Below are 52,868 nucleotides of genomic sequence, written 5' to 3'. Positions count from 1 at the left end.
GCACCCAACCGTATCTGCTCGGCGTAACGGTTTTGCTCTGCTCGTTGGCGCCTTCGTTCTGATAGCTGAAGACAACCTTGCCGCCCACCGCACTGAAGCGTTGCGGCGCACTCAAGCTGAAACTCGCCGCGCCACGGTCGATGAGGATTTCCTTGGTGGTCCTGACCCGATACGCCGCGCCATCGCTCGCAAAAACGGTGAGCAAGTAGCGGCTCGGTTTCTCGGCGGCTGGCAAATCGAGGATAGCGTTGCCCTTAGCGTCAGTGGTCAGTTCGGTACTGGTCAGCTCCACCGGGAATTGCCCGAGGTATTGCAGTTCGTTGTCGACCATCGACAATTGTTGGGCGCGCAGGCTCAGGCTCAATTTGGCATTGGCCACTGGTTTACCGTCCGGGTATAGCAACACCAGGCTGCCCTTCACCGGCTCACCCGTGCGGTAATCCTGCTTGGCCAGGTTCAGCGAGATTTCGAAGTGCGGTTTGATGTATTCAGCCACGCGGAACGCGCTGCTGTAGGCCTGATCCTTGTAGCTGAAACGCAGTTCATAACCGCCTGCCACGGCGTTGTCCGGCAACTGGAAACGGCCTTGGGTACCCGCCTTGGAATCGAGCTTCAACGCCAGCGATTGCAGCGCCGTGCCGGTGGCATCGAGCACGGTCACGTTTACGTCGGCAGCGCTCGGCGCCACCGAATCCCGGGCGTTCCTGAACTMACGACCGACGATTTTCAGCGACACCCAATCCCCCGGCCGATACAGCGGCCGGTCGGTGAAGGCATAGAGTTTGGTGTCGTAGATTTCGCTGTCGTAATAGAAATTTTCGGAGACAAACACCCCGCCCTCTTCGTCCTCGCCAATCACGAACGAACGCTCGGGGCTGACGTGTTTCAGCCGCAGCAAACCATCGGTATCGGTGGTGCCGCTGCTCATCACGCCAAGGCCATCGGTCCACAGCACATTCACTTTCGGCACCGAACTGCCTTCGTGTTTGCGTGCGGCCCAGACCACCAGTTCATCGCCGGCGATTTTGCTCACGGCCACGGTGTTCGAGACAAAGACCATGGTCGTCGCGCGGTACTTGCCGATCAGTGCTTCCACCAGGTACAGACCCGGCTTCAGGTTGCCCAACGGGATGTACACATTGCCCGGCGCAACACTGACGAACTCACTGGAAGAGCCTACGAGGTTCACACCTTCAGGCGGCTGGATCGGCTTGGCCTGCCACAGCGGATAGCGAAATTGACTGACCACCGGCAGACCCGGAATCAGTGCGAATTGCGGCTGAGCGTCGTAAGGCGTTGGCGCGGCCATAGCGGTACCCATCTTCAGTTCCGGCACTGCCTCGGTGACTTGTTGGCGGGACTGGAAGGAAAACGCCCGCTGCATCACTCGACGGGATTTGCGGTACCAGTTGTCCCACAGGTACGCGAGGGTATTCGACAGGGCTTCGCCCTTGAACTGGCCATCGCTGACCACGCGGTGCAGGTTCTTCTGGCGCTTGAGAAAATCCAGCGGCTTGTCGATGCGGTACACGCGAATGTCTGCGCCACCGTAAGGCTCCATACGGAACCGGCGATAGTCACGGCCCGGCGCTTCGAGGCGCACCATCGCCTGTTCGTCGCTGGCGAAGCTGCTGTCGGCCAGCAGGAAAAAGCTTTCACCGGCCACCGGCGTATAGCCGCTCGGCTCGACGGTGTCTTCGGCGTTGACCGCCGAAAACGGCAGCACCAAAACCAACAACAGAGGCAGAAAACGCAACATGCGGGCACCGATCATTGGGAGAGAAAGTTCAGTCGATAGACGCCGATGAAGTTGGGGTTGGCTGCGTCGGGTATCCATCGGGTGTCCTTCCATGTCATGAGTTGCTGCAGGCTTGCCGAACGCATGCCGTTGTCGGTGGGGGTGGTGGTGCCGGTGTGATAGGCGATATTGCGGCCCATCCAGATCATCAGGTGCTGGTCCTCGCCCTGATCGAAAAACATCAGGTCGCCGGGCCGCGCTTGCGCCACGTCTCGACTCACCAGATGGCTGTTGAACTGAATCAGTTTGATCGCATTGACGTACGGCCCGACTTTGCCGCCGCCCTGCTGCCATTGCTGGGCGAGGCCGCGTTGGGCTTCGCTCAATTGCAGTTCCGGCGGCAGGTAGCGATTGGACAGGCCGTTGCTGCGCAGCCATTTGTCGTCATGGACTCTCAGCGCTTCGTTGGCGGCGAACCGCACCAATCCGGCGCAGTCCTGCTGATACCAGCGCGGGCTCGGGCCTTGGGTCAGTTGTTCCTGGGCGATGCGCACGAACCAGGCGCGGAACACCTGGGATTGCTGCACATCGAGCGGTGGCGCCTCAGTGGCGAATGCGCGACCGCCCAGCAACATGGCCAGCAAGCCGAGGCCTCGGATGAGTGCGGTCACAGGGCTTTCCATTCCAGCGGCAGCCATTGCCAATGGCCGTCGGGCTCGCTGCCTTCAGGCAAGGTCAGGGCGTATTTGCCGTAGCCGCCGAGCTTGCGCAGTTTCGGGATCAGGTAGGTTTGCGCGGCGTTGTAAAACACCGGTTCCATGTCCTGCGGCAGGCTGTCGAGGGCTTCCTGTTGCATCAGTTGCGCCATGGACTCCGGGCCGAAGTAGACCGGCATCAGCAGGTCTTTAGGCACCACATCGGCCATTGGTGGGAAGCGTTTGTCGAGGGTGCCGAGGGCCTTGTCCACGAGCTTGTCGTCGAGGGAGAACAGAAGCGTCGAGCCGTGACGCGCCAGGCTGACTTTCATGAAAGCCTTGCCGGAAATCGCGTCCGGGTCTTCAGCTTCCTTGGCTTTGTAGGGGCCGAAGTTGGAGCTGACCTGACGCTGCCACTGGTGGGTTGGGCCATCCTGATTCTCGATCACCGGGAACGCGTGTTCTTCGACATTCGGTTCATAGGCACCGACCATCGAGCCGAACAAATTACCGAGGTCGCCGTCGAGCTTGGCGCTGTCATCGTCGTTGAGGCTGGCCACCAGCAACGGTGTGTAAAGGCGCGAATCGGCGTACCAGCACAGGCCCGCCGCACCGGCCATACGTTCGGTCAGGGCTTGGGCCACGGTTTCTTCGGCGCCTAGTTTCACCAACAACGGTTTCTGTTGTTCGGCGGCGAGCGGTAAGGCTACGCAAGCGCTGGCGCCCATCGGCATGGCTTGCCAGATCGGTTTGAAATCAAAGTCCGGCTGATCTTCCAGTTCGTCCATGGCGAGGAAGCTGTGCCAACCCTTGTCATCCATGTCGAAGCGCAGCCCGGCGAAGTTCGGGATGAAGCGCTGGTAACCCATGGCCAGAACGCTGGAGTTCACCGAGAGACGTTGTTTCACTTCCGGTGTCCGCGGTGGCAGACCGAAGGCTTCGGGGAACAGTTTGTCGCCACTGAGCAACGCAGCGATAGCCGTGGTCGAGACACTGCCGTGCTCATCGGTCGGGCCGTTGCCGGTGTCGTAGAGTTTGGCGGGATTGGACAGCACCACCAGTTTGTCGCCATGGGAGGCGAACACCAGCGCTTTGCTGTTGTTGTAGGTGAGCTGATAAAGCGCCACGTCGTCGGCGCCGACCTTCACATCGCTGAGCTTGGTCAGCTGCGAATCATCCAGCGCCACTTTGGCCAGCGGCTCCAGGACCTTGGCCAACCCGCCGCGATCCATCACCAGCAGGAAATCCTTGAGCCGGCCATCCGCCCCGCGCCACAGCGCCACGTCGGCCGGTTGATCGAACAGCTGCTCGATCAGGCTGTCCTGCAATTTCAGGTCATGCTCGTAAATGATCCGCCGCAGACTGCCGATCAAGCCGAGGCGATCGACATGGGCTTCGTAATAGAAGACGAAATCTTCAGTCAGGGTTTCCTTTAGAAACGGCACCGCCAGCAAATCCTTGGGCAATTGGCTCAAGGAATGGGTTTCGAGCAGACCGTCGGGCCGGCTCATGCCCAGTTTGTCGCTGGCCAACACCGCCGGTGGCACTTTGGGTTTGTGCATGAACCACCCCAACCCACCCGCCACGCCAGCCACCAGGCACAGCCCGACCAGCAGTGCTGGCCAACGGCGAGACGTTTTGACAGCAGGTGTTTCAGCGGCCGGGGAAACAGTCTTTTCACTCATGTTCACAACGCCCAATTCATCCGTGGTGCGGGATGCTTAATAGTTGAAAGTCTTGACCAGCAGCAGGTCACCGATTGCGCGCAGGGGCACGATGAAGGTCTCGCGTTTTTCGTCGACGGTGTTTTCGTTGAGCACCAGATTGATTTGCGAGGTGATGACCTCGTTCTGGTTGCTGGCCTCCTCGAAGTTATAGCCGCCGCTGCCGAAGTTGCCCCAATAGTTCACGTAAACCAGATAGGTGCCATGCAACGGCGCGGTCATGGTGAACATTTCCGGGCCGGGGCCATCGACGCCATCCGGGTCCAGGCCTCCACCGTTGGTCAGCGCCGAGTGCGCCCAAAATGCATGCTGGCCGTCAGGGGTAATGATGTGCAGGTCGAGTTCGGCTTTCGGGTCGTCCCAACCCAGCGCCACGCGAATCCGTGCCGGCGTGCGCAGGTTGTTGGCTTCATAGAATTGAACGCTTTTGAGCGACAGGCCTTCGGCGCTACGCACTTCGACGCTGTTGGAGCCGGCGCCAAAGGCATACGGCCGGGCGAAACGCCCTTGGTCGTCGGAATACAGATTCAGTGGATTTCCGTTGACCGCCAGCGTGTGCGGCCCGCGTTGAGTGCCGATGGCCTTGAGCTGGCCTTCGATCATTGTGCGATTACGCTGCACGCCCCGGTCGATGGGCGGTGTGGGATAGGCAACTTGCGGGTTTTCGCTGCGGTCGAGCAGGCCACTATAGCGCCAGCCACCGAGCGGCTCCGAGAGCTCAGCCGTCGGTTCGGCCCTGGCAGCGGTCGCGCAGACCAACCCCATCGCCAGCAAAAGAAATGAGCGCATGTGATGCCTCCTGCCATGCATAACGAAACCTTGCGCCCGATCCTCGGCGCGTTACAGATCCAAATACTGCGTTTCGTCAGAAAGACCCGGTGACTGGTGGGTCCTGTAAGGCGCGAGGGTAGCGATTTGATGAATTTTAAACAATCGGATCCATCTTGATTTGCGGTGGGAGTCACGAACACATGGATCTGTGAGCCGAATAGATGTCTTATTCGGCTCACAAAATGAGCCGAATAAGACTATTATTCGGCTCATTCTCTCTGGAGTTATCCGTGGTCATGACACCTCACTGGATTTGGCAACAGCCTGACTGGCCGAATTTCACTTGGCAATCCGAACGCCTGACGCCGCTATTGCGTGAGTGCGTGCAGGCTCAAGGTCGATTGATGGGCATGGCCAGTTCTGTGGGTAACTCACTCAGTGCGCAGAACGAACTGGATGCGTTACTACAGAACATCGTGACGTCTTCAGCTATCGAGGGGGAACAGTTGAATGTTGGCTCGGTCCGATCTTCGCTGGCACGACGTCTGGGTTTGGAGGTGGTCGATGGCGATAAAGTCAGCCAACGCAGCGAAGGGCTCGCGCAGTTAATGCTTGATGCGACTCAGCATTTTGCGCACACGCTGACAGTGGATCGGTTGCTGAAATGGCACAAGTGGCTGTTTCCGGATCAGGACATGAACTTCGCCGCCCGGTCGATTCATGTCGGCGGATTGCGCGGCGATGAGCCGATGCAGGTGGTGTCCGGAAGACTCGACAAACCGATCATCCACTTCGAGGCACCACCACGCCTTGGCCTTGAACAACAGCTCGATACTTTTCTCGCCTGGTTTGAAAGCAGCCAGAGACAGAGTGGGCTCGACCCATTGCTGCGAGCCGGTATCGCGCACTTCTGGTTCGTCACCCTGCACCCCTTTGACGACGGCAACGGTCGCCTTACGCGAACCATCACCGATCTGGCGCTGGCTCAGGGTGAAGCTCAGGCGATCCGTTTCTACGCCATGTCGGCGAACATCCTTGAGGATCGCTCCGGTTATTACCGAGTGCTGGAAACCAGCCAGAAAAGCTCCACGGACATTACCGAGTGGCTGGAATGGTTCCTGCAAACCTTGCTGCGCAGCTTGCAGCAGGCCATGACGCGAATTGAAGCGGTACTGGGCAAGGCGCGCTTCTGGCAGGCGCATCGGGACGCAAAACTGTCCGCCGAACAGATCAAGGTACTGAATCGCTTGCTGGACGGCGGGGAGCGAGGTTTCGAGAACGGCATCAGCGCGGCTCAATATCAAGCTGTGGCGAAAGTATCGAAAGCCACCGCGACCCGTCATTTGGTTGAGTTGCTGGAGAAAGGTTGCCTGCAACGCCTGCCCGGGGGTGGGCGTAGTACCCGCTATCAAGTCCGCTATCCGGATGACTCAATGCTATAAACAGCCACCCCCAAAACCTGTGGCGAGGGGGCTTGTCGGACCGCCGCATCGCCCCGTTCGGCTGCGAAGCAGAAGTAGATAGCTGAATGCTGTGTGCCAGACAAAATACAGTGGGTCTGGGGTCGCTTCGCGACCCAACGGGGGCAAGCCCCCTCACCACAGGCAGGTCCTCTAGCCACAGGGATCGCGCTCACACCCGAAAGTCATTAGCCGAAACACCCGGCTCATTTGCCCATCCCCCCCATGTCTGCTAGTGTCGCGCCGGTTTAACGTCAACCGGAAATAGCCGCCATGGCCCGCAAAAAAGCTGCACTGGATTTCGAACAATCGCTCGCTGACCTGCAAACGCTGGTGGAGCGTCTGGAGAACGGCGAACTGTCGCTGGAAGACTCGCTGACGGCTTTCGAGCAAGGCATCGGGCTGACTCGTGATTGCCAGGCGGCGCTGGCCCAGGCCGAGCAGAAGGTTCAAGTGCTGCTCGAGCGTGATGGCGAGTTGGCCGAGGAACCCTTCGACGCGGATCAGCCAGAATGATTGCAGCGTATTCGGCGACCAGCCAGGCCCGCGTCAATGCGGCATTGGAAACCCTGTTCAACGCACCGAGTCCTGAACTTGCCCGTCTCTATGAAGCCATGCGCTACAGCGTGATGAATGGCGGCAAGCGCGTACGACCGTTGCTGGCTTATGCCGCCTGTGAAGCGTTGGGCGGCAAGGCTGAGCAAGCCAACGGCGCGGCCTGCGCGGTGGAGCTGATTCACGCCTATTCCCTGGTACACGACGATTTGCCAGCCATGGACGACGACGATCTGCGTCGCGGACAGCCGACGACTCACAAAAAATTCGATGAAGCCTGCGCAATTCTTGCCGGTGACGGCTTGCAGAGCCTGGCGTTCAGCGCCTTGCTCGATCCTCGACTGAACGGGGCGGACGCTGAGATCCGCCTGCAGATGGTCAGCGCCCTGGCCGTTGCGGCAGGCCCGGCGGGCATGGTCGGCGGTCAAGCCATCGACCTCGGCTCCGTCGGCCTGAAGCTCGATCAAACCGCCCTTGAATACATGCACCGGCACAAGACCGGCGCATTGATCGAGGTCAGCGTCAAACTCGGCGCCTTGGCCAGCGGTCACGCGGGAACGGACGAGCTGAAAGCCTTGCAGACCTATGCACAGGCCATTGGTCTGGCGTTTCAGGTGCAGGACGACATTCTCGACGTTGAAAGCGATACCGAAACCCTGGGCAAACGCCAGGGCGCCGACATCGCTCGCGACAAGCCGACCTACCCGGCGCTGCTCGGCCTCGATGCGGCCAAGGCTTACGCCCTGGAACTGCGCGATCAGGCCCTGCACGCGCTGCGACCGTTTGACGCGGCGGCAGAGCCCTTGCGCGATCTGGCCCGCTACATCGTTGATCGACGTAACTGACGGCGTATACGCCAAAAAATACCAACGCGTGGGCAGGGGGCGATGCATCAGGTAAACTGCCGCATCTTTTATACCTATAACGATTCGCCTGATGCCCACGACGTTTCATGAGATTCCCCGCAAGCGCCCGACCACGCCCCTGCTCGACCGTGCCAACACGCCGGACGGCCTGCGCCGGTTAGGCGAAGCCGAGCTGGAAACCCTGGCCGATGAGTTGCGCCTGGAATTGCTCTACACGGTCGGTCAGACCGGTGGGCATTTCGGTGCAGGCCTGGGCGTCATCGAACTGACCATCGCATTGCATTACGTCTTCGACACCCCGGACGACCGGCTGGTGTGGGACGTGGGTCATCAGGCTTATCCGCACAAAATCCTCACCGGCCGTCGCGAGCGCATGGCAACGTTGCGCCAGAAGGACGGCGTCGCGGCCTTCCCGCGCCGTTCCGAGAGCGAGTACGACACCTTCGGCGTCGGCCACTCCAGCACCTCGATCAGCGCCGCGCTGGGCATGGCCATTGCCGCCCGCCTGCAGAACAGTGATCGCAAGGCCATTGCCGTAATCGGCGATGGCGCGCTGACCGCCGGCATGGCGTTCGAGGCGTTGAACCACGCGCCGGAAGTGAACGCCAACATGTTGGTGATCCTCAACGACAACGACATGTCGATTTCGCGCAATGTCGGCGGTTTGTCGAACTACCTGGCGAAAATTCTTTCCAGTCGCACTTACGCAAGCATGCGCGAGGGCAGCAAAAAGGTTCTGTCGCGCCTGCCCGGCGCCTGGGAAATCGCCCGTCGTACCGAAGAATACGCAAAAGGCATGCTGGTTCCCGGCACGCTGTTCGAAGAGCTGGGCTGGAACTACATCGGCCCGATCGATGGTCATGACCTGCCGACCCTGATCGCCACCTTGCGCAACATGCGCGATCTTAAAGGCCCGCAGTTCCTGCACGTCGTCACCAAGAAGGGCAAAGGTTTCGCCCCGGCCGAAGTCGACCCGATCGGCTACCACGCCATCACTAAACTCGAACCGCTGGACGCACCGGCCGCCGCCCCGAAAAAGGCCAGCGGGCCGAAGTATTCCGGTGTGTTCGGCGAATGGCTGTGCGACATGGCCGCTGCTGATCCGCGCTTGGTGGGCATCACCCCGGCGATGAAAGAAGGCTCCGATCTGGTCGCGTTCAGCGAGCGTTTCCCGCTGCGCTACTTCGACGTGGCGATTGCCGAGCAGCACGCCGTGACTTTTGCGGCCGGCATGGCTTGCGAAGGCGCGAAACCGGTGGTGGCGATCTATTCGACGTTCCTGCAGCGAGGCTACGACCAACTGATTCATGACGTCGCGGTGCAAAACCTCGACGTGCTGTTCGCCATCGACCGCGCCGGTCTGGTGGGCGAAGACGGCCCGACTCACGCGGGCAGCTTCGATCTGTCGTTCCTGCGCTGCATCCCCGGCATGCTGGTGATGACCCCGAGCGACGAAAACGAACTGCGTAAAATGCTCACCACCGGCCACCTCTACAACGGCCCGGCTGCGGTGCGCTACCCACGCGGCTCGGGTCCGAATGCGACCATCGAGAAAGACCTGCAACCGATCGAAATCGGCAAAGGCATCATTCGTCGCCAGGGCAGCAAAGTCGCCCTGCTGGTGTTCGGCGTGCAACTGGCCGAAGCATTGAGAGTCGCCGAGACGCTGGATGCGACAGTTGTCGACATGCGTTTCGTCAAACCACTGGATGAAGCGCTGGTTCGCGAAATCGCCGGCAGCCACGAGCTGTTGGTGACCGTCGAAGAAAACGCAATCATGGGCGGTGCCGGCGGCGCGGTCAGCGAATTCCTCGCCCGCGAAAATATCCTCAAGTCGGTGCTGCACCTGGGCTTGCCGGACCTCTACGTCGAACACGCCAAGCCTGCGCAGATGCTGACCGAGTGCGGGCTGGACGAAGCAGGGATCGAAGCGGCGGTGCGTGAGCGCCTCCAGCTACTGAACAACTAACCTACTGGATACACGCAATACCCTGTGGGAACGAGCCTGCTCGCGATAGCGGACTGCCAGTCAACAATTCTTTGACTGACACACCGTCATCGCGAGCAGGCTCGCTCCCACATTGGTTTTTTGTGATCTTCAAATTTTGTTCGCTACAACGCGCCAACGGACTGCCCGATGAAACTCTCCCCCCTCGCCCTGACGCTGACACTGCTGCCGGCCGGTCCACTGCTGGCCGACTCCTTCGAACGCGATCAAGCGCTGAAACTGCCCGATGTGTTGATCACCGCCAACCGTCAGGTCGAAGCGCGCAACGACAGCAGCGCCGCTAATACGGTGTTTACCCGCGAAGACATCGACCGTCTGCAACCGTACAGCATCACCGATTTGCTCAAACGGGTGCCGGGCGTGCAAGTGGCGCAAACCGGCGGGCTCGGCAGTCTGCCGGGGGTTTATATTCGCGGCACCCAGTCGGCGCAAAGCCTGGTGCTGGTGGATGGTCAGCGCATCGGCAATTCGACCTCGGGCGACAGCAATCTGCAACACATCAACATCGAGCAGGTCGAGCGCGTGGAGGTGCTGCGCGGCTCCCGTTCGGTGCTGTATGGCAGTGACGCAATCGGCGGAGTGATTCAAATCTTCACCCGACGCGGCGGCGAACAAGGCCTGCAACCGCGGGTGCACGTGGGATTTGGCAGCAATCAGACTTGGGAACGCAGCTTGGGACTGTCCGGCGGCGATGAGAAAACCCGCTTCAACCTCGGCGCCAGCCTCAATGAAACCGCCGGGATCAATCGCACGCACGAGTCGTATCCCAGCGACAGCGACCATGATGAGTACCGCAATCAATCGGTCAGTTTCAGCCTGAGCCATGCCATCACCGATGACCTGGAAATCGGCGCCAATGTGTTGGATAACCGAGGCAAAAGCGAGTTCGACAACCCGTTTGGCCGCTTTGATCTGGACACTTTCGAGTCAGTCCAGCAGCAGCCTTACAGCGATTTCGAGGTGAGCAGTGTCAGCAGCTATGTCGACGCACGGGTTAACAATGCCTGGAAGACCCGCGTGGAATTCGGCCACAGCGAAAACCGCGAGAAGACCCTCGACAAGCTCAGCGATGAGCGCAGCGTTTTCAACACTTACCGCGACTCGGTGAACTGGCAAAACGACCTGACGCTCACCGAGCGCAACAGCCTGATCTTGGGCGGTGACTGGTACGAAGACCGGATCAACAGCAGCACGCCCTTCGCTGAAGACAGCCGCTGGAACCGCGCCGCCTTTGCTCAGCATCACTACCAGGCGGACAGTTTCTCCACCGAGCTGGGCCTGCGCCGTGACCAGAACCAGCAGTTTGGCGGCCAGAACAGCTGGAGCGGCACCTTCACCCTGCCCCTGAACCCGGACAACGACGTGCTGCTGACGTACAGCGAAGGCTTTCGCGCGCCGACGTTCAATGACTTGTACTACCCGGACTTCAGCAACCCGGACCTGAAACCTGAAACATCGAAAAACTATGAGCTGCAATGGCGTAGCCAGCTGACAGAAACCAGTCGCCTGGAAACTTCGCTGTATCGCATCGATCTTGAAGACGCGATTATTTTCGGCAGTAACTCTCAGCCAGAGAACGTGGCCTCGGCGCGGATCAATGGCTTCGAAGCGGCATTGAAACAGCAATTGTTCGGCTGGCAGAGCAACCTGGGCATAGCGTTCATCGACCCGCGCGACCGCGACACCGGCCACACCCTCGCCCGTCGTGCCCGGCGGACGTTGAGCCTGGACCTGGATCGACAATTTGATCGCCTGGGCCTCGGTGCCAGCTGGCTAGCAGTCAGCAGCAGCTTTGACGACCTGAACAATCAACAACCTTTGGGTGGCTATGGCTTGTTGGGATTGCGCAGCAGCTGGGAGCTCAATCGTGAAATCAAGCTTGAGATGAAGCTCGATAACCTGTTGGATAAAAGTTATAGCCGGGCGATGTACAGCCATGAAGGTAGTCAGTATGGGTATCGAGAAGAAGGTCGGGCATGGTTGTTTGGGGTGACCTGGACCCCGGAGATCTGACCAGAGGACCACGATCGTTCCCACGCTCTGCGTGGGAATGCATCCCGTGACGCTCTGCGTCACATCAAGAGCGGATGCAGAGCGTCCATGGCGGCATTCCCACGCGGAGCGTGGGAACGATCAGTGTGAAGGTGCGATCAACTGGCACAACTTGGCAGTGGCCTCGACCATCTGTCCACTCGGCCGCTCCAGCCCCTTATCCGCCACCAGCAGCAATTGCCCGTGCGCCACCGCCGCCACCTGCGGCCATGCCTTCCACGCATCGAGTTGCGCCTGGTCACTGGCCAGAATTACCTCGGGATTGCGCTGCAACACCGCCTCGATACTGACCTGCGGCGCGGGCAACTTCAGGTCGGCAAACACGTTGCGCGCCCCGCAAACCTCTAGCGCATCGCTGATAATCTGCCCACCACCCACGGTGTACAGCGGCCGGTCCCAGACTTGATAGAACACCCGCAATGGCTCGTCCCGTCGATAACGCTGACGCAGGTCATCCAGCTTTTGGCGCAGGTCGGCAGCCAACTTTACACCTCGTTCGGGCCGACCGAGCTGCATGGCAATCGCTTCCATTTGCACAGCGAGTTGGTCGAGCGTGTGAGGTTCAGCGACGTACGTGGGAATATTCAGGCGCTTGAGCTGCTCACGCTGGGCCGGGCCAACGCTGCCTGGCCAGAGCAGCAGCAAATCGGGTTGTAGGCTGAGCAAACGCTCCATGTCCAACTGACCGTAGCGGCCAACTGAAGGAAGGTGTTCAAGCTCGGCGGGACGTTCACCGGCATCCAGCACACCGACCAGCAGGTCGGCTGAACCCAGTTCGACAACGATTTCAGAGAGGGACGGCGCCAGGCTGACGACCCGTCCGACGGCAGCCGCCGAGCCGCTGACGGCCAGCAGCAGAACCGCCAGCCAGGCTCGATACATCAGCCGAGCTGACGCGGAATACGGTAGAGGTAGAACAGCACCACGGTCGACAGCGCCAGCAGCATCAACGGAACTGCTTCGAGGCCGACGAACACCGCCAGCGCACCAATCCAGGCCGGCAATGCAGCCGCCAGGAACGCGGTACGCCGCTTGGCGGCCAGGGCGATCCAGGCGGCGGGTTCCTCAGGCGTGTCGAGGGCTTTTTGAGTGGCGATCAGGGCGTGCTTGTAACCACCAAAAAATTTCAGGCTGACAAACATCGAGGCCACACCAGCGATGAACAACGGCATCGCCAGCACCGGCACAATCGCATCGCTCTGGCCAAAGACGCCGTTGATCAACAACAGTGGCAACAACGCCAGCGTCAGGTACTGCCACCAATTGAACGACAGTCGCCGCCGAACCTGACCGCGAGTCACGCTCGATCCGCCTCGCCCTGATGCTCGTTGCCCATCATGTGGTCGAGCTTGCTGGCCTTGGTCGCCAGGTAGAGTTTGTTGTGCGGGTTGTGGCCGGTGTGCAGCGGCACACGCTCGGCAACCACGATACCCATGTCGGTCAAGGCTTTGACCTTGCGCGGGTTGTTGGTCATCAGACGCAGGGACTTCACGCCCAGATGCTCAAGCATCGGCAGGCATATGCCGTAATCACGCTGGTCGGCAGCAAAGCCCAGGCGCTCATTGGCCTCAACGGTGTCAGCACCGCCATCCTGCAATTCATAGGCGCGGATCTTGTTCAGCAGGCCAATGCCACGGCCTTCCTGACGCAGGTACAGCAACACGCCACGGCCTTCACGGGCGATGGCTTGCAAGGCGGCTTCAAGTTGCGAGCCGCAATCACAGCGCTGGCTGAACAAGGCATCGCCTGTCAGGCATTCGGAGTGCAACCGGCCGAGTACCGGGGCACCGTCGGCAATCTCACCCAGGCTCAGCACCACGTGCTCGCGGCCGGTAGCTTCATCGAGAAAGCCATGCATGGTGAATTGCGCAAAAGGCGTTGGCAGCTTGGAAGCGGCGACAAAAACGACAGGCACCGGTGTGCTCCTGATCAATAAGTGCTGGAGATTCGCAGACGCGGCATTGTAACAGCAGGTTCCTACGGACGCTTAGGCTGAATTATGGGGCATAACGATCAAAATGTTAGATCTCAAGCACCTGATGCCCGGTGTGCGCACGCTCTGTAGGAGCTGGCGAAGCCTGCTGCTACACGTTTAACATTCAGTTTGAGTCGAACGGGTAGGGCTGTTTCCAGCGTTCAAAGATCGGTTTCAGCGTGCCGTTTTTCACCAACAGTTCCATGCGTTGATCGAACAGCGCCATCAAGGCGCGAGCCTTCGGGTTATCGGCGAAGCACAGGTACAGCGGCAATTCGGCGATGTGCGTGCGACGGAACGGGGAAGGATCCTTGGCTCGTTTGACGATGTAATCGATTTCGGTCAGTGCGTCGATGTAAAAGTCGGCCCGGTTGTGGGTCAGCATCGACAAAATGCCGGTGCGCCGCACGACCTCGTTATAGCGCTGCACATTGGGCAGGTACTTCTGGTACTCGTAACCGCGGACCCAGGCCAGTCGGTAGTTGCCGAGTGTTTCCGGGGTCGGTGCCGGATTACTGGCCAGGCCCAAGGCGTAGATGTGATCGGTATCGTAATTCCATCGTGGATAAAGCACATCGCTGGCCTCGTCACGGTAAGAACCGACACAGGCATCCACTTCACCGCGTTGGGCCAGGCCCACGGCACGGGTGTAGGGTTCGACGCGCAAGTCCAGTTTGACCCCGGCCGGTTCGAAGATAGCCCGCAGCACATCCCAGCCCAGGCCGTGGCCATCGGCGGCGGTGTAGTCTTCCCACTCTTCGCTGGCCAGATGAATCACAGTCGGCGGCGCCGTATCCCCCGCTTGAACGAGCGAGCAAAACATGGCGAAAACCATCACAGCCAACCAATGCCGAGCCATCCTAGTCCCCTGCTTCGCCCATCAGGCGAAAATCCATACCAACCCTTGCATCGCCAGCCACGCAAATACGCCTGCCAACACATCGTCGAGCATGATCCCGACGCCACCATGGACATGCCGGTCGATCCAGTGAATCGGCCAGGGCTTGAGAATGTCAAAGAAGCGGAATACCAGGAAACCCGCCAACAACCAGTACCAACCTTCCGGTACCAGCCACAGGGTGATCCACATCCCGACCATTTCGTCCCAGACGATGCCCTCGTGGTCGTGCACGCGCAAATCGTCGGCCACTTTGCCGCACAGCCAGAAGCCGAACAGCATGGTGATGCCAAGCATCAGCCAGTAACCCCAGTCGGGCAGCATTTGCCACAACGGGATAAAGGGTAGCGCAACTAACGAACCCCAGGTGCCCGGTGCTTTTGGCAGGGTGCCCGAGCCGAAGCCAAACGCCAGAAAATGCCAGGGATTGCGCCAGACCGATGGCGGTACGAATTCCGCCGGGACCTGTTTGGGATGATCTGTCACGGTGTCTCCCGAAAATGTTGATAGCCCCGGGTTTGCGGGGTGATGTCTTGTCCACCGGCGTCCAGCAGCGATACGCCCTGCCCCGTCACGACACGCCCGACCACCTGAATTGGCCAGCCATCTGCCAGCAGTGACGATAACTCGACGGACGGTAAGGTGAAGGCCAGCACGTAATCGTCGCCGCCGCTCAAGGCTGCCGTTTCGGCAGCGGATTGGCCGAGGAAGGCCACCAACGCCGCTGACACGGGCAGCTTACTCCGCTCAATCTGAATACCGACCTTCGACGCCAGCGCAATGTGCCCGCAGTCGGCGAGCAAGCCGTCGGATATGTCCAGCGCCGAGGTCGCCTTGCCGCGCAATGCCTGGCCCAACGCCAATTGCGGCTGCGGTGACCAGTAATGCGCCAGCAACGGATCGGCGATGGCCGCGTCAGCGGTTCGCTGCCCCAATACCAGCGGCAAAGCCCCTGCCGCGCTGCCCAGTTCACCGCCAACGCAAAGCAAGTCGCCGGGTCGCGCACCGCTACGGGTCAGCGCCTGACCGGCCGGCACACGACCGAACACGGTCATGGTCAGGCTCAATGGCCCCCGAGTGGTATCACCGCCCACCAGCGCCACACCGCAGCGTTGCGCCATGAGGTTTAACCCACGAGCATAGGCTTGCAGCCAATCGGCAGTCACCGTCGGCAAGGTCAGGGCAAGGGTAAAGGCAACAGGAGTGGCGCCCATGGCAGCCAGATCGCTGACTGCTACAGCCAGCGAGCGCTGACCGAGCAGAAACGGGTCGCAGGGGTCTGCGAAATGCACACCGGCAACCAGTGTGTCGGTGGAAATGGCCAACTGCTCCCCAAGGGGAACAGCCAGCAAGGCGCAGTCGTCGCCAATCCCGAGGGCAACGCCTTCGCCGCCTTGCGCACAGGGCGCGGCGGCGAAAAAATTGCGGATCAGCTCAAACTCACCCATCGCGATTGCAAGCGCCGATCAGCGCTTGTACGCCTTCACTTCAGCTTCACGCAGACGCGGGGCCAGTTTGTCGAGCACACCGTTGACGAACTTGTGGCCGTCGGTGGAACCGAAGACTTTTGCCAGTTCGATACCTTCGTTGATCACAACGCGGTACGGCACGTCGACACGCTTGATCAATTCCCAGGTCGACAGGCGCAGAACAGCCAGTTCAACCGGGTCCAGCTCTTCGATCGTAATGTCCAGGCACGGGGCCAGGGCCGTATCGATCTCGGTGCGGTGCGCCGGAACGCCGTGCAGGATTTCGTGGAAGTACGCGGCATCAACATCACTGAAATCATTATCGACCCGGAACTGCGCTTCGATCTCGTTCAAAGACTGCTTGGCCATGTGCCATTGGTACAGCGCCTGAGTCGCGAGCTGACGAGCTTCGCGACGCTTGACGCTTTTCGATGGCTTGCCGGCATCCGCAGGCTTTGGATCGCGCGGGTTGAAACGATCGCTTTCGTCGCTAATCACTTGGCCTCCAACTGCGCCAGCAGGCTGACCATTTCCAGAGCGGACAGGGCAGCTTCGGCACCTTTGTTACCGGCCTTGGTGCCGGAACGTTCGATGGCTTGCTCGATGGAATCAACGGTCAGCACGCCGAAAGCGACGGGAACGCCGAACTCCATGGACACCTGGGCCAGGCCCTTGGTGCATTCGCCCGCCACGTATTCGAAGTGCGGAGTACCGCCACGAATGACCGCGCCCAGCGCGATGATTGCCGCGTATTCGCCCTTCTGAGCGACTTTCTGCGCAACCAGCGGAATTTCGAAGGCGCCAGGAGCGCGGATGATGGTGATGTCGCTTTCGCTTACGCCGTGGCGAACCAGGGCATCCACTGCACCGCTGACCAGACTTTCAACGACGAAGCTGTTGAAACGGCCCACTACCAAAGCGTAGCGGCCTTTAGGGGCGATGAAGGTACCTTCGATGGTCTTCAGGGTCATTCGTTAGATCTCTTAAAGAGCCGGGACGCGTTTTCTACGCGTCCCTCAGTGATTTTTTAGCCGCGAATCAAGGACTGGAAACAACCGGTCATTATTCGGAGGGCACGTATTCTACAACTTCCAGATCGAAACCGGATATCGCATTAAATTTCATTGGCGCACTCATCAGGCGCATTTTGCGTACGCCCAGGTCCCGAAGGATCTGCGAACCGGCACCGACGATGCTGTAGGTGGTCGGTTTTTTCACGGCCGCCTGGTCGGCGGTTTCGCGAATGTGCGCCAGCAACACGTCGCCATCGAGCGGATGACCGAGCAACAGCACCACACCGCTGCCGGCCTCAGCGACCGCAGCCATGGCGGCGCGCAGGCTCCAGCGACCCGGTTGCTTGACCATCAGCAAGTCGCGCAGCGGGTCCATGTTGTGCACGCGAACCAGGGTCGGCTCTTCGGCGCAGACAGTGCCCAGGGTCAGGGCCATGTGCACGTCGCCTTCCACGGAATCACGATAGGTCACCAGGTTGAATTGGCCCAGTTCGCTGTCCAGTGGCTGCTCGGCAATCCGCTGAACGGTACGTTCGTGGATCATCCGGTAGTGGATCAGGTCGGCGATGGTGCCGATCTTGATGTCGTGTTCAGCAGCGAAAGCTTCCAGTTCGGCGCGACGGGACATGGTGCCGTCGTCGTTCATCACTTCGCAGATCACGCCGCTTGGCTCGAAACCGGCCATGCGCGCCAAGTCGCAGGCGGCTTCAGTGTGGCCGGCGCGGGCCAGAGTGCCACCGGCCTGGGCCATCAGCGGGAAGATGTGGCCTGGGCTGACGATGTCTTCGGCCTTGGCGTCTTTGGCAGCCGCCGCTTGCACGGTGCGCGCACGGTCGGCGGCGGAGATGCCGGTGGTCACGCCTTCGGCCGCTTCGATCGACACGGTGAATTTGGTGCCGAACCCGGAACCGTTGCGCGGCGCCATCAATGGCAGCTTCAGCAGTTCGCAGCGCTCGCGGCTCATTGGCATGCAGATCAGGCCACGGGCGTGCTTGGCCATGAAGTTGATGTGCTCGGGCTTGCAGCACTCGGCGGCCATGATCAGGTCGCCTTCGTTCTCGCGGTCTTCGTCATCCATGAGGATGACCATCTTGCCTTGGCGGATGTCTTCAACCAGTTCTTCGATGCTATTGAGCGCCACAAGGCACCCCCCTTCTTTCGAAATTTGAGCTTCAGGATTTGAGGTAGCCGTTGGCGGCCAGAAAGCTTTCAGTAATGGTGCTGCCGGCCGTTGACTCTGCGGCCTTGTCACCCAGCAGCAGACGCTCCAGATAACGCGCCAGCAAGTCGACTTCCAGGTTCACCCGGCGACCTGGCTGGTACGACGCCATGATGGTTTCGCTCAGGGTGTGCGGAATGATCGTCAGCAGGAACTCGGCGCCATCGACCGCGTTCACGGTCAGGCTGGTGCCGTCGACGGTGATCGAGCCTTTATGGGCGATGTACTTGGCCAGTTCCTTCGGCGCGCGGATGCGAAATTCCACGGCACGCGCATTTTCGGTACGGGTAACCACTTCGCCCACGCCATCGACATGACCGCTGACCAGGTGCCCGCCGAGGCGAGTGGTCGGGGTCAGGGCTTTTTCCAGGTTCACCGGACTGCCGCTTTTAAGGTCATTCATGGCGGTGCAGTCGAGGGTTTCGCGGCTGACATCGGCGGCAAAGCCATTGCCCGGCAATTCAACGGCAGTCAGGCATACGCCGTTGACCGCGATGCTGTCGCCCAATTTGACGTCGCGCAAGTCGAGCTTGCCGGTTTCTACGTGAACCCGCACATCTCCGCCTTTTGGGGTCAATGCACGAATACTGCCGATGGATTCGATAATGCCGGTAAACATGGAGTCCTCCTCGAGAACAAAGCCGTCTAGGCAGCGGCCAGGAATTATACGCTGGCGGCTGGTGAAGGAATGGCAGTGACCCGCCAGTCATCGCCAACCGCGCGAATTTCGGTGATTGTGAGCTCAGGCGCATCCTTCATTTGCGCGAGCGGCCAGTCGAGCAGTGGCCGCGCCGAGGAACCAAGGAACTTGCCGGCGATGAAAATCTGGAATTCATCCACCAGGCCTTGCTGAGCGAAAGCGCCGGCCAGACGCGGGCCGGCTTCGACCAGCACTTCATTGACCCCGCGATGGGCGAGCTCGATCAGCAATTGGTGCAGATCGACCTGACCGTCAACGCCGGGCACGATCAGGCATTCCGGGCCATTGGCGTACTGCTCTTCCACCGCCACGCAGGTCGCGACCAACGCCGGGCCGGCCTTGAAGAACGGCGCATTCAGCGGCACCCGCAGGCGACCGTCGATCAGCACCCGCAGCGGCGGACGGCTCATGGCCAAAGCGGTTTGCTCCGGGTCCAGGCCTAATTCGTCAGCGCGCACGGTCAGCCGGGCGTTGTCCGCCAGCACTGTGTCAGCGCCGGTCAGCACCACACTGGCCTGAGCACGCAGACGTTGCACCGCCGAACGCGCCGCCGGGCCGGTGATCCATTGACTCTCGCCGCTTTCCATCGCGGTGCGACCATCCAGGCTCATGGCTAACTTGACCCGCACGAATGGCAGGCCGTGTTCCATGCGCTTGAGAAAACCTTGATTGAGCTTGCGCGCCTCACCTTCCAGCACACCACTTTCGGTGGCGATCCCGGCCTGGGCCAGGCGTTGCAGGCCGCGACCGGCGACTTCCGGGTTCGGGTCCTGCATGGCCGCGACCACACGGGCGACCCCGGCATTCACCAGCGCATCGGCGCAGGGCGGCGTGTGGCCGTGGTGGCTACACGGTTCCAGCGTCACGTAGGCGGTGGCGCCTCGGGCCAGGTCGCCCGCGGCACGCAAGGCGTGGACTTCCGCATGCGGCTCGCCGGTGCGCACGTGCCAGCCTTCGCCGACAATCTGCCCGTCCCGCACAATCACACAGCCCACCCGAGGGTTGGGGTGCGTCGTGTAATGCCCTTTACGCGCCAGTTCCAGAGCGCGGGCCATGTAATGGGCGTCGAGGATGGCTTGTTCGGCGGGCGTGGTCATTCTTTCACCGGTTCACGGGCCAGGCGATCGATCTCTTCACGGAACTCGTTGAGGTCCTGGAAGCGGCGATACACCGAAGCGAAGCGAATGTAGGCGACTTCATCGAGCTTTTGCAGCTCGGCCATCACCAGTTCACCGACCACGAGGGATTTGACCTCACGCTCGCCGGTGGCACGCAGTTTGTGTTTGATGTGCACCAGCGACGATTCGAGGCGCTCGACACTCACCGGGCGCTTCTCCAGCGCACGCTGCATGCCGGCGCGCAGCTTTTCTTCGTCGAAGGGCTGACGGCTACCGTCGGTTTTGATCAGGCGCGGCAACACCAGTTCGGCAGTCTCGAACGTCGTAAAACGCTCGCCGCAGGCCAGGCATTCACGCCGGCGGCGCACCTGTTCGCCCTCGGCGACCAGACGCGAGTCGATGACCTTGGTGTCGTTGGCACCGCAGAAGGGACAGTGCATGGTGGCAGGCAACAAAAAAAGGGAGGGCCATGGTAGCGCATCCCCGTGGCAAGACAAGCCATAGGGTTTGCGGTATACAGACGGCTATAGTGTTTGATCCATGGATTTCACCTCGCTGGAGCCGTAAATGTCCTTAAGACCGCTCGTTTTGCTCAGTCTTTTCAGCCTGCTGGTGGCCTGCAGCAGCGATGCGCCCAAGCCCCAGCCGCCGACCCCGGGGCCCGCCCCGCAGGCTGCGCAGAAAAAAGCGCAGGAATCGGCCGACCTCGGTCCGCTGCCCGCGTACCAGCGTGAGTTGAGCGGCACCTTGCAAGGCGTGCCGGCCGGCGCCGAAGTCGAACTGGCGCTGCTGGTGATCGACGAAAAGGATCGCCCGCAACAATTGCTCGCCAGCTCCAGCCTGATAGGCACCAATCAAGTGCTGCCGTTTCGCCTGCGCTTCAACCCGGAATCCTTCCCGGCTGCTGCCCGCGTTGAACTGCGCGGCCGTGCCAGCCAGTCCGGCCAGCTGATTCTGCATCTGCCGTCGCGGGTCATCTCCCAGCCCACCACGCAGGCTTTGGGTCAGCTGCAATTTGTCAAAGCGCCATGATTGCACCGTTCGACCTGCAACAGGCCTTGGGTGAACTGCTTGGTGATGCGCAGCTTGTGCCTGTCGCATTGCCCCAGACCGACCTGAAACTCTGGCTGATCGACGGCGACAACATGGACCGCGCGTTCAGCTCGGAAGAAACCCGACGGATTCTGCATGAGCCGCCGTACTGGAGCTTCTGCTGGGCCAGTGGCCTGGCAGTGGCGCGCTACCTCGCCGAATTCCCCGAGTGGGTCAAAGGCAAACGGGTGCTGGATTTCGGTGCCGGTTCGGGTGTTGCGGGGATTGCCGCGGTGAAGGCCGGCGCGCTGGAAGTGGTGGCCTGTGACCTCGACCCGCTGGCGATTGCCGCGTGTCGGGCGAATGCTGAACTCAATGACGTAGAGCTCAACTACTCGACCGACTTTTTCGCCGAGGTGGACCGGTTTGATCTGATCCTAGTGGCCGATGTGCTCTACGACCGGGCGAATTTGCCACTGCTCGATGAGTTTTTAACCCGCGGCAAAGAGGCGCTGGTGGCCGATTCGCGTGTCAGGGATTTTCGTCATTCGTTGTATCAGCGCATCGAAATGCTGGAAGCGATGACCTTGCCGGATCTGGCCGAGCCCGAAGAGTTTCGGTATGTGAGCCTTTACCATGCGCGGCGCAGCTAAAAAGCATCGCCAGCAGGCTGGCTCCCACACTGGATCTACGTCACACCCAAAACCCCTGTGGGCGCGAGCCTGCTCGCGATAGCGATTGCGCAGACACCCGATGACTAACTGCCACCCCGCTTTCAGCTATACCCCGCCTGGCCTTATAGTTGCCCCATTCACGCTTCCAAGAGATCCCCCATGAGTCAGGAAACGCCGTACATCTTCGACGCCACGACTGCTGATTTCGACCAGTCGGTGATCGAGAACTCCTTCCACAAACCGGTGCTGGTGGACTTCTGGGCCGAATGGTGTGCGCCCTGCAAAGTGCTGATGCCGTTGCTGCAGACCATCGCCGAGAGCTATCAGGGCGAGTTGCTGCTGGCCAAGGTCAACTGCGATCTGGAACAAGACATCGTCGCTCGTTTCGGGATTCGCAGCCTGCCGACCGTAGTGTTGTTCAAGGACGGTCAACCGGTCGACGGCTTTGCCGGTGCCCAGCCGGAGTCCGCCATACGAGCGATGCTTGAGCCTCACGTTCAAATGCCGCCACCGGCCGCCGCCGACCCGTTCGAGCAGGCCCAGGCCTTGTTCGATGACAGCCGTTTCGCCGACGCCGAAGCCGTGCTGAAAGTGCTGCTGGGCGAAGACAACACCAACGCCAAAGCACTGATTCTCTACGCCCGCTGCCTCACCGAGCGTGGTGAGTTGGGTGAAGCGCAAACCGTGCTCGACGCGGTCAAGAGCGATGAACACAAAGCCGCCCTGGCCGGTGCCAAGGCGCAGATCCAGTTTCTCGGCCAGGCCAAGGATCTGCCGGATGCGGCAGACCTGAAAGCGCGACTGGCGAAAGATCCACAGGACGATGAAGCGGTGTATCAGCTGGCGGTTCAGCAGTTGGCCCGCCAACAGTACGACGCGGCGCTGGATGCATTGCTCAAGCTGTTCATCCGCAATCGCAGCTACAGCGAAGGCTTGCCGCACAAGACTTTGCTGCAGGTGTTCGAATTGCTGGGCAATGACCACCCGCTGGTGACCACGTATCGCCGCAAGCTGTTTGCTGCGCTGTACTAAACCGCCTAGAGCACGGCTTGCCGGCGATGGCGCTCCTGAGATCGCCATCTCCATCAAGCTGTGCCCCTACGCCGGTTCGATCCAACTGTAGAGCGGCGTATCGCCGCCGCTCGACACCTTCACATCGGTGCTATGTCGCAAGCGCACCAACAAGCGCTTGCCCGCCGCCGCGCTGCCCGTCAGAGCTTCCAGCTGATCGAGCAAATCCGGCCCGCTCAATTGCCCGGCCTTGCGCAACAGGTCCTTGGCGATCTGCCACAGCGCGTCATCCTGAGTCACCGGTTTGGCCGGGGCGACATTGGCCTCGGGCTTGCTCACCTGCAACTGCGCGCCGAGCCGTGCCCAGTCGCCGTCATCCATCTCCAGCGTCAAATCCACCGGCCAATCGCCGATGCTTCCGCGTATACGCAACATACCTCTGCTCCTGCACATTTCTGACCTGCATGCTCCCATGGGACTTGTGCAACGCCAAGTAGCCGGTCAAACTCCTCTCGTTAACGTTATAAGATTACATAACAAATACTTCATTTTACTTTTCGAGGACCCGCCATGCGCCGTCTGCTGCTCGCTTTGCCGTTTGCCTTGTTACCGCTGGCCGTCGCCCACGCCGCCGATGAACATGATCATGAGCACGGTAGCCTCGGCGCCCACGAACATGGCATTGGTCGCTTGAACGCAGCGCTGGACGGCCAGACCCTGGAGCTGGAGCTGGAAAGCCCGGCGATGAACCTGGTGGGTTTCGAACACGCCGCCACCACGGGTGCCGACAAAGCCAAAGTCGCCAGCGTTCGTGCGCAACTCGAAAAACCACTGGCGCTGTTCAACCTGCCAAAAGCGGCCGGTTGCGTGGTGGCCATGCAGGAACTGGAAAGCCCATTGTTCGGTGACAAGCCGGACGCCGATGATGATCACGATAAAGACGCCAAAGGCGAACATCATCACGAGCACAGCGAAATCCACGCTCACTATCAGTTCACCTGCGCAGCTCCCGGCGCCCTGAAAACCCTGGACCTGGCGAACATCTTCAATACGTTCCCGGCGACCCAGAAAATCCAGGTACAACTGATCGGTCCGAGTGGGCAGCAAGGCGTTGAAGTGACAGCCAAGGCGGCTGCCCTGAAATTCTGAATCCACCGAAGATCCAATGTGGGAGCGAGCCTGCTCGCGAAGGGGCCGTCACATACAACAGAAATGTTGCCTGTCACACCGCCTTCGCGAGCAGGCTCGCTCCCACAGGGTTCACCTATCACCTGACCGGTTTCACATGACCCAAGCACTCATCGAACTGTCCGACCTGAGCTTCAGCTGGCCCGGTCACCCGCCCTTGCTGGATATCCCGGCGTTTCGCCTGGAACCCGGCGAAACCCTATTCCTCAAAGGCCCCAGCGGCAGTGGCAAAACCACCCTGCTCGGCCTGCTCGGTGGCGTGCAGAAACCGGATCGCGGCAGCATTCGCCTGCTTGGCCAGGAGCTGACCGAACTCGGCGCAGGTGCACGCGACCGTTTCCGCGTCGATCACACCGGCTACATCTTCCAGCAATTTAATTTGCTGCCGTTTCTGTCGGTACGCGAAAACGTTGAACTGCCCTGCCACTTCTCCAGACTGCGCGCCGAACGGGCGAAACAACGCCATGGCAGCGTCGATCAAGCCGCGGCCACCCTGCTCGCCCACTTGGGCTTGAAGGATGAAAGCATCCTCAACCGTCGCGCCGACTCGCTGTCCATCGGCCAGCAACAACGGGTGGCCGCTGCCCGCGCGCTGATCGGCCAGCCGGAGTTGGTCATTGCCGACGAGCCGACCTCAGCGCTGGACTACGACGCGCGCGAAAACTTCATTCGCCTGTTATTCGCCGAATGCCGTGAAGCCGGGTCGAGCTTGTTGTTTGTCAGCCATGACCAGAGCCTCGCACCGCTGTTCGATCGAAACTTGTCGCTGGCCGAACTCAATCGCGCCGCTACCCCGTCCGAGGTCTGAGATGTATTTGTTTCGTCTAGCCATGGCCAGTCTGGCTAACCGGCGCTTCACCGCGATACTCACCGCGTTCGCCATCGCCCTGTCGGTGTGCCTGCTGTTGGCGGTGGAACGGGTGCGCACCGAAGCCAAAGCCAGTTTCGCCAGCACCATCAGCGGCACCGACCTGATCGTCGGCGCGCGTTCCGGTTCGGTGAACCTGTTGCTGTACTCGGTGTTCCGCATTGGCAATGCCACCAACAACATCCGCTGGGACAGCTTCGAACACTTCGCCAACAACCCGAAAGTGAAGTGGGCGATCCCAATGTCCCTAGGCGACTCCCATCGCGGTTATCGGGTGATGGGCACCACCGAGGCCTACTTCGAGCATTACCAGTACGGCCATCAGCATCATCTGGAATTGGCCGACGGCCGCGCCTTCGCCACCGACCCGTTTGAAGTGGTGCTCGGCGCCGAAGTGGCGGATGCATTGCACTACAAGCTCGGCGACAAACTGGTGCTGGCCCACGGCGTGGCGGTGATCAGCCTGGTCAAACACGACGACAAACCGTTCACCGTGGCCGGCATTCTCAAGCGCACCGGCACTCCGGTGGACCGCACGCTGCACATCAGCCTTGGCGGCATGGAGGCGATTCATGTCGACTGGCACAACGGCGTACCGGCGCGAGGTAACGGCCGGATCAGTGCCGATCAGGCACGCAACATGGACCTCACGCCGCAAGCGATTACTGCGTTCATGCTCGGCCTCAACAGCAAGATTTCAACCTTTGCGATGCAACGCGAGATCAATGAATTCCGTGGCGAGCCGATGCTGGCGATCCTGCCCGGCGTGGCACTGCAAGAGCTGTGGAGTTTGATGAGCACGGCAGAAAAAGCCTTGTTTGTGGTCTCGTTGTTTGTAGTACTGACGGGGTTGATCGGCATGCTCACGGCGATTCTCACCAGCCTGAATGAACGTCGGCGCGAGATGGCGATTCTGCGCTCGGTGGGCGCCCGACCGTGGCACATCGCGACGCTGCTGGTGCTGGAAGCGTTCGCCCTGGCGTTGTCCGGGGTGATCGCCGGTGTGGCGTTGCTGTATGTGGGCATCGCCGCCGCCCAGGGCTACGTGCAGGCCAATTACGGTTTGTACCTGCCACTGGCGTGGCCGAGCGAGTATGAATGGACGCTGCTCGGTGGCATCCTGAGCGCCGCTCTGTTGATGGGCAGCGTGCCTGCCTGGCGCGCGTATCGCCAATCGTTGGCCGATGGCCTGTCGATCCGACTATGAGGACGTTGAACATGCCCCGCGCCTTGCTTGCGCTACTGTTGCTGGTCGCCCTGCCCCTGTGGGCGGCCGAGCCGAAAGACCTGACCTGGTCGGAAATGATCCCGCCAGATGCCGCGCCGGAAGTGCCGAACATGACGCCCCTGCACGACTTGTCGCAGATGAGCAGCGCGCTGTCTGCCGAGTCGGCACCCGCCGCCAGACAGGACATGCCGAATGCGCCGGTGGTGAAGGCCCTTGATGGTCAGAGTATTCGCCTGCCGGGCTATATCGTGCCGCTGGAAGTCAGTGAAGACGGGCGTACTACGGAGTTTCTGCTGGTGCCGTATTTCGGCGCTTGCATCCACGTGCCGCCGCCACCGTCGAACCAGATCGTGCATGTGAAAAGCGAGGTCGGCGTGAAGCTGGATGAGCTGTATCAGCCGTACTGGATCGAAGGGGCGATGCAGGTAAAGGCGTCGACCAGTGAGTTGGCGGATGCGGGGTACCAGATGGAGGCGGACAAGATTTATGTGTATGAATTGCCGGAGTGAATCCGGCGATTATGTGTTGCCCATAAGATAGCTATCGCCGGCAAGCCGGTCTCGCTCCCACAGGTTCAGTGTTGTCCTTGTGGGAGCGGGCCTGTTCGCGATGTGGTCCTCAGAAACACAAACGAAACCCCATTACCGTTTCATTGAGCTGAGTCAAAAGTCCGTAGCAAGCTACCTTGTACTATCGGTACAACGAAAATTTATTACGACCTTTGGAGTCTCCATGCACAAATCCTTGCTCAGCACTTCGCTGTTGGCCCTCGCGCTCACAGCTCCGCTCGCCCATGCCTTCGAGGCTGGCGATATCCTTATTCGTGCCGGCGCAATCACCGTGGACCCTAAAGGCGACAGCTCCAGCGTCAAGGTCGACCAAGGCCCGCTGGCCGGTGCAGACCTGGGTGGTGAAGCCACCCTGAGCAGCGACACGCAGCTGGGTCTGAACTTCGCGTACATGATCAACAGCCACTGGGGGATCGAGCTGCTGGCGGCCACTCCGTTCGAGCATGACGTCAAACTCAAAGGCACCGCCTTGGGCAACGCGGCCAACGGCAAACTCGGCACCATCAAACAGCTGCCACCGACCTTGAGCGTCGTGTACTACCCGCTCGACTCGAAGTCCGCTTTCCAACCGTACCTCGGCGCCGGCATCAACTACACCGTGATCTACGACGAACACGTCGGCAGCGAAGCCCAGGCCAAGGGCTTCAGCAACTTCGAAGCGGATAACTCGTGGGGCATGGCGTTTCAGGTCGGTGCTGACTACATGATCACCGACAACATCTTGATCAACGCCCAGGTACGTTACATCGACATCGATACCACCGCGACCGTTGAAAACCACGCGATTGCGCCGGGCACCCGGGCCAAAGTCGATGTGGACGTAGACCCATTCGTTTACATGGTTGGTTTGGGTTACAAGTTCTAACGTTTGTTCACGTGGTGGTGAACCTGGCCATTGTAAATAGCGCCATAAAAGCGAATACCGGCCACAAAAAAGGCGCTCGTCAAGGGCGCCTTTTTTGTGATCGCGAAAATCTCAGCGCCCCAACAACCGCGCCAGGCCAACACTCATCGGTGTCTGCGCGGGGTAGGTAAAGCGCTCCAGCAAACGCTGGTTGTTCGCCCGCGAATGGCGGATATCGCCCGAGCGCGCCGGGCCGTAGCTGATGGGCGGCAACTCACCGAGCACAGCTTCCAGCGCTTGCAGCATTTGCTTGAGGCTAGTCGCCTGGTTCCAGCCGACATTCACTGCCCCGGCTTCAACGTGCGGCTTTTCGATGGCCTGCACCAGCAGCTCAATCAGGTCCTCGACGTAGACGAAATCGCGCGTCTGCTCACCATCACCGAACACGGTAATCGGCAGGCCTTTGCGCGCCCGTTCGCTGAAAATGCTGATCACCCCGGAATACGGCGAGGACGGGTCCTGACGCGGGCCGAAGATGTTGAAGAAGCGGAAAATCACCGGCTCCAGCCCATGCTGACGACGGTAAAAATCGAAGTAGTGCTCACTCGCCAACTTGTCCACCGCGTAAGGCGTCAAAGGCGCCTTGGGCGTGTCTTCGTCGATCGATTCGCCTTCGCCATTGTTGCCGTACACCGCCGCACTGGAAGCGAACAGCACGCGTTTGACGCCGGCCTGACGCATCGCTTCGCAGACATTCAGCGTGCTGATGAAGTTGCTCTGGTGAGTCTTCACCGGATCGTCCACCGAGGCCTGTACCGAGGCCACCGCGGCCAGGTGCGCCACAGCGCTGCAACCGACCATCGCCTGAGCCACCAAAGCTGCGTCGGCGACATCACCTACGATCAATTCGAGGTTGGGGTTATCCAGCGGCAGGTTGCTGCGTTTGCCGGTCGACAGGTCATCGAGAATGCGCACCGAATGCCCCTTGGCGAGCAGGGCATCGGTCAGATGCGAGCCAATAAAACCGGCACCGCCGGTAATTAAAACGGGTCCGTCAGCCATGGCGATAAAACCTGTCCAGTAGGCCCGGGAGTGCGGCGCGCCAGGCGCGCGGCTTGATCCCGAACGTGTGCAAAATTTTCTTGCAGGCCAGCACCGCGTGTTGCGGCTCTTCGGCGGCATCCGGACGCGTGGCGTGAGCCTGGGCGGTCGGCGCTTCAATGGCCAGCGGATGCAGGCTGCGTGCTTCGGTCAGGATAGCCTGACCCAGTGCCAGCGGCGTGGTCGCCTCATGCCCGGCGTAATGATAGGTGCCCCACAGCGGTGCCGAACAATCGAGTTGCTTGAGCACCGAGATGATCACACGGGCTGCATCGTCGACCGGTGTCGGGTTGCCCCGGCGGTCGTCGGCCAACAGCAGTTCGTCAGGCGTCTCGGCCCGCGCGAGGAAACGCCCGAGCGTGCCGTCAGGACTTTCATCGAGCAACCAGCCGAAACGCAGCAACACGTGCTGCGGGCAGGTCGCACGAACGCTTTGTTCGATGCGCCACAACGCCTGACCGCGCAGCCCCAGCGGGACCGGTTCGTCTTTTTCGCTGTAAGCGGTGGCACGGGAGCCATCGAACACGCGATAGCTAGAGGGTTGCAGCAGAACGATGTTGTGATGCTGGCACAATTCGGCCAGACGCTCGACCGCACGCTCCTGTCCGGCCAGACGTTGCTCACTGACCGCTTCTGCCTGAAACCAGTCGAAGTAGTAGGCGAGATTGATCAACGCGTCCGGGCGGGTGTCGTCGAGCAATTGCGTCAGGCTCGCGGCATCCCAGCCGTCTTGCGGGGGGCGGGGGGCGAGGAAGCCGATGTCTTCCTCCGCACCGAGGCGAATCAGCGCCTGCCCAAGGGCATTTCCGCCGCCCAGTAACATAAGGCGCATTCGCATAGAGTCAGCAGGCCCAGTCTGGTTGGAACGATGGCTTTATCGACATCGCCCGCGGGCAATGTCGTTGATGGTTTCTGGAATCGTTGCATTTTGCGGGTTTAGTGCGCAACCGTCATCCGTAAAGTGTAGATCCCCGGGATTTTCGGTGGCCCCTGTGGCGAGGGGGCTTGCAACTTCCCGTGGCCGACCGCATAAATCAAAACATGAATCTGCCAATCCCGACGGACAGCGCCCTGGCAGGCTTCCACCCCGCCGTCAGCGCCTGGTTCAGCAACACCTTCCCGACGGTCACCGCCGCCCAGGCCAGGGCGTGGCCGTTGATTCGCCAGCGGCGCTCGACGCTGATTGCCGCGCCCACCGGGTCCGGCAAAACCCTCACTGCCTTCCTCGCCGTCATCGATGAACTGGTGCACCGCGGACTGGAAACCGACGACGGGCTGCCAGATGAAACTCTGGTGGTCTATGTCTCGCCTCTCAAGGCCTTGTCCAACGACATCCAGATCAACCTGCAAAACCCGCTCGCCGGGATCACCGAGCAATTGCGCGTGATGGGCCTGCCTCCATTGCAAATCAATACCGCCGTGCGCACCGGCGACACACCGCAGAAAGATCGCTCAGCCATGCGCAAGACCGCGCCGCACATTCTGGTGACCACCCCGGAATCCCTTTACGTGCTGCTCGGCTCCGACTCCGGCCGGCAGATGCTAGGCACCACGCGCACGGTCATTGTTGATGAAATCCACGCCATCGCCGCCAGCAAACGCGGCAGCCATTTGGCCCTGAGCCTTGAACGGCTGCAGGCGATATGCGCGGAACCGCTGGTGCGTATTGGTCTGTCCGCCACGCAAAAGCCCATCGAAGCGGTGTCGCGCTTTCTGGTGGGCCGTGATCGTCGTTGCGACATCGTCGACATCGGCCACGCCCGCCCACGGGATCTGGACATCGAAGTCCCTCCCGTTCCGTTGTCAGCGGTCATGGCCAACGATGTGTGGGAACTGGTCTACGACCGCCTCGCCGCCCTCGCCCGCGAACACCGGACCACGCTGATTTTCGTCAACACCCGACGTCTTGCCGAGCGCCTGAGCCGGCACCTGAGCGAACGCCTCGGCAAAGACGCGGTGGCCGCCCACCACGGCAGCCTGGCCAAGGAATTTCGCCTGGACGCCGAACAACGACTCAAGCGCGGCGACCTGCAAGTGCTGATTGCCACTGCTTCGCTGGAATTGGGCATCGATATTGGCAACGTCGACCTGGTGTGCCAAATCGCCTCGCCGCGCTCGATTTCAGGGTTTCTGCAACGGGTCGGCCGCTCCGGGCACCAAGTCGGCGGGATGCCCAAGGGCCGCTTGTTCGCCACCACCCGCGACGACCTGATCGAATGCACCGCGCTGCTCGATTGCGTCCGTCGCGGCGAGCTCGACACGTTGCAGATTCCCACAGCGCCGCTGGACGTCCTCGCGCAACAAATCATCGCCGAGGTCAGTTGCCAGGAATGGCCCGAGCAGGCACTGCTGGAGATGTTTCGCCACGCTTCGCCTTACACCGAGCTCGACGAAAAACATTATCAGGCACTGCTACATTTGCTCGCCGAGGGTTACAACGGTCGTCAGGGCATGCGCAGCGCGTACCTGCACCGCGACGCCGTCACTCGCACCTTGCGCGGTCGCCGGGGCGCCAAATTGACCGCTGTGACCAGCGGCGGGACCATTCCGGACAACGCCGACTACAGCGTTTTGCTGGAGCCCCAAGGGCTGAACATCGGCAGCGTCAACGAAGACTTCGCCGTGGAAAGCATCGCCGGGGACGTTTTCCAGCTGGGCAATACCTCCTACCGAATCCTGCGGGTAGAAACCGGCAAGGTCCGGGTCGAAGACGCTCAGGGCCAGCCGCCGACCATCCCGTTCTGGCTCGGTGAAGCGCCAGGTCGCAGCGCGGAATTGTCCTTTGCTGTCGCTCGCTTGCAAGCGCACCTCGACGACTTGCTCGGCGCCACGCCAGGCAACCTGCAACCGGCCATCGACTGGCTGACCGACACCCTCGGCCTGAACTTCGCCAGCGCCGAGCAACTGGTCGATTACCTCGCCCGTGCGCGTCTGACGCTGGGGGGCCTGCCGTCCCAGGATACGTTGCTGATGGAGCGCTTTTTCGACGAGTCCGGCGGCACGCAACTGATCATCCACACCCCGTTCGGCAGCCGGATCAACCGCGCCTGGGGTCTGGCCCTGCGCAAGCGTTTCTGCCGCACCTTCAACTTCGAATTGCAGGCCGCCGCCAGTGAAGACGCCATTGTGCTGTCGCTGTCCACCAGCCACAGCTTTGAACTCGACGACGTCTGGCGCTACCTGCACAGCAACAGCGCCGAGCACATCCTGATTCAAGCGGTGCTCGACGCGCCGCTGTTCGGCGTGCGCTGGCGCTGGAATGCCGGCGTCGCCCTGGCCCTGCCGCGCTACAGCGGCGGACGCAAAGTCCCGCCACAAATCCAGCGGATGAAAAGCGAAGACCTGATCGGCAGCGTCTTTCCCGATCAGATTGCCTGCGTGGAAAACCTCGCCGGTGAGCGTGAAATTCCCGACCATCCGCTGGTGGAACAGACCCTCGACGATTGCCTGCACGAGGCGATGGACAGCGAAGGTTGGCTGGCATTACTGCGGCGCATGGAACATGGCGACGTGCGGCTGATCAGTCGTGACTTGCCGGCGCCGTCGCCGCTGGCAGCGGAAATCCTCAGCGCCCGCCCCTACACCTTTCTCGACGATGCGCCGCTGGAAGAGCGCCGCACGCAAGCAGTGCTCAACCGGCGCTGGACCGATCCACAGTCCACCGACGACCTCGGTGCGCTGGATGCCGACGCGATTCAAGCGGTGCGCGACGAAGCCTGGCCGACGCCCACCGGAATCGATGAAATGCACGAGGCATTGATGAGCCTTGCGTGCATCACCGATGCCGAGGCCCAGACGAATGCGCACTGGCTCGACTGGCTGAACGTCCTGGCCGACAGCGGTCGCGCCAGCCGTTTGCAGAACAACACCAGGCAGGGGTTGTGGCTGGCACTGGAGCGGCTGACCTGCCTGCAGGCGATTTATCCACAGGCCACTTTGTTGCCGGCACTGCAAGCGTTGCCCGGTTTCGATGAGGCCTGGACGCCAGACGAGGCCGTGCTGGAAGTGATCCGCGCTCGACTTAGCGCATTTGGGCCGTTGCCGCTCACCGCGATTGCCGAACCGCTGGGATTGGCAGCGAATCAGGTCAACCAGGCCTTGGCGCAACTGGAACGTGAAGGCTACGTGTTGCGCGGCCGCTTCACGCCCGGCGCAGGGCTTGAGGAATGGTGCGAACGGCATCTGCTGGCGCGTATTCACCGCTACACCGTCAAGCGTTTGCGCCGGGAAATCGAGCCGGTGACGTTGCAGGATTTCATGCGTTTTCTGTTCGACTGGCAGCACCTGTCGGTGGCGACTCAGGGTCAGGGCAGCGCGGTGTTGCCCGCCATAGTCAGTCAGTTCGAAGGCTATACCGCCGCCGCATCAGCCTGGGACAGCGACATTCTGTCGGCGCGAATCAAAGACTATTCGCCGGTTTGGCTGGACGATCTGTGCCGCAGCGGCAAACTGGTCTGGACGCGTCTGACCGCCCGCAACAAGGGCGCCAGCACGGCATTGCGCAGCACGCCGATTCTGTTATTGCCGCGCAGTCAGGTTGGCTTGTGGAGCGGCTTGACCGAGCAGACACCGGTCAGCGAACTGTCACTCAAAACGCAAAAGGTTCATGAAGCGCTCAGCCAACATGGCGCGCTGTTTTTCGATGAGTTGATTCATGAAGCTCATCTACTGCGCTCGGAACTGGAAATTGCCTTGCAGGAACTGGTCGGCGCCGGATTGGTAAATGCCGACAGCTTTGCCGGATTGCGCGCGCTGATCACCCCGGCCAGCAAACGCCAGAATAGAAGCAACCGACGCGGGCGCGGAGCGTTTGTCGGCGGGATGGACGACGCCGGGCGCTGGGCCTTGTTGCGCCGCGGACCCACCGTGCCGGTTGTGGAAGGCAAACGCCCGACGCCGACACCGACCGAGACACTGGAACACATCGCCATGACCTTGCTGCGACGCTACGGCGTGGTGTTCTGGCGCTTGCTGGAACGTGAGGCGGATTGGCTGCCGAGCTGGCGCGAATTGCTGCGCACGTTTCATCGGTTGGAGGCTCGGGGCGAGATACGCGGCGGGCGGTTTGTCAGTGGTTTGGCCGGCGAACAGTTTGCGTTGCCTGAGGCCATTCCGTTGCTGCGCGAAGTACGTCGACGGCCGCCTGACGGGAGTTTGATTGCGGTGTGCGGGGTTGACCCGCTGAACCTGGCCGGGACGCTGTTACCTGGCGCGAAAGTACCGGCGTTGGCGAGTAATCGGCTGGTGTATCGCGATGGAATTCCGGCGGCGGCGGAGATTGCCGGGAAGCCGCATTTTTGGTTGGAGCTGGATCAGCAGAAAACCACAGAAATACGCAGCAAGTTGACTCGCCACTGATCGTTCCCACGCTCCGCGTGGGGATGCAGCCAGAGACGCTCTGCGTCTCAAGAGCGGACGCGGAGCGTCCGCTGAGGCATTCCCACGCAGAGCGTGGGAATGATCTGGAGCGTTATTGGGTGCGTGGCTGGTCCGGCAGCAACACCGCCGAATGCTCCTGCGCAAACTCGCCATCCTGTTCATCCGCCTGCCGCTTCGGCATAAAAACCTGTTGTGGATAAGTTTGCGCGAAATGCACCCACGGGCAGTTATCCACAAGCTTTTTCAATCGCTGGTTAAATGCCCGGCTCACTGCATATTGCCCACCCGACACGGTACGGAACTGCGCCGTCAGCACCACACCATTAAGGTCCATTTTGTCGACACCGAATACATCGAGTGGCCCTTGCAGGTTGTACTTGAGAAACGGGTCGTCGCTGATCGAATGCCCGGCCTCGCGGATCAATTCAATCGCTTTGTCGACATCGGTGTCGTAGGTGAACTGCACCGAGAAAAACGCATAGGCGAATTGCCGGGATTGGTTGGTCACGGCCTTGATCTGGCCGAATGGCACCGAGTGCACAAAACCCTTGCCGTCGCGCAGACGCAAGGTGCGAATGGTCAGGCCTTCGACCGTGCCCGCATGCCCGGAATCGAGCACCACCCAATCACCAATCGACAAGGTGTCTTCGATGATGATGAACAGCCCGGTGATGACGTCCTGCACCAGTTGCTGGGAACCGAAACCGATCGCCAGCCCCACGACCCCGGCGCCGGCCAGAAACGGCGCGACGTTGATCCCCAGGTTGGCCATGGTGGTGATAGCACAGATCACCACCAGCAGGATTTTGATCGCATTACGCAGCAGCGGCAGGATGGTTTTCACCCGTGTACTTGGCTGGCGCGCGGAGCGTTTGTTGACCGGTGGTTTCAGCGCTTCCTGAATCGTCGTGTCGAGCACCACCCAGACCATCCAGGTCACCAGGAAAATCAGACCGATGCGGCCCAGCGAATCACTGATCGCTCGCCCGACCGTGTTGCTCATCGCAAATTCCAGGAGTGACACCCCCCAGATCCGCCCCAGGATATCGATGAAAACAATCGCCATGCCGATGCGTAGCAGGGCGTGTGAAAGGCTCAGGAAACGCTCTTTGTAGGCATTGCTGCGACGTGCCGCTTGCTCGCTGCGGGATTTGAAAAGGTGATGCAGCRTCGTACTGAGAAACACCGTCGCAATCAACAACACGGTTGTGAACAATGCGCTGCGCAGCACCTGCTGATTGTCGTCGCTGATGCTGACCAGGTTGATGACCGAGACCATCACCATCAACAGAATCGGCCAGTACCACAAGCCGGAAAAAATCCGCAGCGTCTCACGCAGTGCCGGCTGTTTCAGGCGCTGGGCCAACGGCAAAATGCGGATCAGATGAGCAACCGGGCGACGCATTTTGATCACCAGCATTCCAAAAGCAATCGAGGCCCCCAGCCCGGTCAAAACCGCGACACTGCTGGTGAGATTGCCGCCCAACTGGCGGGCGATCTGTGGGCTGGTCAAGGCATCGCTGATGGCAACCAGAAAGCCGATTACAAACAACGGCCGTGAGCTGTATTGACGAAGGATCTGCACGGCCCGGCGCTTGTGGCCAGAGTTAAACAAGACCACCAATGTCAGCACCAGCGAGGCGGCGAAAATGCCGCTGCTGGTGGCGTAGGCGAAACACAACGCAAGGGCCCGGCCGGCCGACACTGGCAAGTAATGGCTGACAATGATCGTCAACGGCAGGCTAACCAGCGCCGAAATGCTGTACGGCAAGGCATAACCGAGCACCGCCTGGCCGCGTTCGCGGGTGAGCAGCAAGCGGTGCCGACTCAGACGTGAGGCCAGCAGCCCGCCAAGCAGCCAGAGTAACGCAAAGACGCCCGCCCACACACCGGACAACAGCAGGAAATCCCCCGCCACGCTCCAACTGGAACGCGCCGATGGATGATTGACCAGTTGATCGACTTCATCGGCTGCGCGATCTGCGCGCAGCCGCCAGGCATCGACCAGCTCTTCGTCGAGATCGAGTTTTCCCTCGACTTCATCAATGCTCGAACTGATCGCCCCCAGCAAACCTCCCTGTACCAGCGGCTCCGGGTGGGCCGGGGGCGTCACGGCGGCGCTGGTCACCGGCACGCCCGGTATCGCCGCCGCTTGCAGGCCGACGCTAGCTGTCATGAGCAGTAGCGCCAGCAGTATCGCAGTCTTGAACTGATGCAAACGCAGTGCTCCTTTTGAAAAGTCGTAATACGGCGAAAGATCGCAGTCTTCGGCCGTGTCGACAAGCGCAGATCGGCTAAGAGCCTTGAATGTCTCGAATCTTCGAGCATTGCAGGCTCACTCCTACATTTGATTTGTGTGGAGTTTACCGTCCGTACCCCCGCAGAAACTTTCTCCCACTCTCCACAGTCATCAAAAGACAGGGCGGTGCGAAGACCATCAGGCGGGAGGCGACATGGCGGCGATACATATTGGTATTTCAGGCTGGCGCTACACGCCCTGGCGGGGTGATTTCTACCCCAAGGGACTGACCCAAAAGCGCGAATTGCAATTCGCGTCACGGGCGGTCAACAGCATTGAAATCAATGGATCGTTTTACGCCCTGCAACGGCCGGAACGTTACGCCGAGTGGTACGCCGACACCCCGCCAGGCTTCGTCTTCAGCGTCAAAGCCCCGCGTTTTATTACCCACAGCAAACGCCTGCGGGACATCCATCACCCACTCGCGAACTTCTTCGCGTCCGGGGTGCTGGAGCTCAAGGAAAAACTCGGCCCGATCCTCTGGCAATTCCCGCCAAACTTCAAATTCGATGCCGTGCTGTTCGAAAGCTTCCTCGAACAATTACCCCATGATACCCAGCAGGCTGCCGCCCTCGCCCGCCAACATGATGCGCACCTGAATGGCCATGCCAGCCTCAAGGCGTACAAGAAAAAACCCGTGCGTCATGCCGTGGAGATCCGCAACGAAAGCTTTGTCGACCCGGTGTTCATCCGACTGCTCAAACGCTACAACGCCGCGTTGGTCATTGCCGACACGGCCGGCAAATGGCCATACCGCGAAGACCTCACCAGCGATTTCGTTTACCTGCGCCTGCACGGTGCCGAAGAACTCTATGCCAGCGGTTACACCGCGCAGGCGCTGAAACGCTGGGGCGACCGGATCGACGCCTGGGTTCACGGCCGGCAACCGTCCGACCCTCAGTTGATCGCCCCTCGACAAAAGCCCAAGGCACGTAAATCCCGGGAGGTGTTTTGTTATTTCGAAAACGACATCAAAGTCCGCGCCCCTTTCGACGCGCGTCGCTTGCTTGAGCGCTTCCATCTCGACAACGAACTCGCCACTGCTCCCGGCGAACCCGCCGCTGAAGGCGTGCTGCCATGAACATTCCCGAGCCGCTCGATGCAGCCGATGAGCCGTCGCCAACCGTCACTGCGGTGCGCCGCTTCACGGTACTGACGGTCAATACGCATAAAGGTTTTACTGCGCTCAACCGGCGTTTCATCCTGCCGGAGTTGCGCGAAGCGGTGCGCAGTGTGTCTGCCGACGTGGTGTTTTTGCAGGAAGTCCACGGCGCCCATGAACAGCACCCAACGCGCTACAGCAACTGGCCGGCGGTGCCGCAATACGAATTCCTTGCTGACACTTTATGGCCGCAGTTCGCCTATGGCCGCAACGCGGTCTACCCGGCGGGCGATCACGGGAATGCGTTGCTGTCGAAATTCCAGATCATTCGCCACGACAACCTTGACGTTTCGATCAGCGGCCATGAGAACCGCGGCATCCTGCATTGCGTGCTGCGCCTGCCCGGTGACGGCCAGGAAATTCACGCCATCTGCGTGCACCTGGGCCTGCGCGAAACCCATCGTACCGAACAGCTCAAACTGTTGAGCCGACGCCTTGCAGAGCTGCCGGACGATGCGCCGGTAATCGTTGCCGGAGACTTCAATGACTGGCGCCAGCGCGCCGATAGTCTGCTCAAACCCTGTGGCCTGCGCGAAGTGTTCGCCGAACATCACGGTAAGCCGGCGCGCAGTTTTCCGGCGCGAATGCCGGCATTACGACTCGACCGCATCTACGTTCGCAACCTCAAGGCCAGTCGTCCGCAGGTGTTGGCGGCGCGTCCCTGGTCACACCTTTCCGACCACGCACCGCTGTCGGTGGAGATCGAGCTATGAGCATCCCGTCGATGGAAAAAACCAGCGTGGAACACCTGGCCGCTCCGACCACCGGCGAACCCGCCGTGGTCGATGTCAACTATGGCTGGCAAGGCAACAACCGGGTCGAGTTGCTGGAAAACGGTGAGGCGTATTTCCCACGGGTGTTCGATGCCATGCGCCAGGCCAAGACTGAAATCCTCTTGGAAACGTTCATTGTGTTCGAGGACAAGGTCGGCAACGAGATGCAGCAAGTGCTGATCGAAGCCGCCCGGCGCGGTGTGCGGGTCACCGCCAGTCTCGACGGTTTTGGCTGCGGCGAATTAAGCACCGGGTTCCTGGCCGCGATGAGCGAAGCCGGAGTGCACATTCAGATATTCGACCCGGCACCTAAGCGTCTGGGCATTCGCACCAACTGGTTCCGCCGCCTGCACCGCAAGATTGTCGTGGTCGACGGCACGATTGCCTTCATCGGCGGGATCAACTTTTCCGCCGACCATTTGGGCGACTTCGGCCCCGAGGCCAAGCAGGATTATTCCGTTGAAGTGCAAGGCCCGGCGGTGGCCGACATTCATCACTTCGCGCTGCTGCAATGCGGTCGCCCGGCCCGCGCCAAATACTGGTGGCAGCGACGTCGACAACGGCGTTCGGAGCTGGCCGTCAACGATCATGACGGCCAGGTTCGGCTGGTGTACCGCGACAATGGTGACCATGGCACCGATATCGAAGAGGTTTACCGGTTGGTGCTGCGCAGCGCCAAGCGCCGCGTGGTGATTGCCAATGCCTACTTCTTTCCCGGTTATCGCTTGTTGCGCGAGATCCGCAATGCAGCGCGCCGTGGTGTCGAAGTGCGGCTGATTCTGCAAGGCCAACCGGACATGCTGGTGGCCAAACTCGCAGCGCGCATGACCTATGACTATTTGCTCAAGGCGGGCGTGCAGATTCACGAATATTGCGAGCGGCCGCTGCACGGCAAAGTCGCGCTGGTCGATGAGGACTGGAGCACCGTCGGCTCAAGCAACCTCGACCCGTTGAGCCTGTCCATGAATCTGGAAGCCAATGTGTTGATCCGCGACCGTGCATTCAACCGCACGCTGTTCGAGCGCCTTGAACACCTGAGCGACAACCATTGCAAAGCCATGTCCATCGACACGGCCCCGCGCGGACGAATCTGGCACATGACGGTCGGCTTTCTGGTGTTTCACTTTCTACGCCATWTCCCGGCTTGGGCGGGTTGGCTGCCGGCACACAAGCCGCGCCTGAAACCCTTTATCCAGCCGACCGGGAGCGATCAACATGTCCCACGCTGAAACGCACTCGACCAACCATGCCGAGCGCCCGGGAAAATCCCGATGGAGCCGCTGGAAACGACCGTTGACGATGCTGTTTTTCCTGGCACTGATCGTCCTGTTGACGATGCTTGCCCAGCGTCTCGAATGGAACGAAGTTTTCGAGACCCTCGCCGACTTCAAGGTGCGCACGCTGATCATTGCCTCGGGGCTGACGCTAGTGAGTTTTCTGGTGTACGCCTGTTTCGACCTGATCGGCCGCACCTACATTCGCCAGGACCTGACATGGAAACAGATCCTGCCGGTGGGGATCATCAGCTATGCCTTCAACCTCAATCTGAGTGCTTGGGTGGGTGGCATCGCCATGCGCTATCGGCTGTATTCACGGCTGGGGGTGAGCAAGAGCAACATCGCAAAAATCCTTGGCTTGAGCCTGGCGACCAATTGGTTTGGCTACATGGTGATTGCCGGTGCGGTGTTCAGCACCGGACTGGTGCGGATGCCGCCCGGCTGGAAACTGAGCAGCGACGCATTACAAGGGGTGGGCGTGTTGTTGCTGCTGGTGAGCGCGGGCTATCTGATGGCCTGTCGATTTTCCAAGCGCCGGGAATGGGCCATTCGCGGGGTGGAAATCAACCTGCCGTCACTGCGCATGGCGGTGCTGCAATTGGCACTGGGGGCGCTGAACTGGTCGTTGATGGCGGCGGTGATTTTTACTTTGTTGCCGAGCAAGCTGGACTATCCGCTGGTGCTGGGCGTGTTGTTGATCAGCGCCATTGCAGGGGTCATCACGCATATTCCGGCGGGGCTTGGCGTGCTGGAGGCGGTGTTTGTCGCGTTGCTGCAACACGAGGTTTCGCGGGGCAGTCTGGTGGCGGGGTTGCTGGCGTATCGGGCGATTTACTTCATCTTGCCGTTGTTGATTACGTTGGTGATGTATTTGGTGGTGGAGGCTAAGGCCAAGTCGTTGCGGATATCGAAGAAACCCAAATGATCTATGGTCACTGTGAGGACGCCTTCGCGAGCAAGTCGAATCGTCGCACCGTCGCTCCCACATTTAAGAGTTCTCCCAGAAGAATTCGGTTAAATGTGGGAGCGACGGTGCGACGACTTGCTCGCGAATGGCCGAATGAGCACTGCTAATCTCAAGTCGATTGAATAATGCTCAACCGCTCACCCACCACCATTTCGGTAATCCAGTCCACCAGGATCGAGGTGTATGCCTGCTGTGAAACAGGCTCACTCAAGGCGTGATCGGCACCGTCGATAATCCGGTGGGTCAGCGAGTGGGTCTGCTGACAGGCTGCGCGGTAACTCATGATGGTCGCGTGGGGCACATAGTCGTCGGTTTCGGATTCAACCAGCAGCACATCACCGGTGAAATTCGAACAGGCATGCAGCGCCCGGTTGCTGTCGGCGCGGATCAACGTGCTGCGGTAATCGCGCAGATCAATCTTGTCCAGGTCACGTTTGGGCGTGTGCCAATGATCGTCGCGGTACAGCGCCGGCACCCGCAACGCCAACCAACGCACCGGACGCAATGACGTCAGGATCGAGGCCAGATACCCGCCATAGCTGGTGCCGACCACGGCGATGGCCGATGTGTCGAGCGCTGGGTGCGCGAGCAAGCGATCATATGCCGCCAACAGGTCGCGCAAGTTGTCTTCACGGGTGACTCGGGTCAGCGGGATTCCAGTACCGCCAGTGTGGCCGCGCAAGTCGAACGTCAGGCACACGCAACCCAGACCCGCGATGCCTTTGGCCCGCTCCAGATCCCGTTCCTGACTGCCGCCCCAACCGTGCACAAACAGCACGCCGGGAACCTTCGATTTGGGGCTGAGAAAAGTCCCGCTCATCTGTTCATCGTCGATGTCGATCTGAATGGTTTCGCTTCTAGCCGTCATAGGATTTAACCATTACGTACTTGAGTAGAAAGTCACCGTTTTCTGCGGGGCCACGGTACACCTCGATGGCGTCCGCAGGTAGCGGTTGATCGATATAAGTTTCCACCGAAGACACGCGAATCGCGCGCATCCCCGGATCGTTGACGAAGCTCTGCAACGCCGCCACTTCTGCGCTACTGGCACCGCCCATGCGCCAGGATTGTTCCAGCACACCACTGCGTTGTTTGCCGTCGCTGTCCAAGCCCTGGGCGATGTCGTAGTTGCGCCGCGAGGCGTAGAAGCCCGGATAGGCCTCATCCGCCGCGCTGTCGAACACCTGCGCCTGCTGAATCGCCAACCGCACATCGTCAGGCAATGGCAGCTTGAGCAGATCCTCGTAATACCCTGGCACCACCAGCAGGTTGGAACCGCCATACACCTGCTCGCCCTGCCCGTCTTCAATCAAGTATTGCTCACCGCAGTAACTCAGCACGGTGTCGCCGATAAAACTCTGGCCGACGCTGTGGGTAATCACATTTTCCAGATCCTGTTCCAGTACCACGCCTTCGGTGAACAGCTTGCTGGCGTCGGGTCTGGCGAGGATGGCGTCGAACCGGTCGAGACTTTCGACCACTTCCTGGCCGCGTCCGGCGCAAGCGTGTACGGGCTTGAGACGGATCGGGCCGTTGTAAAGCAGGTGTTCGGCCGCGGGTCGCGCATCATCGAGAGAAAACACGCTGAGGCCATCGAGCACCACGTTGCGCACCCGCTCGGAAAACAGCGGTGACCAGCCTTGCGGCGCGTAAGCATTTTTGTTGCGCAAGCCATGGCTGATGGCTTTGGTGCAGATGAAATCGTGGTCGACATAACCGCCCCAAAAATCTTCCGGCCCGCTTACGCCCACTTGCCGGGCAGCAGCCACACCTACCAGCGTCTGGGTCGGCAGCACATAAAGGTCGCGTCCGTTATGCAGTGCCTGATCAAAACTACCGCCGTATTTAAGCCCCAGAATCTGCGCCAGCCAACGGGCCAGGGCGCGGTTGGTTTCGACTTCATGCTGTGGCGCATCGGGGTGCACRGAATGGGCGACCACCAGTTTTTTTCGGTTTGTTGGGGTCATGCGTCCCCCTTCAATGGCGTTTGATGAGTGTAGTAGCAGGGGTGCAGAGATCAGGCCAAACGGGGCGCGAAATAAACCACTGCTAAATCAGATGGTTGCTCAAACGCTAATGGCATCTGGCCTGTTTTATTCTGCACGACTGTCGATTCATCTCCTGCATTTTGCACGATTCATACTCACCACCTACCTCTGTGGGAGCCAGCCTGCTGGCGATGGCGGCAGTACATTCAAACACTAATGTAACTGACAGATTGCTATCGCCAGCAGGCTGGCTCCCACAGGGGCTAAGAGTTGCTGCGGCTAGCGGGTTGCAGCCACCGGCGACACACCAAACCGCGTTCGGTAATCACTCGGCGCCAGCCCGGTAATCTTCTTGAACGTCGCCCGAAACGCACTCGGGTCCTGGTACCCCACGGTCCAGGCAATGTGATCGATGGTGCCGTTGGTGAACTCAAGCATTTCTCGCGCCTTGCCGACTCTCAGGTGCTGGCAGTATTCGGTAGGCTTGAGCCCGGTCGCCGCGCGGAACCGACGCAGGAACGTGCGCTCTTCCAGCCCTGCCCGATCGGCCATGGCCGTCAGCGACACGTCGGTCGCCCCGGTACTTTGCAGCCAGTGCTGGACCTTGAGAATCGACGCATCGCCATGACTGAGAATCGGTGAAAAGTTGCTGCCGCACTCGCTTGCACTGTCGCTGTGTTCCACCACCAGGAACCGCGCCGTGCCTGTCGCAATGCTCGGCCCCAGCAAACGGTCGACCAGGCGCAACCCCAACTCCGACCAGGCCATCAGCCCGGCTGTGGTGATCAAGTCGCCGTCGTCGACAATCGGCGTATCGGCCTTGAGCTTGATCTTCGGATAGCGCTCGGCGAAGGCTTTGGCTGACGTCCAGTGTGTGGTGGCGCTACGTCCATCGAGCAGGCCGCTTTCGGCCAATAGAATCGAGCCCACGCAGACCCCACCGAAGATCGCGCCGCGAGCGTGTTGCTGACGGACCCATTGGAGCAACGCCAGCGGCACCTGACCGGCGTAAAAACTGGAAATCGACGGCGGGATCAACACGGCCACCAAGGACGAGTCCGGCGCGGAATGACTGTCGAACACCCGAACCGGGGACTGATCGCCCTCCACCTGCCAATGGCTGACCCGCAGCAGCGGCAACCGCGCAGCCTGATGCTCGGCGGCGATCCGGTTGGCCACCCCGAACAGGTCCGTCAGCCCATGCACCGCCGCCATCTGCGCGCCGGGATAAATCAGCACGCCCAGTTCGGCGATAGGCCTTTCTAGATCCATTGTCAGTTTTCCCCCTTCTATTGTCGGTGCGGCCAATCCTCGAACGGCCAGCTAAACCCAATACTTCATTCCACACCCAACCCGCACTTCGAGGACACAATCATGGCCAAGCAAGCACTCATCGTAGTTGATATCCAAAACGACTACTTCCCACAAGGCAAATGGCCGCTGGCCGGCGCCGACGCCGCTGCGGATAACGCCGTTCGTCTGCTCAAGGCCTTTCGTGAGGCCGGTGATTCGGTGGTGCACATCCGCCACGAATTCACCTCCGAAGCAGCACCGTTCTTCACCCCCGGTTCCGAAGGCGCGAAGTTGCACCCCAAAGTGCTCAACCACGCCAACGAGCCTGTCGTCCTCAAGCACTTCGTCAACTCGTTCCGCGAAACTGAACTAAAGTCGATCCTCGATGAGCAAGAAATCAAGGAACTGGTGGTGGTCGGCAGCATGAGCCACATGTGCGTCGACGGCATCACCCGTGCCGCCAACGACCTCGGCTACACCGTTACGGTGATCCATGATGCCTGTGCCTCACGTGACCTCGAGTTTAACGGTGTGACGGTGCCGGCGGCCCACGTCCATGCCGCATTCATGTCGGCCCTAGGTTTTGCCTATGCCAGCGTGGTGTCCACAAACGAGTTCCTGACCCGCAATTAAACGTACGACCCACGCACCTCACTGGAGATCATCGACATGGCTACTCTGACGACTCGCGAAGGCAATACGCTTTATTACAAGGACTGGGGCAACGGACAACCGGTGGTGTTCAGCCACGGTTGGCCCTTGAGCGCCGACAGTTGGGAATCGCAGATGCTGCACTTTGCCAACAACGGTTTCCGGGCCATCGCGCATGATCGTCGGGGCCATGGCCGGTCGAGCCAGCCGTGGGACGGCAACGATATGGATCATTACGCCGATGACCTGGCAGAATTGATCGAACACCTAGACCTGAAGGACGTAATCCTTTTTGGCTTCTCGACGGGTGGTGGCGAAGTCGCCCGCTACATCGGTCGCCACGGCACTCAACGTTTGGCCAAGGCTGGGCTGATTTCCGCGGTACCGCCCTTGATGCTGAAAACCGACACCAACCCCAAAGGCTTGCCGATTGAAGTGTTTGACGGTATCCGTGCCGGGTCCATCGCCGACCGTTCACAACTCTACAAGGACGTCGCCAGCGGCCCGTTTTTCGGCTTCAACCGTCCTGGCGCCACGTCCTCGCAAGGGTTGATCGACTCGTTCTGGATGCAAGGCATGATGGGCGGTCACAAGAACACCCTGGACAGCATCAAGGCCTTCTCGGAAACCGATTTTCGCGAAGACCTGAAGAAATTCGATGTGCCGACCTTGATCATCCATGGCGATGACGACCAGATTGTGCCGATTCAGGCTGCGGGTCTGGAGAGTAAGCGGTTGATCGAACATGCCCAACTGATCGTGTACCCAGGGGCTCCGCATGGACTGACGGATACCCATAAAGAGCAGGTGAATGCGGACATGCTGGCCTTCGCCAAAAGCTGAGCAACACCTTGAAACACCACAGGCCCGCCTTGCTGCGGGCCTTTTCGCTTGCGGTAACAAAATCTCACGCGTGAGTCATTGCTGGTGTACTTCGTTGGCTGTACGGTTGCTCACGCGTGAGATGCGCACAACGGAGTCACCCCATGAAAAGCCGCTCCCCGTCAGACTCGTCTCGCGAGCCTGCTGTTATTTCAAAGAGCCCCAAGGGAGAGCGTTCGAAACCGTCCGTGAAGAAACCATCAAGCTTCTACATGAAGCAGATGCGTGCTGGCCTGGCAGCCGCCGGCTATGTGAAACACGAAACTTGGGTGCTTCCGGAAAACCGAAGCTTGCTCAAGCAGCTGGAACAACAGCTACGCCAACCGATTCTGGCTGGCTCATTCATGTCGGAGAATTACATGAGCGCAAGCAGCAACTGGAACATCGATAGCCTTTTCAATGCCCTCAAGGCGCTGGATGAGGTGGTGTCGCAAGAGATCACGCTTTCTCTGATCCAGAGCGCCGAACCCAGCCTGAGGCTGGAGATGAACGAGTTTGGCGGTCTACCCATCCACATCGCTATCGCCGGTGAGCAGATCATCGTCGACACCGTCCTGGTTGACGTCGAGTCCATCAACGACGTGCCGGCCTTCAACGATGCCGTGCTGCGCAGCCGGGAAATGTTCCCGCTGTCCTCGATCGGTATCGAGTCTATGCCCAACGGCCAAGTCGTTTACAACATGTTCGGCGCGCTGAGTTCCGACTCCAGCCTGACCAACGTGGTGACCGAGGTGAAAACCCTGGTCGACAACGTCCAGCGTGCCATCGAAGCCTTCGAACGCTTCTTCAAGTAATTATCAGGAAAGGAAGATCCCATGACTCAGTCCATCTGGAGCAAGTTGTTCACCGCGTTGCGCGGCGGCGCCACCGAAGTGGGCGAATCAATCGTCGACCAACAGGCCCTGCGCATCCTCGACCAGGAAATTCGCGATGCTGACAGCGCGCTGGCCAATGCCAAGCGTGAGCTGGTCACCATCATGGCCAAGCACAAACTGTCGGCCGACCGCGTCAACGAGTACAACGCCAAAATCAAGGATCTGGAATCCAAGGCCATGGCCGCGATCCAGGCCAACCGCGAAGACCTGGCGCTGGAAGTGGCCGAAGCGATTTCGACCCTGACCAACGAACTCGACGTCGAGCAAAAGCAGGCCACTGAATTCGGTGGTTACGCGGACAGCATGCGCAAAGACATCACCAAGGCCGAAGCCCGCATCAAAAGCCTGCGCCAGCAAGTAGACATGGCCAAGGCGCGCGATAGCGTACAGAAAGCCCAGGTCAGCGCCTCCATCGCCAGCGGCGGCGCCAACGGCAAGCTGGAAACCGCCGTCGGCACACTGAACCGTTTGCAGGCCAAGCAGCAGCAACGCGCCGCGGAACTGCAAGCGCAGGACGAACTGGCTGACGCATCGACCGGCAACGACCTGGAGCGCAAACTACGCGAAGCCGGCATCACGCCGAACGAAGGCAGCGCCAACGCGATCCTGGAACGCCTGAAGCAAAAATCGGCCGAGTAATCGACCCGGCAACATTGTGGGAGCGGGCTGGCTCGCGAAGGCGATGCATCAGTTAGCATTTTTRCTGACTGACACACCGCCTTCGCGAGCAAGCCCGCTCCCACAGGTTGATCACCTTAACTGACTCAATTCATCGCCCTTCTTTTTTGTAGATCCGAGGTCAAGGATGGATGCCCTAAAGGGTTTCAAGATAATCGCCGGTCTGGCCATCTTCATGATCGCACTGCAAGTGATCAATGCCGCGACCGGCTACAGCCTTATGGCATTCGGCCTGATCCCGAGAACCGTGAACGGACTGCTCGGCATCGTCACTTCACCTTTTTTGCACGCGTCCTTCTCGCACCTGAGCGCCAACCTCGTGGCCTTTTTGATACTGGGTACGCTGGTGATGGTCGAAGGGCTCAATCGGTTCATGGCCGTCAGCGCCATCATTCTTTTACTGGGCGGCTCGCTGGTCTGGCTGTTCGGGTTTGCAGGCGTACACATCGGCGCCAGTGGCTGGGTATTCGGGCTGTGGGCGTACATTCTGTCGCGCGCCTGGTTCCAGAAGAGCTGGAGCAACCTGATCACGGCGGGCGTTGTTGCCCTGTTGTATGGCGGCCTGATTTTTGGCTTTTTACCTCGACGGGGCATTTCATTCGAAGGCCATCTGTTCGGGGCATTCGCCGGATTCATTGCCGCCAAAGTACTTTTATCCGCGCCACGCGGCAGATTTAATGCCGCCCGGTAAGCGCACTTGAACACTCGAGGCCGAAGCGATCGAATCGCCTCCGCACGCCTGAAGGAAATTTCCAATGGGATGGTTTAAACAGTTGCTGGGGCTTGAGGCTCCGAAGACGGACACAAACACCCCGTCGAAATGGACCGCCAACGACACGCCGCCGGTCACCGGCCCGCTGGGTCTGGCATCGGGCAAGAGCGTAATGTTCGACTCCAGCCTGAGGTTGTTGCTCGACGGCAACACCACGGTGACGATCCCGGGTTCCCAGCAGATCTGGAGCGCCGGGAGCATCGATCTCGGGCAGTCGACCTGGCTGTCCCGCTATTACATGAACGATGAAGACTACTGGCTGCAAGTGCACACTACCGGCGCTATCGACGGACAGGTCGAGTCGGTGATCCTGTTCAATTACCTCAGTTACATCACCATCAGCAGCGAAGCGGAACTGCGTCGGCTGGCCGGCCCGCAAAGCCCGATCGGGCTGCCGACCTACACCCACAACGGTGTCGAATACATCCGCGAATGGGGCACCGAGAATGGCCAGACAGAACTGGTGGCGCTCAGCGAACAGCTGAAAAATCCGGATGAGTCCTACAGCATCGAGCACCGGTCGATGCTGTACGCCCGCGAAACCGGCCTGACCGATCGCCGGGAATTCCTGCTGTTTTCCGTCGAAGAAGACGCCGAAGGCACCATCAGTTTGAGCACGTCGCTTGGCATCTCGCTGTACACCACTGACCTGAACATTTTTTAACAAGGAAGACGTCCATGCTAGAAGCACTCTCCATCTCCTTGAACCCGGCGGCTGTGCTCGGGTTTATTTCGTACATCCTCGGCGCTGCCGTGCTGTTCGCGCTGTTTCAGTTCATCTACACCCGCATCACACCGCACAAGGAATTCGAACTGATCCGTTCGGGCAATGTGGCGGCGGCGATTGCGCTGGGTGGCGCCATCATCGGCTTCGCTATTCCCGCCAGTAATGTGATTGCCTATTCGATCAGCCTCCTCGACTTCGTCGTCTGGGCGGTGATCGCGGCGTTTGTACAACTGCTGTCGTTCCTGACGACCAGCCTGGTAATGAAGGGCACCTCGGAGCGCATCAAAAAAGGTGAGATAGCTGCGGGCATCTATGTCGCGGCAGTGGCCATCAGCGTCGGCATGTTGAATGCCGCATGCATGACCCCTTCCCAGAATTGATTGCACAGCGGAGCCCCCGATGAAACGAAGCAAGTACGTTCAGCTCTCGCTGGCCGCATCGGTCGCCATGGCGATATCCGGTTGCGGGCCAACGGAAAAAACCTACCCGGTGCAGAAGCAGTACAATTTTCAGTCCGTTCAACAATGCGCCGATGAAAAACTCCCGGTGGATGTCTGCTCGGACGCCTACATGAGTGCCATGGCCGAGCATCGCCGTATTGCGCCGGTGTATGACAACCAGGCTGATTGCGATGCCGACTTCGTCGCCGACTGGTGCCAGCAGGACTCGGCCGGCAAGTTCATCCCCAAGCTCGGCGGCTTCGAGCTCACAGCCGATGGCCAGGTGACGCAATCCCAGGTTGACGCCGCCAAGGCGCAACTGCCCGCCTCGGAAGCCAACACCGGTGGCTCGGGCTTCTCCACCAGTAGCCTGCTGACCGGATTGTTGATCGGCAACATGCTGAGCAACAACCGCAACAGCTATTACTCCAAGCCCGTGTACCGCTACCGCGATAATCGCGGTAACTACAGCAATTCAACGCTCAACCAACGCATTGCCAGCGGTTCAACGTTTAGCCGATCCAACCAGGCGAAATACGGCGACGGGTACAGCACGTCCATCAGCAAATCGGCCAGCAAGCCGATTTCCGCAGCCTCGTCGACGTCGCGTGGCGGTTTCGGCAGCAAAGCCAGTGCGCGCAGCGGCTGGGGCGGCGGGTCGAGCAGTTAAGGAAACCAGGCCATGAAGAAAATCCACTGCGCAGAGCGTCATGACTGGAAACAAACCGCCGAAGGTCTCGGTTTTCTATTTCACACTATCGAAGGCGAACCTTACTGGGACGAGAGCGCGTATTACCAGTTCACGCTCAAGCAGATCGAAAACGACCTGGAAGATCCGACCACCGAAATCCATGAGATGTGCATGGACCTGGTGGCCCGGGTGGTGCAGAACGAGGAATTGCTTGAACGCCTGAGTATTCCCCCGGCGTTCTACGACATGATTCGCACGTCATGGCTCGAAGGCCACCCGCACCTGTATGGGCGCATGGATTTCTCCTACAACGGCACCGGGCCGGCCAAGTTGCTGGAACTCAACTACGACACGCCGACCAGCCTGTATGAGGCCGCTGCATTTCAATGGGGCTGGCTGGAGCAATGCATCGAACGTGGTTTGCTGCCCAGGAACGCCGACCAGTTCAACAGCATCGACACCAAACTGCATCAAGCCTTTGCTCAACTGCAGCTCAAGCAGCCGTTCTATTTCGCCTCGATGAAACACTCGGTCGAAGACAAAGGCACCACTGATTACCTGCGGCTGGTCGCCGAGAAAGTCGGCATCGAATCGCGACACATTGATATCGAAGACATCGGCCTGACCAGTGACGGACGCTTCGTCGACCTTGAGGATCGCTGGATCCCGCACCTGTTCAAACTGCACGCCTGGGAATTCATTTTCCACGAGCCCTTTGGCGCCGCGATTGCCCAGAGCGATACGCAGTTTTTCGAGCCGGCCTGGAAATCCATTATCTCCAACAAGGGCATCCTGCCGTTGCTGTGGGAATTCAACAAAGGTCACCCCAACCTGCTCGCGGCGCACCTGGATACCGAACCGAATAAAGCGGTGCCCAAGGGTTGGGTGCGCAAACCGTTCTTTTCCCGCGAAGGCGCCAACATCGAACTGCAAACCGCCGATGGCCTGATCGTGAAAGAGGATGGCCCCTACACTGACGCGCCGTTTATCCTTCAGGAATTCGCGCCGCTGCCCAGGTTTGGCGACAGCTATACGCTAATTGGCTCGTGGGTAATTGGCGATCAGGCAGCCGGTATTTGTGTGCGGGAAGACAACAGTTTGATCACCAAGGATTCGAGCCGGTTTTTGCCGCACCTGATCCTCGACTGACCCATCCATCGCCGGCGTGGACATATAGTAAGACGCCCGCAAGACATACGCCTGAAAAGCCGGATAATGGCGGCCAATTCGTCTAGCCCGTTATTCTGGTAATCCCCCATGGAAATCAAGGTCAACTTTCTCGACAACCTTCGGCTTGAAGCAAAGTTCGATGACTTCACAGTAGTGGCCGACCAACCTATCCGCTACAAGGGTGATGGCTCGGCACCGGGTCCGTTCGACTACTTTCTGGCGTCATCGGCTTTGTGTGCGGCTTATTTCGTGAAGTTGTACTGCGATACTCGCAGCATTCCCACGGAAAACATCCGCCTGTCGCAGAACAACATTGTTGATCCGGAAAACCGCTACAACCAGATTTTCAAGATTCAGGTCGAGTTGCCGGCGGACATCTCCGACAAGGACCGCCAAGGCATCCTGCGTTCCATCGACCGTTGCACCGTGAAAAAAGTGGTGCAAGCCGGGCCTGAATTTGTGATCGAAGAGGTCGAAAACCTCGATGCCGATGCCCAGGCGTTGTTGATGCCAGCTGCTAACTCAGAGTCGAGCACCTATATCGCGGGCAAGGACCTGCCGCTGGAGCAAACCATCGCCAATATGTCGGCCATTCTGGCGGACCTGGGCATGAAGATTGAAATCGCCTCGTGGCGCAATATCGTGCCCAACGTGTGGTCGCTGCACATCCGCGATGCGCATTCGCCGATGTGCTTTACCAACGGCAAGGGTTCGACCAAGGAAGGCGCGCTGGCGTCGGCCTTGGGCGAGTTTATCGAGCGGCTCAACTGCAATTTCTTCTACAACGACCAGTTCTGGGGCGAAGACATCGCCAACGCGCCGTTTGTGCATTACCCGGACGAACGCTGGTTCAAGCCTGGCCGTAAAGATGAGCTGCCAACCGAAATTCTCGACGAGTACTGCCTAAAGGTTTACAACCGCGACGGCGAGCTGCGTGGCTCCCATCTGATCGATACCAACTCGGGCAATGAAGAGCGCGGCATCTGCTCGCTGCCGTACGTACGCCAGTCGGACGGCGAAGTGGTGTATTTCCCGTCCAACCTGATTGAAAACCTGTTCCTGAGCAACGGCATGAGTGCCGGTAACACGCTGGCCGAAGCCCAGGTGCAGTGCCTGTCGGAAATCTTCGAGCGCGCGGTAAAACGCGAAATCATCGAAGGTGAATTTGCATTGCCGGATGTGCCGGCCGAGGTACTGGCGAAGTACCCCGGGATACTGGCCGGTATTCAGGCACTGGAAGAGCAAGGATTTCCCGTGTTGGTGAAAGATGCGTCCCTGGGAGGGGAATTCCCGGTGATGTGCGTCACGTTGATGAATCCGCGCACCGGCGGTGTGTTCGCCTCGTTCGGCGCGCACCCGAGCCTGGAAGTAGCGCTGGAACGCAGCCTGACCGAACTGTTGCAGGGCCGTAGTTTCGAAGGCCTCAATGACCTGCCCCAGCCGACGTTTGAAGGGCATGCGGTGACCGAACCGAACAACTTCGTCGAGCACTTTATCGACTCCAGCGGCGTGGTGTCGTGGCGCTTCTTCAGTGCCAAGTCGGATTACGAATTCGTGGAGTGGGACTTCTCTGGCCAGGGTGAAAACTCGAACACCGAGGAAGCCGCGACCTTGTTCGGCATTCTGAAAGGCATGGGCAAGGAAGTGTACATGGCGGTCTATGAGCATATCGGCGCAAAGGCGTGCCGCATACTGGTGCCGGACTACTCGGAAATCTATCCTGCGGACGATCTGATCTGGGATAACACCAACAAAGCGCTGTTCTTCCGCGCTGATATCCTCAACCTGCATCGCCTCGACGAAGAAGAACTGCAATCGCTGGTTGAACGTCTGGTGGAAAGTGAGCTGGACGACTACACCGACATCACCAGCTTGATCGGCATCGAATTCGACGACAACACGGCGTGGGGCCAGCTGACGATCCTGGAGTTGAAGCTGCTGATCTATCTCGCCTTGCAGCAATATGAAGAGGCGAAAGAGGCCGTAGAAATGTTCCTGCAGTACAACGACAACACGGTTGAACGTGGTTTGTTCTACCAGGCCGTCAATGTGGTGCTGGAAATGAAGC

General features: G+C 60.1%; 51 protein-coding genes. 28 read left to right on the top strand and 23 right to left on the bottom strand.

Going from position 1 to position 52,868, the window contains the following annotated elements:
* The 4 genes from AC1DRJ_RS02720 to AC1DRJ_RS02705 form a co-directional block, all read right to left on the bottom strand.
* Window positions 1–1,774, bottom strand: a 1,774-nt coding sequence (locus AC1DRJ_RS02720; protein ID WP_477800706.1) for an MG2 domain-containing protein, incomplete at its 3' end; no start/stop codon positions are given.
* Window positions 1,771–2,421, bottom strand: coding sequence for a DUF1175 domain-containing protein (locus tag AC1DRJ_RS02715; RefSeq protein ID WP_477800703.1), 651 nt, complete (start codon window positions 2,419–2,421; stop codon window positions 1,771–1,773). The genes AC1DRJ_RS02720 and AC1DRJ_RS02715, both read right to left, overlap by 4 nt.
* On the bottom strand, window positions 2,406–4,118 hold the full coding sequence (locus AC1DRJ_RS02710) for a DUF2138 domain-containing protein (RefSeq protein ID WP_477800702.1): 1,713 nt from the start codon (window positions 4,116–4,118) through the stop codon (window positions 2,406–2,408). Before AC1DRJ_RS02710 ends, AC1DRJ_RS02715 begins: the two co-directional genes overlap by 16 nt.
* 36 nt (window positions 4,119–4,154) lie before the next feature.
* Window positions 4,155–4,946, bottom strand: coding sequence for a YfaP family protein (locus AC1DRJ_RS02705; protein WP_477800701.1), 792 nt, complete (start codon window positions 4,944–4,946; stop codon window positions 4,155–4,157).
* 278 nt (window positions 4,947–5,224) lie between these two features.
* Between AC1DRJ_RS02705 and AC1DRJ_RS02700 the strand changes: the two genes are divergently transcribed.
* From AC1DRJ_RS02700 to AC1DRJ_RS02680, 5 genes are all read left to right on the top strand, one after another.
* Window positions 5,225–6,370 carry a Fic family protein gene (locus tag AC1DRJ_RS02700; protein WP_477800705.1) on the top strand — a complete coding sequence of 382 codons (1,146 nt, stop codon included), beginning with the start codon at window positions 5,225–5,227 and terminating at the stop codon, window positions 6,368–6,370.
* A 291-nt stretch (window positions 6,371–6,661) separates the two neighbouring features.
* A complete protein-coding gene (locus AC1DRJ_RS02695; RefSeq protein WP_007894317.1) occupies window positions 6,662–6,904 on the top strand; it encodes an exodeoxyribonuclease VII small subunit in 243 nt (80 codons plus the stop codon).
* Complete coding sequence (gene ispA, locus AC1DRJ_RS02690; protein WP_477800700.1) at window positions 6,901–7,788, top strand: (2E,6E)-farnesyl diphosphate synthase; 888 nt, start codon at window positions 6,901–6,903, stop codon at window positions 7,786–7,788. Before AC1DRJ_RS02695 ends, ispA begins: the two co-directional genes overlap by 4 nt.
* A 91-nt stretch (window positions 7,789–7,879) precedes the next feature.
* Complete coding sequence (dxs, locus tag AC1DRJ_RS02685; RefSeq protein WP_477800699.1) at window positions 7,880–9,778, top strand: 1-deoxy-D-xylulose-5-phosphate synthase; 1,899 nt, start codon at window positions 7,880–7,882, stop codon at window positions 9,776–9,778.
* A gap of 168 nt (window positions 9,779–9,946) precedes the next feature.
* Window positions 9,947–11,830: a TonB-dependent receptor domain-containing protein gene (locus AC1DRJ_RS02680; protein ID WP_477800698.1), complete on the top strand. Its 1,884-nt coding sequence runs from the start codon at window positions 9,947–9,949 to the stop codon at window positions 11,828–11,830.
* Window positions 11,831–11,950: 120 nt separating this feature from the next.
* On the opposite strand, the gene AC1DRJ_RS02675 is transcribed toward AC1DRJ_RS02680, so the two are convergent.
* The 12 genes from AC1DRJ_RS02675 to nrdR all read right to left on the bottom strand — a co-directional run bounded on the left by AC1DRJ_RS02675 (window position 11,951) and on the right by nrdR (window position 20,701).
* Entirely contained in the window at window positions 11,951–12,751 is an 801-nt protein-coding gene (locus AC1DRJ_RS02675; protein WP_477800697.1) for a cobalamin-binding protein, read from the bottom strand.
* Complete coding sequence (locus tag AC1DRJ_RS02670; RefSeq protein ID WP_477800696.1) at window positions 12,751–13,170, bottom strand: MFS transporter; 420 nt, start codon at window positions 13,168–13,170, stop codon at window positions 12,751–12,753. Before AC1DRJ_RS02670 ends, AC1DRJ_RS02675 begins: the two co-directional genes overlap by 1 nt.
* A complete protein-coding gene (gene ribA, locus AC1DRJ_RS02665; RefSeq protein WP_477800695.1) occupies window positions 13,167–13,784 on the bottom strand; it encodes a GTP cyclohydrolase II in 618 nt (205 codons plus the stop codon). The genes AC1DRJ_RS02670 and ribA overlap by 4 nt, the downstream gene beginning before the upstream one ends.
* Window positions 13,785–13,968: 184 nt before the next feature.
* Window positions 13,969–14,703, bottom strand: coding sequence for a substrate-binding periplasmic protein (locus AC1DRJ_RS02660; RefSeq protein ID WP_477800694.1), 735 nt, complete (start codon window positions 14,701–14,703; stop codon window positions 13,969–13,971).
* 21 nt (window positions 14,704–14,724) lie between these two features.
* Window positions 14,725–15,228: a phosphatidylglycerophosphatase A family protein gene (locus AC1DRJ_RS02655; protein WP_008033735.1), complete on the bottom strand. Its 504-nt coding sequence runs from the start codon at window positions 15,226–15,228 to the stop codon at window positions 14,725–14,727.
* On the bottom strand, window positions 15,225–16,190 hold the full coding sequence (gene thiL, locus AC1DRJ_RS02650; RefSeq protein WP_477800693.1) for a thiamine-phosphate kinase: 966 nt from the start codon (window positions 16,188–16,190) through the stop codon (window positions 15,225–15,227). The genes AC1DRJ_RS02655 and thiL overlap by 4 nt, the downstream gene beginning before the upstream one ends.
* Window positions 16,191–16,208: 18 nt before the next feature.
* Window positions 16,209–16,709 carry a transcription antitermination factor NusB gene (gene nusB / locus AC1DRJ_RS02645; protein ID WP_477800692.1) on the bottom strand — a complete coding sequence of 167 codons (501 nt, stop codon included), beginning with the start codon at window positions 16,707–16,709 and terminating at the stop codon, window positions 16,209–16,211.
* Window positions 16,706–17,182, bottom strand: a complete 477-nt coding sequence (gene ribH, locus AC1DRJ_RS02640) for a 6,7-dimethyl-8-ribityllumazine synthase (RefSeq protein WP_003185938.1) — start codon at window positions 17,180–17,182, stop codon at window positions 16,706–16,708. Before ribH ends, nusB begins: the two co-directional genes overlap by 4 nt.
* A 91-nt stretch (window positions 17,183–17,273) precedes the next feature.
* Complete coding sequence (ribBA, locus tag AC1DRJ_RS02635; RefSeq protein ID WP_007944233.1) at window positions 17,274–18,365, bottom strand: bifunctional 3,4-dihydroxy-2-butanone-4-phosphate synthase/GTP cyclohydrolase II; 1,092 nt, start codon at window positions 18,363–18,365, stop codon at window positions 17,274–17,276.
* A gap of 31 nt (window positions 18,366–18,396) precedes the next feature.
* Window positions 18,397–19,062 carry a riboflavin synthase gene (locus AC1DRJ_RS02630; protein WP_477800691.1) on the bottom strand — a complete coding sequence of 222 codons (666 nt, stop codon included), beginning with the start codon at window positions 19,060–19,062 and terminating at the stop codon, window positions 18,397–18,399.
* 44 nt (window positions 19,063–19,106) lie between these two features.
* Window positions 19,107–20,240, bottom strand: a complete 1,134-nt coding sequence (gene ribD / locus AC1DRJ_RS02625) for a bifunctional diaminohydroxyphosphoribosylaminopyrimidine deaminase/5-amino-6-(5-phosphoribosylamino)uracil reductase RibD (protein ID WP_477800690.1) — start codon at window positions 20,238–20,240, stop codon at window positions 19,107–19,109.
* Window positions 20,237–20,701, bottom strand: coding sequence for a transcriptional regulator NrdR (nrdR, locus tag AC1DRJ_RS02620; protein WP_003228656.1), 465 nt, complete (start codon window positions 20,699–20,701; stop codon window positions 20,237–20,239). The genes ribD and nrdR overlap by 4 nt, the downstream gene beginning before the upstream one ends.
* A 127-nt stretch (window positions 20,702–20,828) precedes the next feature.
* Between nrdR and AC1DRJ_RS02615 the strand changes: the two genes are divergently transcribed.
* From AC1DRJ_RS02615 to trxA, 3 genes are all read left to right on the top strand, one after another.
* Window positions 20,829–21,293 carry a YbaY family lipoprotein gene (locus tag AC1DRJ_RS02615; protein WP_477800689.1) on the top strand — a complete coding sequence of 155 codons (465 nt, stop codon included), beginning with the start codon at window positions 20,829–20,831 and terminating at the stop codon, window positions 21,291–21,293.
* Window positions 21,290–21,946 (top strand): class I SAM-dependent methyltransferase, encoded by a 657-nt coding sequence (locus tag AC1DRJ_RS02610; RefSeq protein WP_477800688.1) that lies wholly within the window; start codon window positions 21,290–21,292, stop codon window positions 21,944–21,946. The genes AC1DRJ_RS02615 and AC1DRJ_RS02610 overlap by 4 nt, the downstream gene beginning before the upstream one ends.
* Window positions 21,947–22,126: 180 nt before the next feature.
* The gene (trxA, locus tag AC1DRJ_RS02605) at window positions 22,127–22,999 is read left to right on the top strand and encodes a thioredoxin (protein ID WP_477800687.1); all 873 of its coding nucleotides are present in this window, start codon (window positions 22,127–22,129) and stop codon (window positions 22,997–22,999) included.
* Between the two features lie 66 nt (window positions 23,000–23,065).
* Here trxA and AC1DRJ_RS02600 read toward each other — a convergent pair whose 3' ends face one another.
* A complete protein-coding gene (locus AC1DRJ_RS02600; RefSeq protein WP_477800686.1) occupies window positions 23,066–23,413 on the bottom strand; it encodes a hypothetical protein in 348 nt (115 codons plus the stop codon).
* Between the two features lie 135 nt (window positions 23,414–23,548).
* On the opposite strand from AC1DRJ_RS02600, the gene AC1DRJ_RS02595 reads away from it, so the two are divergent.
* From AC1DRJ_RS02595 to AC1DRJ_RS02575, 5 genes are all read left to right on the top strand, one after another.
* The gene (locus AC1DRJ_RS02595) at window positions 23,549–24,127 is read left to right on the top strand and encodes a DUF2796 domain-containing protein (protein ID WP_477800685.1); all 579 of its coding nucleotides are present in this window, start codon (window positions 23,549–23,551) and stop codon (window positions 24,125–24,127) included.
* A gap of 136 nt (window positions 24,128–24,263) precedes the next feature.
* Window positions 24,264–24,974, top strand: coding sequence for an ABC transporter ATP-binding protein (locus tag AC1DRJ_RS02590; RefSeq protein WP_477800684.1), 711 nt, complete (start codon window positions 24,264–24,266; stop codon window positions 24,972–24,974).
* 1 nt (window position 24,975) lies between these two features.
* Window positions 24,976–26,241 carry an ABC transporter permease gene (locus AC1DRJ_RS02585; protein ID WP_477800683.1) on the top strand — a complete coding sequence of 422 codons (1,266 nt, stop codon included), beginning with the start codon at window positions 24,976–24,978 and terminating at the stop codon, window positions 26,239–26,241.
* An 11-nt stretch (window positions 26,242–26,252) separates the two neighbouring features.
* A complete protein-coding gene (locus AC1DRJ_RS02580) occupies window positions 26,253–26,771 on the top strand; it encodes a DUF3299 domain-containing protein (RefSeq protein WP_477800682.1) in 519 nt (172 codons plus the stop codon).
* A gap of 223 nt (window positions 26,772–26,994) precedes the next feature.
* Entirely contained in the window at window positions 26,995–27,696 is a 702-nt protein-coding gene (locus AC1DRJ_RS02575) for an OmpW/AlkL family protein (RefSeq protein WP_477800681.1), read from the top strand.
* Window positions 27,697–27,807: 111 nt separating this feature from the next.
* Here AC1DRJ_RS02575 and AC1DRJ_RS02570 read toward each other — a convergent pair whose 3' ends face one another.
* Together AC1DRJ_RS02570 and AC1DRJ_RS02565 are read right to left on the bottom strand one after the other, a co-directional pair.
* Window positions 27,808–28,737: an NAD-dependent epimerase/dehydratase family protein gene (locus tag AC1DRJ_RS02570; RefSeq protein WP_477800680.1), complete on the bottom strand. Its 930-nt coding sequence runs from the start codon at window positions 28,735–28,737 to the stop codon at window positions 27,808–27,810.
* Window positions 28,730–29,614, bottom strand: a complete 885-nt coding sequence (locus AC1DRJ_RS02565) for a sugar nucleotide-binding protein (protein WP_477800679.1) — start codon at window positions 29,612–29,614, stop codon at window positions 28,730–28,732. Before AC1DRJ_RS02565 ends, AC1DRJ_RS02570 begins: the two co-directional genes overlap by 8 nt.
* 203 nt (window positions 29,615–29,817) lie before the next feature.
* Between AC1DRJ_RS02565 and AC1DRJ_RS02560 the strand changes: the two genes are divergently transcribed.
* The gene (locus tag AC1DRJ_RS02560) at window positions 29,818–34,134 is read left to right on the top strand and encodes an Lhr family helicase (RefSeq protein WP_477800678.1); all 4,317 of its coding nucleotides are present in this window, start codon (window positions 29,818–29,820) and stop codon (window positions 34,132–34,134) included.
* Window positions 34,135–34,246: 112 nt separating this feature from the next.
* Here the strand turns inward: AC1DRJ_RS02560 and AC1DRJ_RS02555 are convergent, their stop codons facing one another.
* The gene (locus AC1DRJ_RS02555; RefSeq protein ID WP_477800677.1) at window positions 34,247–36,373 is read right to left on the bottom strand and encodes a mechanosensitive ion channel domain-containing protein; all 2,127 of its coding nucleotides are present in this window, start codon (window positions 36,371–36,373) and stop codon (window positions 34,247–34,249) included.
* A 235-nt stretch (window positions 36,374–36,608) separates the two neighbouring features.
* On the opposite strand from AC1DRJ_RS02555, the gene AC1DRJ_RS02550 reads away from it, so the two are divergent.
* Genes AC1DRJ_RS02550 through AC1DRJ_RS02535 form a run of 4 tightly spaced genes read left to right on the top strand, consistent with a single transcriptional unit; the run spans window position 36,609 to window position 40,591 of the window.
* Window positions 36,609–37,535, top strand: coding sequence for a DUF72 domain-containing protein (locus AC1DRJ_RS02550; protein ID WP_477800676.1), 927 nt, complete (start codon window positions 36,609–36,611; stop codon window positions 37,533–37,535).
* Complete coding sequence (locus tag AC1DRJ_RS02545) at window positions 37,532–38,329, top strand: endonuclease/exonuclease/phosphatase family protein (protein ID WP_477800675.1); 798 nt, start codon at window positions 37,532–37,534, stop codon at window positions 38,327–38,329. The genes AC1DRJ_RS02550 and AC1DRJ_RS02545 overlap by 4 nt, the downstream gene beginning before the upstream one ends.
* A complete protein-coding gene (gene clsB, locus AC1DRJ_RS02540; protein WP_477800674.1) occupies window positions 38,326–39,618 on the top strand; it encodes a cardiolipin synthase ClsB in 1,293 nt (430 codons plus the stop codon). The genes AC1DRJ_RS02545 and clsB overlap by 4 nt, the downstream gene beginning before the upstream one ends.
* Window positions 39,605–40,591, top strand: coding sequence for a lysylphosphatidylglycerol synthase domain-containing protein (locus AC1DRJ_RS02535; protein ID WP_477800673.1), 987 nt, complete (start codon window positions 39,605–39,607; stop codon window positions 40,589–40,591). The genes clsB and AC1DRJ_RS02535 overlap by 14 nt, the downstream gene beginning before the upstream one ends.
* Window positions 40,592–40,742: 151 nt before the next feature.
* Here AC1DRJ_RS02535 and AC1DRJ_RS02530 read toward each other — a convergent pair whose 3' ends face one another.
* The 3 genes from AC1DRJ_RS02530 to AC1DRJ_RS02520 all read right to left on the bottom strand — a co-directional run bounded on the left by AC1DRJ_RS02530 (window position 40,743) and on the right by AC1DRJ_RS02520 (window position 43,893).
* Window positions 40,743–41,501, bottom strand: coding sequence for an alpha/beta hydrolase family protein (locus tag AC1DRJ_RS02530; RefSeq protein ID WP_007946875.1), 759 nt, complete (start codon window positions 41,499–41,501; stop codon window positions 40,743–40,745).
* On the bottom strand, window positions 41,491–42,600 hold the full coding sequence (locus tag AC1DRJ_RS02525) for a DUF3182 family protein (protein ID WP_477800672.1): 1,110 nt from the start codon (window positions 42,598–42,600) through the stop codon (window positions 41,491–41,493). Before AC1DRJ_RS02525 ends, AC1DRJ_RS02530 begins: the two co-directional genes overlap by 11 nt.
* Window positions 42,601–42,900: 300 nt before the next feature.
* Complete coding sequence (locus tag AC1DRJ_RS02520) at window positions 42,901–43,893, bottom strand: GlxA family transcriptional regulator (RefSeq protein WP_477800671.1); 993 nt, start codon at window positions 43,891–43,893, stop codon at window positions 42,901–42,903.
* Window positions 43,894–43,995: 102 nt separating this feature from the next.
* On the opposite strand from AC1DRJ_RS02520, the gene AC1DRJ_RS02515 reads away from it, so the two are divergent.
* The 10 genes from AC1DRJ_RS02515 to AC1DRJ_RS02470 form a co-directional block, all read left to right on the top strand.
* The gene (locus tag AC1DRJ_RS02515) at window positions 43,996–44,547 is read left to right on the top strand and encodes a cysteine hydrolase family protein (protein WP_477800670.1); all 552 of its coding nucleotides are present in this window, start codon (window positions 43,996–43,998) and stop codon (window positions 44,545–44,547) included.
* 36 nt (window positions 44,548–44,583) lie between these two features.
* Window positions 44,584–45,408: an alpha/beta fold hydrolase gene (locus AC1DRJ_RS02510; RefSeq protein ID WP_477800669.1), complete on the top strand. Its 825-nt coding sequence runs from the start codon at window positions 44,584–44,586 to the stop codon at window positions 45,406–45,408.
* 251 nt (window positions 45,409–45,659) lie between these two features.
* Window positions 45,660–46,241 (top strand): YjfI family protein, encoded by a 582-nt coding sequence (locus tag AC1DRJ_RS02505; RefSeq protein WP_477800704.1) that lies wholly within the window; start codon window positions 45,660–45,662, stop codon window positions 46,239–46,241.
* A gap of 21 nt (window positions 46,242–46,262) precedes the next feature.
* Entirely contained in the window at window positions 46,263–46,961 is a 699-nt protein-coding gene (locus AC1DRJ_RS02500; protein WP_477800668.1) for a PspA/IM30 family protein, read from the top strand.
* Between the two features lie 166 nt (window positions 46,962–47,127).
* A complete protein-coding gene (locus AC1DRJ_RS02495) occupies window positions 47,128–47,691 on the top strand; it encodes a rhomboid family intramembrane serine protease (RefSeq protein WP_477800667.1) in 564 nt (187 codons plus the stop codon).
* 64 nt (window positions 47,692–47,755) lie between these two features.
* Window positions 47,756–48,436, top strand: coding sequence for a DUF2491 family protein (locus tag AC1DRJ_RS02490; protein WP_477800666.1), 681 nt, complete (start codon window positions 47,756–47,758; stop codon window positions 48,434–48,436).
* Between the two features lie 14 nt (window positions 48,437–48,450).
* Window positions 48,451–48,879, top strand: a complete 429-nt coding sequence (locus AC1DRJ_RS02485) for a DUF350 domain-containing protein (RefSeq protein WP_477800665.1) — start codon at window positions 48,451–48,453, stop codon at window positions 48,877–48,879.
* Between the two features lie 19 nt (window positions 48,880–48,898).
* On the top strand, window positions 48,899–49,609 hold the full coding sequence (locus AC1DRJ_RS02480) for a DUF1190 domain-containing protein (protein WP_477800664.1): 711 nt from the start codon (window positions 48,899–48,901) through the stop codon (window positions 49,607–49,609).
* Window positions 49,610–49,621: 12 nt separating this feature from the next.
* A complete protein-coding gene (locus tag AC1DRJ_RS02475) occupies window positions 49,622–50,779 on the top strand; it encodes a glutathionylspermidine synthase family protein (RefSeq protein WP_477800663.1) in 1,158 nt (385 codons plus the stop codon).
* A gap of 108 nt (window positions 50,780–50,887) precedes the next feature.
* A partial coding sequence (locus AC1DRJ_RS02470; RefSeq protein ID WP_477800662.1) for an OsmC domain/YcaO domain-containing protein occupies window positions 50,888–52,868 on the top strand: 1,981 nt, incomplete at its 3' end.

The sequence above is a fragment of the Pseudomonas sp. P5_B2 genome, from assembly GCF_056400445.1.
The sequence above is the reverse complement of the archived record's forward strand: the minus strand, read 5'-3'. Positions and strand labels throughout refer to the sequence as shown.

Bases quoted from the DNA above. Each gene is read 5' to 3' on its own strand.
- AC1DRJ_RS02715 (WP_477800703.1), bottom strand. From the start codon at position 2,421: ATGGAAAGCCCTGTGACCGCACTCATCCGAGGCCTCGGCTTGCTGGCC.
- AC1DRJ_RS02710 (WP_477800702.1), bottom strand. From the start codon at position 4,118: ATGAGTGAAAAGACTGTTTCCCCGGCCGCTGAAACACCTGCTGTCAAA.
- AC1DRJ_RS02705 (WP_477800701.1), bottom strand. From the start codon at position 4,946: ATGCGCTCATTTCTTTTGCTGGCGATGGGGTTGGTCTGCGCGACCGCT.
- AC1DRJ_RS02700 (WP_477800705.1), top strand. From the start codon at position 5,225: ATGACACCTCACTGGATTTGGCAACAGCCTGACTGGCCGAATTTCACT.
- AC1DRJ_RS02695 (WP_007894317.1), top strand. From the start codon at position 6,662: ATGGCCCGCAAAAAAGCTGCACTGGATTTCGAACAATCGCTCGCTGAC.
- ispA (WP_477800700.1), top strand. From the start codon at position 6,901: ATGATTGCAGCGTATTCGGCGACCAGCCAGGCCCGCGTCAATGCGGCA.
- dxs (WP_477800699.1), top strand. From the start codon at position 7,880: ATGCCCACGACGTTTCATGAGATTCCCCGCAAGCGCCCGACCACGCCC.
- AC1DRJ_RS02680 (WP_477800698.1), top strand. From the start codon at position 9,947: ATGAAACTCTCCCCCCTCGCCCTGACGCTGACACTGCTGCCGGCCGGT.
- AC1DRJ_RS02675 (WP_477800697.1), bottom strand. From the start codon at position 12,751: ATGTATCGAGCCTGGCTGGCGGTTCTGCTGCTGGCCGTCAGCGGCTCG.
- AC1DRJ_RS02660 (WP_477800694.1), bottom strand. From the start codon at position 14,703: ATGGCTCGGCATTGGTTGGCTGTGATGGTTTTCGCCATGTTTTGCTCG.
- thiL (WP_477800693.1), bottom strand. From the start codon at position 16,190: ATGGGTGAGTTTGAGCTGATCCGCAATTTTTTCGCCGCCGCGCCCTGT.
- ribH (WP_003185938.1), bottom strand. From the start codon at position 17,182: ATGACCCTGAAGACCATCGAAGGTACCTTCATCGCCCCTAAAGGCCGC.
- AC1DRJ_RS02630 (WP_477800691.1), bottom strand. From the start codon at position 19,062: ATGTTTACCGGCATTATCGAATCCATCGGCAGTATTCGTGCATTGACC.
- ribD (WP_477800690.1), bottom strand. From the start codon at position 20,240: ATGACCACGCCCGCCGAACAAGCCATCCTCGACGCCCATTACATGGCC.
- nrdR (WP_003228656.1), bottom strand. From the start codon at position 20,701: ATGCACTGTCCCTTCTGCGGTGCCAACGACACCAAGGTCATCGACTCG.
- AC1DRJ_RS02615 (WP_477800689.1), top strand. From the start codon at position 20,829: ATGTCCTTAAGACCGCTCGTTTTGCTCAGTCTTTTCAGCCTGCTGGTG.
- AC1DRJ_RS02610 (WP_477800688.1), top strand. From the start codon at position 21,290: ATGATTGCACCGTTCGACCTGCAACAGGCCTTGGGTGAACTGCTTGGT.
- trxA (WP_477800687.1), top strand. From the start codon at position 22,127: ATGAGTCAGGAAACGCCGTACATCTTCGACGCCACGACTGCTGATTTC.
- AC1DRJ_RS02600 (WP_477800686.1), bottom strand. From the start codon at position 23,413: ATGTTGCGTATACGCGGAAGCATCGGCGATTGGCCGGTGGATTTGACG.
- AC1DRJ_RS02595 (WP_477800685.1), top strand. From the start codon at position 23,549: ATGCGCCGTCTGCTGCTCGCTTTGCCGTTTGCCTTGTTACCGCTGGCC.
- AC1DRJ_RS02590 (WP_477800684.1), top strand. From the start codon at position 24,264: ATGACCCAAGCACTCATCGAACTGTCCGACCTGAGCTTCAGCTGGCCC.
- AC1DRJ_RS02585 (WP_477800683.1), top strand. From the start codon at position 24,976: ATGTATTTGTTTCGTCTAGCCATGGCCAGTCTGGCTAACCGGCGCTTC.
- AC1DRJ_RS02580 (WP_477800682.1), top strand. From the start codon at position 26,253: ATGCCCCGCGCCTTGCTTGCGCTACTGTTGCTGGTCGCCCTGCCCCTG.
- AC1DRJ_RS02575 (WP_477800681.1), top strand. From the start codon at position 26,995: ATGCACAAATCCTTGCTCAGCACTTCGCTGTTGGCCCTCGCGCTCACA.
- AC1DRJ_RS02570 (WP_477800680.1), bottom strand. From the start codon at position 28,737: ATGGCTGACGGACCCGTTTTAATTACCGGCGGTGCCGGTTTTATTGGC.
- AC1DRJ_RS02565 (WP_477800679.1), bottom strand. From the start codon at position 29,614: ATGCGAATGCGCCTTATGTTACTGGGCGGCGGAAATGCCCTTGGGCAG.
- AC1DRJ_RS02560 (WP_477800678.1), top strand. From the start codon at position 29,818: ATGAATCTGCCAATCCCGACGGACAGCGCCCTGGCAGGCTTCCACCCC.
- AC1DRJ_RS02550 (WP_477800676.1), top strand. From the start codon at position 36,609: ATGGCGGCGATACATATTGGTATTTCAGGCTGGCGCTACACGCCCTGG.
- AC1DRJ_RS02545 (WP_477800675.1), top strand. From the start codon at position 37,532: ATGAACATTCCCGAGCCGCTCGATGCAGCCGATGAGCCGTCGCCAACC.
- AC1DRJ_RS02535 (WP_477800673.1), top strand. From the start codon at position 39,605: ATGTCCCACGCTGAAACGCACTCGACCAACCATGCCGAGCGCCCGGGA.
- AC1DRJ_RS02530 (WP_007946875.1), bottom strand. From the start codon at position 41,501: ATGACGGCTAGAAGCGAAACCATTCAGATCGACATCGACGATGAACAG.
- AC1DRJ_RS02520 (WP_477800671.1), bottom strand. From the start codon at position 43,893: ATGGATCTAGAAAGGCCTATCGCCGAACTGGGCGTGCTGATTTATCCC.
- AC1DRJ_RS02515 (WP_477800670.1), top strand. From the start codon at position 43,996: ATGGCCAAGCAAGCACTCATCGTAGTTGATATCCAAAACGACTACTTC.
- AC1DRJ_RS02510 (WP_477800669.1), top strand. From the start codon at position 44,584: ATGGCTACTCTGACGACTCGCGAAGGCAATACGCTTTATTACAAGGAC.
- AC1DRJ_RS02505 (WP_477800704.1), top strand. From the start codon at position 45,660: ATGAAGCAGATGCGTGCTGGCCTGGCAGCCGCCGGCTATGTGAAACAC.
- AC1DRJ_RS02500 (WP_477800668.1), top strand. From the start codon at position 46,263: ATGACTCAGTCCATCTGGAGCAAGTTGTTCACCGCGTTGCGCGGCGGC.
- AC1DRJ_RS02495 (WP_477800667.1), top strand. From the start codon at position 47,128: ATGGATGCCCTAAAGGGTTTCAAGATAATCGCCGGTCTGGCCATCTTC.
- AC1DRJ_RS02490 (WP_477800666.1), top strand. From the start codon at position 47,756: ATGGGATGGTTTAAACAGTTGCTGGGGCTTGAGGCTCCGAAGACGGAC.
- AC1DRJ_RS02485 (WP_477800665.1), top strand. From the start codon at position 48,451: ATGCTAGAAGCACTCTCCATCTCCTTGAACCCGGCGGCTGTGCTCGGG.
- AC1DRJ_RS02480 (WP_477800664.1), top strand. From the start codon at position 48,899: ATGAAACGAAGCAAGTACGTTCAGCTCTCGCTGGCCGCATCGGTCGCC.
- AC1DRJ_RS02475 (WP_477800663.1), top strand. From the start codon at position 49,622: ATGAAGAAAATCCACTGCGCAGAGCGTCATGACTGGAAACAAACCGCC.